This is a genomic window from Actinomyces sp. SKVG-SVH-4(1) (genome assembly GCF_048514265.1).
Taxonomy (GTDB): domain Bacteria; phylum Actinomycetota; class Actinomycetes; order Actinomycetales; family Actinomycetaceae; genus Actinomyces; species Actinomyces oris.
The window spans coordinates 1-56,465 of sequence record NZ_JBGEVE010000003.1; the positions used below are offsets into that span (position 1 = coordinate 1).

The 56,465-nt window shown below is 68.2% G+C and carries 50 protein-coding genes (1 of these 50 running past the window's edge); 27 read left to right on the top strand and 23 right to left on the bottom strand.

Going from position 1 to position 56,465, the window contains the following annotated elements:
* Window positions 1–58: 58 nt before the first annotated feature.
* The 3 genes from AB7V09_RS03370 to AB7V09_RS03380 all read right to left on the bottom strand — a co-directional run bounded on the left by AB7V09_RS03370 (window position 59) and on the right by AB7V09_RS03380 (window position 2,440).
* Window positions 59–277 (bottom strand): hypothetical protein, encoded by a 219-nt coding sequence (locus AB7V09_RS03370; protein WP_419142930.1) that lies wholly within the window; start codon window positions 275–277, stop codon window positions 59–61.
* A 448-nt stretch (window positions 278–725) separates the two neighbouring features.
* The gene (locus AB7V09_RS03375) at window positions 726–1,367 is read right to left on the bottom strand and encodes a hypothetical protein (protein WP_419142931.1); all 642 of its coding nucleotides are present in this window, start codon (window positions 1,365–1,367) and stop codon (window positions 726–728) included.
* A 263-nt stretch (window positions 1,368–1,630) separates the two neighbouring features.
* Complete coding sequence (locus tag AB7V09_RS03380; RefSeq protein ID WP_308680422.1) at window positions 1,631–2,440, bottom strand: exodeoxyribonuclease III; 810 nt, start codon at window positions 2,438–2,440, stop codon at window positions 1,631–1,633.
* A gap of 64 nt (window positions 2,441–2,504) precedes the next feature.
* Between AB7V09_RS03380 and AB7V09_RS03385 the strand changes: the two genes are divergently transcribed.
* The 9 genes from AB7V09_RS03385 (at window position 2,505) to AB7V09_RS03425 (ending at window position 11,131) form a co-directional block, all read left to right on the top strand.
* Window positions 2,505–3,278, top strand: coding sequence for an SDR family NAD(P)-dependent oxidoreductase (locus AB7V09_RS03385; RefSeq protein WP_419142932.1), 774 nt, complete (start codon window positions 2,505–2,507; stop codon window positions 3,276–3,278).
* Between the two features lie 230 nt (window positions 3,279–3,508).
* Window positions 3,509–4,006 (top strand): thiol peroxidase, encoded by a 498-nt coding sequence (gene tpx / locus AB7V09_RS03390; protein WP_075414056.1) that lies wholly within the window; start codon window positions 3,509–3,511, stop codon window positions 4,004–4,006.
* Window positions 4,007–4,128: 122 nt separating this feature from the next.
* Window positions 4,129–4,698 (top strand): orotate phosphoribosyltransferase, encoded by a 570-nt coding sequence (pyrE, locus tag AB7V09_RS03395; RefSeq protein ID WP_070510411.1) that lies wholly within the window; start codon window positions 4,129–4,131, stop codon window positions 4,696–4,698.
* A complete protein-coding gene (locus tag AB7V09_RS03400) occupies window positions 4,695–5,450 on the top strand; it encodes a TrmH family RNA methyltransferase (RefSeq protein WP_009406074.1) in 756 nt (251 codons plus the stop codon). The genes pyrE and AB7V09_RS03400 overlap by 4 nt, the downstream gene beginning before the upstream one ends.
* A 197-nt stretch (window positions 5,451–5,647) precedes the next feature.
* On the top strand, window positions 5,648–6,697 hold the full coding sequence (gene fbaA / locus AB7V09_RS03405) for a class II fructose-bisphosphate aldolase (protein ID WP_009747394.1): 1,050 nt from the start codon (window positions 5,648–5,650) through the stop codon (window positions 6,695–6,697).
* Window positions 6,698–7,097: 400 nt separating this feature from the next.
* The gene (locus tag AB7V09_RS03410) at window positions 7,098–8,441 is read left to right on the top strand and encodes an ABC transporter substrate-binding protein (protein ID WP_009405466.1); all 1,344 of its coding nucleotides are present in this window, start codon (window positions 7,098–7,100) and stop codon (window positions 8,439–8,441) included.
* Window positions 8,442–8,632: 191 nt separating this feature from the next.
* Entirely contained in the window at window positions 8,633–9,478 is an 846-nt protein-coding gene (locus AB7V09_RS03415) for a carbohydrate ABC transporter permease (RefSeq protein WP_009406368.1), read from the top strand.
* The gene (locus AB7V09_RS03420) at window positions 9,475–10,362 is read left to right on the top strand and encodes a carbohydrate ABC transporter permease (RefSeq protein WP_009406407.1); all 888 of its coding nucleotides are present in this window, start codon (window positions 9,475–9,477) and stop codon (window positions 10,360–10,362) included. The genes AB7V09_RS03415 and AB7V09_RS03420 overlap by 4 nt, the downstream gene beginning before the upstream one ends.
* A 112-nt stretch (window positions 10,363–10,474) precedes the next feature.
* Complete coding sequence (locus AB7V09_RS03425; RefSeq protein WP_009405679.1) at window positions 10,475–11,131, top strand: DUF624 domain-containing protein; 657 nt, start codon at window positions 10,475–10,477, stop codon at window positions 11,129–11,131.
* A 96-nt stretch (window positions 11,132–11,227) separates the two neighbouring features.
* Here AB7V09_RS03425 and AB7V09_RS03430 read toward each other — a convergent pair whose 3' ends face one another.
* A complete protein-coding gene (locus AB7V09_RS03430) occupies window positions 11,228–12,355 on the bottom strand; it encodes an LppM family (lipo)protein (protein WP_419142933.1) in 1,128 nt (375 codons plus the stop codon).
* A gap of 126 nt (window positions 12,356–12,481) precedes the next feature.
* Here AB7V09_RS03430 and AB7V09_RS03435 point away from each other — a divergent pair, with 126 nt between their 5' ends.
* On the top strand, window positions 12,482–13,768 hold the full coding sequence (locus AB7V09_RS03435) for an adenylosuccinate synthase (protein WP_075375638.1): 1,287 nt from the start codon (window positions 12,482–12,484) through the stop codon (window positions 13,766–13,768).
* 273 nt (window positions 13,769–14,041) lie between these two features.
* Here the strand turns inward: AB7V09_RS03435 and AB7V09_RS03440 are convergent, their stop codons facing one another.
* From AB7V09_RS03440 to AB7V09_RS03460, 5 genes are all read right to left on the bottom strand, one after another.
* Window positions 14,042–15,028: a hypothetical protein gene (locus AB7V09_RS03440; RefSeq protein ID WP_314920081.1), complete on the bottom strand. Its 987-nt coding sequence runs from the start codon at window positions 15,026–15,028 to the stop codon at window positions 14,042–14,044.
* 94 nt (window positions 15,029–15,122) lie between these two features.
* Window positions 15,123–15,875 carry an LppM family (lipo)protein gene (locus AB7V09_RS03445; protein ID WP_081385262.1) on the bottom strand — a complete coding sequence of 251 codons (753 nt, stop codon included), beginning with the start codon at window positions 15,873–15,875 and terminating at the stop codon, window positions 15,123–15,125.
* A 263-nt stretch (window positions 15,876–16,138) separates the two neighbouring features.
* Window positions 16,139–17,053 (bottom strand): LppM family (lipo)protein, encoded by a 915-nt coding sequence (locus AB7V09_RS03450; RefSeq protein WP_314920083.1) that lies wholly within the window; start codon window positions 17,051–17,053, stop codon window positions 16,139–16,141.
* Window positions 17,054–17,129: 76 nt separating this feature from the next.
* Window positions 17,130–18,173: an LppM family (lipo)protein gene (locus AB7V09_RS03455; protein WP_314158176.1), complete on the bottom strand. Its 1,044-nt coding sequence runs from the start codon at window positions 18,171–18,173 to the stop codon at window positions 17,130–17,132.
* 48 nt (window positions 18,174–18,221) lie between these two features.
* Window positions 18,222–19,073 carry an LppM family (lipo)protein gene (locus AB7V09_RS03460; protein ID WP_419142934.1) on the bottom strand — a complete coding sequence of 284 codons (852 nt, stop codon included), beginning with the start codon at window positions 19,071–19,073 and terminating at the stop codon, window positions 18,222–18,224.
* Window positions 19,074–19,316: 243 nt separating this feature from the next.
* On the opposite strand from AB7V09_RS03460, the gene AB7V09_RS03465 reads away from it, so the two are divergent.
* Together AB7V09_RS03465 and AB7V09_RS03470 are read left to right on the top strand one after the other, a co-directional pair.
* Window positions 19,317–21,164 carry a phosphoenolpyruvate carboxykinase (GTP) gene (locus AB7V09_RS03465; protein WP_009747636.1) on the top strand — a complete coding sequence of 616 codons (1,848 nt, stop codon included), beginning with the start codon at window positions 19,317–19,319 and terminating at the stop codon, window positions 21,162–21,164.
* A 483-nt stretch (window positions 21,165–21,647) separates the two neighbouring features.
* Window positions 21,648–22,772: a hypothetical protein gene (locus tag AB7V09_RS03470; RefSeq protein WP_419143056.1), complete on the top strand. Its 1,125-nt coding sequence runs from the start codon at window positions 21,648–21,650 to the stop codon at window positions 22,770–22,772.
* On the opposite strand, the gene AB7V09_RS03475 is transcribed toward AB7V09_RS03470, so the two are convergent.
* The 3 genes from AB7V09_RS03475 to AB7V09_RS03485 form a co-directional block, all read right to left on the bottom strand.
* Window positions 22,760–23,353: a hypothetical protein gene (locus AB7V09_RS03475; protein ID WP_419142935.1), complete on the bottom strand. Its 594-nt coding sequence runs from the start codon at window positions 23,351–23,353 to the stop codon at window positions 22,760–22,762. The two genes, AB7V09_RS03470 and AB7V09_RS03475, sit on opposite strands and share 13 nt — an antisense overlap.
* 81 nt (window positions 23,354–23,434) lie before the next feature.
* A complete protein-coding gene (locus tag AB7V09_RS03480; protein WP_419142936.1) occupies window positions 23,435–23,812 on the bottom strand; it encodes a type II toxin-antitoxin system VapC family toxin in 378 nt (125 codons plus the stop codon).
* On the bottom strand, window positions 23,809–24,006 hold the full coding sequence (locus tag AB7V09_RS03485; protein ID WP_003787711.1) for a type II toxin-antitoxin system VapB family antitoxin: 198 nt from the start codon (window positions 24,004–24,006) through the stop codon (window positions 23,809–23,811). Before AB7V09_RS03485 ends, AB7V09_RS03480 begins: the two co-directional genes overlap by 4 nt.
* A gap of 210 nt (window positions 24,007–24,216) precedes the next feature.
* On the opposite strand from AB7V09_RS03485, the gene AB7V09_RS03490 reads away from it, so the two are divergent.
* From AB7V09_RS03490 to AB7V09_RS03500, 3 genes are all read left to right on the top strand, one after another.
* Entirely contained in the window at window positions 24,217–25,044 is an 828-nt protein-coding gene (locus AB7V09_RS03490; protein WP_043537693.1) for a helix-turn-helix transcriptional regulator, read from the top strand.
* A gap of 138 nt (window positions 25,045–25,182) precedes the next feature.
* Window positions 25,183–25,965, top strand: a complete 783-nt coding sequence (locus AB7V09_RS03495) for a VOC family protein (RefSeq protein ID WP_009406281.1) — start codon at window positions 25,183–25,185, stop codon at window positions 25,963–25,965.
* A 597-nt stretch (window positions 25,966–26,562) separates the two neighbouring features.
* Window positions 26,563–27,774, top strand: coding sequence for a hypothetical protein (locus tag AB7V09_RS03500; protein WP_419142937.1), 1,212 nt, complete (start codon window positions 26,563–26,565; stop codon window positions 27,772–27,774).
* Window positions 27,775–27,913: 139 nt separating this feature from the next.
* Here the strand turns inward: AB7V09_RS03500 and AB7V09_RS03505 are convergent, their stop codons facing one another.
* Together AB7V09_RS03505 and AB7V09_RS03510 are read right to left on the bottom strand one after the other, a co-directional pair.
* Complete coding sequence (locus tag AB7V09_RS03505; protein ID WP_419142938.1) at window positions 27,914–30,226, bottom strand: hypothetical protein; 2,313 nt, start codon at window positions 30,224–30,226, stop codon at window positions 27,914–27,916.
* 94 nt (window positions 30,227–30,320) lie between these two features.
* Complete coding sequence (locus tag AB7V09_RS03510; RefSeq protein WP_419142939.1) at window positions 30,321–31,670, bottom strand: hypothetical protein; 1,350 nt, start codon at window positions 31,668–31,670, stop codon at window positions 30,321–30,323.
* A 211-nt stretch (window positions 31,671–31,881) separates the two neighbouring features.
* Between AB7V09_RS03510 and purD the strand changes: the two genes are divergently transcribed.
* The 6 genes from purD (at window position 31,882) to purQ (ending at window position 38,067) form a co-directional block, all read left to right on the top strand.
* Window positions 31,882–33,189: a phosphoribosylamine--glycine ligase gene (gene purD / locus AB7V09_RS03515; protein WP_419142940.1), complete on the top strand. Its 1,308-nt coding sequence runs from the start codon at window positions 31,882–31,884 to the stop codon at window positions 33,187–33,189.
* Window positions 33,190–33,620: 431 nt separating this feature from the next.
* Complete coding sequence (locus AB7V09_RS03520) at window positions 33,621–34,571, top strand: phosphoribosylaminoimidazolesuccinocarboxamide synthase (RefSeq protein ID WP_075413995.1); 951 nt, start codon at window positions 33,621–33,623, stop codon at window positions 34,569–34,571.
* On the top strand, window positions 34,568–35,257 hold the full coding sequence (locus AB7V09_RS03525) for a hypothetical protein (RefSeq protein ID WP_075413994.1): 690 nt from the start codon (window positions 34,568–34,570) through the stop codon (window positions 35,255–35,257). The genes AB7V09_RS03520 and AB7V09_RS03525 overlap by 4 nt, the downstream gene beginning before the upstream one ends.
* The gene (locus AB7V09_RS03530; RefSeq protein ID WP_075413993.1) at window positions 35,254–36,999 is read left to right on the top strand and encodes a hypothetical protein; all 1,746 of its coding nucleotides are present in this window, start codon (window positions 35,254–35,256) and stop codon (window positions 36,997–36,999) included. Before AB7V09_RS03525 ends, AB7V09_RS03530 begins: the two co-directional genes overlap by 4 nt.
* A gap of 87 nt (window positions 37,000–37,086) precedes the next feature.
* Window positions 37,087–37,341: a phosphoribosylformylglycinamidine synthase subunit PurS gene (gene purS / locus AB7V09_RS03535; protein ID WP_003787688.1), complete on the top strand. Its 255-nt coding sequence runs from the start codon at window positions 37,087–37,089 to the stop codon at window positions 37,339–37,341.
* A gap of 3 nt (window positions 37,342–37,344) precedes the next feature.
* A complete protein-coding gene (gene purQ / locus AB7V09_RS03540; RefSeq protein WP_010614350.1) occupies window positions 37,345–38,067 on the top strand; it encodes a phosphoribosylformylglycinamidine synthase subunit PurQ in 723 nt (240 codons plus the stop codon).
* Between the two features lie 576 nt (window positions 38,068–38,643).
* Here purQ and AB7V09_RS03545 read toward each other — a convergent pair.
* The 6 genes from AB7V09_RS03545 to AB7V09_RS03570 form a co-directional block, all read right to left on the bottom strand.
* Window positions 38,644–39,024: a nuclear transport factor 2 family protein gene (locus tag AB7V09_RS03545; RefSeq protein WP_075413992.1), complete on the bottom strand. Its 381-nt coding sequence runs from the start codon at window positions 39,022–39,024 to the stop codon at window positions 38,644–38,646.
* Window positions 39,025–39,032: 8 nt separating this feature from the next.
* Complete coding sequence (locus AB7V09_RS03550; RefSeq protein WP_075413991.1) at window positions 39,033–39,704, bottom strand: DUF2461 domain-containing protein; 672 nt, start codon at window positions 39,702–39,704, stop codon at window positions 39,033–39,035.
* Window positions 39,701–40,072 (bottom strand): TfoX/Sxy family protein, encoded by a 372-nt coding sequence (locus tag AB7V09_RS03555; protein WP_075413990.1) that lies wholly within the window; start codon window positions 40,070–40,072, stop codon window positions 39,701–39,703. Before AB7V09_RS03555 ends, AB7V09_RS03550 begins: the two co-directional genes overlap by 4 nt.
* Window positions 40,073–40,093: 21 nt before the next feature.
* Window positions 40,094–40,528 carry an SRPBCC family protein gene (locus tag AB7V09_RS03560; protein ID WP_075413989.1) on the bottom strand — a complete coding sequence of 145 codons (435 nt, stop codon included), beginning with the start codon at window positions 40,526–40,528 and terminating at the stop codon, window positions 40,094–40,096.
* On the bottom strand, window positions 40,521–40,856 hold the full coding sequence (locus tag AB7V09_RS03565; protein WP_075413988.1) for an ArsR/SmtB family transcription factor: 336 nt from the start codon (window positions 40,854–40,856) through the stop codon (window positions 40,521–40,523). The genes AB7V09_RS03560 and AB7V09_RS03565 overlap by 8 nt, the downstream gene beginning before the upstream one ends.
* 365 nt (window positions 40,857–41,221) lie before the next feature.
* A complete protein-coding gene (locus tag AB7V09_RS03570; protein WP_075413986.1) occupies window positions 41,222–42,634 on the bottom strand; it encodes a glycosyltransferase in 1,413 nt (470 codons plus the stop codon).
* Between the two features lie 227 nt (window positions 42,635–42,861).
* On the opposite strand from AB7V09_RS03570, the gene purL reads away from it, so the two are divergent.
* On the top strand, window positions 42,862–45,222 hold the full coding sequence (purL, locus tag AB7V09_RS03575; protein WP_419142941.1) for a phosphoribosylformylglycinamidine synthase subunit PurL: 2,361 nt from the start codon (window positions 42,862–42,864) through the stop codon (window positions 45,220–45,222).
* Between the two features lie 188 nt (window positions 45,223–45,410).
* Here purL and AB7V09_RS03580 read toward each other — a convergent pair whose 3' ends face one another.
* A complete protein-coding gene (locus tag AB7V09_RS03580; RefSeq protein WP_419142942.1) occupies window positions 45,411–45,887 on the bottom strand; it encodes a hypothetical protein in 477 nt (158 codons plus the stop codon).
* A gap of 55 nt (window positions 45,888–45,942) precedes the next feature.
* On the opposite strand from AB7V09_RS03580, the gene AB7V09_RS03585 reads away from it, so the two are divergent.
* The 3 genes from AB7V09_RS03585 (at window position 45,943) to AB7V09_RS03595 (ending at window position 51,880) form a co-directional block, all read left to right on the top strand.
* Window positions 45,943–46,335 (top strand): VOC family protein, encoded by a 393-nt coding sequence (locus tag AB7V09_RS03585; protein ID WP_419142943.1) that lies wholly within the window; start codon window positions 45,943–45,945, stop codon window positions 46,333–46,335.
* A gap of 632 nt (window positions 46,336–46,967) precedes the next feature.
* Window positions 46,968–50,945 (top strand): eIF2A-related protein, encoded by a 3,978-nt coding sequence (locus AB7V09_RS03590; RefSeq protein WP_419142944.1) that lies wholly within the window; start codon window positions 46,968–46,970, stop codon window positions 50,943–50,945.
* A gap of 197 nt (window positions 50,946–51,142) precedes the next feature.
* The gene (locus tag AB7V09_RS03595; RefSeq protein ID WP_003787666.1) at window positions 51,143–51,880 is read left to right on the top strand and encodes a CDP-alcohol phosphatidyltransferase family protein; all 738 of its coding nucleotides are present in this window, start codon (window positions 51,143–51,145) and stop codon (window positions 51,878–51,880) included.
* Window positions 51,881–51,886: 6 nt separating this feature from the next.
* Here AB7V09_RS03595 and AB7V09_RS03600 read toward each other — a convergent pair whose 3' ends face one another.
* Window positions 51,887–52,888 (bottom strand): hypothetical protein, encoded by a 1,002-nt coding sequence (locus AB7V09_RS03600; RefSeq protein WP_419142945.1) that lies wholly within the window; start codon window positions 52,886–52,888, stop codon window positions 51,887–51,889.
* Window positions 52,889–53,060: 172 nt separating this feature from the next.
* On the opposite strand from AB7V09_RS03600, the gene AB7V09_RS03605 reads away from it, so the two are divergent.
* Window positions 53,061–54,074: a TIGR01777 family oxidoreductase gene (locus tag AB7V09_RS03605; protein ID WP_419142946.1), complete on the top strand. Its 1,014-nt coding sequence runs from the start codon at window positions 53,061–53,063 to the stop codon at window positions 54,072–54,074.
* A 37-nt stretch (window positions 54,075–54,111) separates the two neighbouring features.
* Here the strand turns inward: AB7V09_RS03605 and AB7V09_RS03610 are convergent, their stop codons facing one another.
* Complete coding sequence (locus AB7V09_RS03610; protein WP_419142947.1) at window positions 54,112–54,945, bottom strand: class I SAM-dependent methyltransferase; 834 nt, start codon at window positions 54,943–54,945, stop codon at window positions 54,112–54,114.
* Between the two features lie 187 nt (window positions 54,946–55,132).
* On the opposite strand from AB7V09_RS03610, the gene gdhA reads away from it, so the two are divergent.
* Window positions 55,133–56,465, top strand: the 5' portion of a protein-coding gene (gene gdhA / locus AB7V09_RS03615; protein ID WP_009405620.1) for an NADP-specific glutamate dehydrogenase. The gene runs 5 nt beyond the window's last position; the window shows 1,333 of its 1,338 coding nt (coding positions 1–1,333); it begins with the start codon at window positions 55,133–55,135; its stop codon lies off the right edge, out of view.

Here is a 56,465-nt window from a genome sequence, read left to right on the forward strand (position 1 = left end):
GTCTGACCGACGCCGCCAACGACATCCTCACCGCCCTGAGCACCCCACCCCCGGCACACTAAGCGTCATGAGTCAGGTGCCCTTGGCGTGTGAAGCACCGGCGCAGCTCGCCGCCGTCCTTGTATCCGTTGTGGTCGTTGTCGGAGGCCCAGATGTCCTTGAGCGGAGCGTTCGGCATTCCCGACGGCCTCTCGACGACACACCGGTCCTCCGCGTTCTCAAGAGGCTTGACGTCGAGGCCTGAGGCGAGGAGGTCGACGCCAGGGGTGCCTCCCATGTAGAGGATGAGCGCACTTGCGTCGCAGGAAGAGCCGGCCGGTTTTGCCAACACCTCCCGCGAGTGCCGTGAGTCGCACGGTGTCGGTGTGTTGCCGTCGTAGCAGCCCGACGATGGTGAGTCTGCCTGTGAGGACTCCTCGTCGGCTGTAACGGAGTGAGTCTCTAGAGTGGGTGAGGGAGAGGGCGGCTCGGAGGGTGAGTGATGGAAGGACGTAGGTGAGGATTGCCCTCTGAGTTTGTCGATCAGAGCGTAGGTTTCATTGGTGGCTCCAGGAAGCGTTGCCACCAATGTCAGTGTCATGAGAACAAGACTCAGCACTGCCGTAATGGGCTGCCAGTGGTTGCGCAAAATTTCTAGCCAGCCGGTGGGCTGTCTCTTCTTTTGCTTACCGGTGGTGTTGGAGGGGCGTTGCTGGATGTACTTCACAATACGTCCGTATCCCTAGTTACTCGAGCCTCATATCGAACATGACGGCAGTGAGCGACTTGGAGCCGTTGTACTTGTGTCCTTCTCGATCTAACGGAATGAGGTCGATCTTGAGTGCGTTGGTGTTAGTGACGTCTATTTCGAAGGGCTTGATCTCATTGACGGGGATATCGATGAACTGGTCACTCTTTCCGTCCCGGTACACCTCGACTCTGAGGGTGAGGTCGGAGGATTCTGAGTTATTGTCCTGTCCGGCGTTGAAGGTGAGCTTGCGGAACCGGTTCTCCAGTCGGAGTTCAGCCTCGACGCCGTCACTGTCCCTTAAACGTGCGCCAATTCCCTTCTTCTTACTAATGGTGGCCACGTTGTAGAGATCTTCTTTCAGGGAGAGCGAGGGGTTGAACAAGTCGCCTCGAGTGAGGTCGCGTCCCTGGGTGTTGGTGAGGGTTCCGTCCTCGGCCGATGAGGTGGAGGGGGTGACGCCGTCGGCGCCGTGCGTGGGTGGCGTCGACGGATCGCTCGCTGTAGGAGTGGCCGTTGTGGAGGGGGAGCTGCTCGGTGTCGGTGTCTCCGTGGGGGATGGGGAGGAGGGGGGCCTCCGGGTTGTGGGGCTGTTGGCGGCTGTGTGCTGGGTTCGGAGGTGGCCTGCTTCCCCGAGCATGCCGCCAACGTCAGAGCGGTCAGGTAGGAGAGGGTGAGAGCTGTGCGCCGACTGACCGGCCTGATCGTATATTTCATACGGACATAATATGTCCGACATGTCGAGGTTCAGAGGGTAGTGAAGTTTAATTTCTACACAAATATTTATGGAATAATCTGGCTGGATTCCTGATTGTCTTTCGCCGGCTGGAGTCGCAGGTCTTCGGCGGTGCGTTGCCGGCCTCGTGCCCGCCTCCCGGCCGGAGCTCCGGCTGCGGCTCGGCCTCAGCTGACCTCGACGATGACGGGGACGTGGTCGGAGGCGCCCTTGCCCTTGCGCTCGTCGCGGTCGATGGCGGCGTCGGTGACGCGGCCCGCCAGGGCCGGCGAGGCGTAGACGAAGTCAATGCGCATGCCCTCGTTCCTCGGGAAGCGCAGCTTCTGGTAGTCCCAGTACGTGTAGTTGGTGACCCGCTCGCGCGTGACCTCACTCATGCCCACCTCGGCGAAGGCGGCGAAGGCCTCGCGCTCCGGCTCCGAGACGTGGGTGGCGCCCTCGAAGACGCTCATGTCCCACACGTCCTCGTCTCGGGGCGCCACGTTCCAGTCGCCCACCAGCGCCAGCGGCAGGTCGGGGTCGGCCTCGAGCCAGGCGGCGACGTCGTCGCGCAGCACCCGCAGCCAGTCGAGCTTGTACGTGTAGTGCGGGTGGGTGAGCTCGCGGCCATTGGGCACATACAGGCTCCACAGGCGCACCGGCGCCGCATCCGAGGCCGCACCCACCGTCGCCCCCAGCGCCCGGGCCTCCACGACCGGCTCAGCCTCGGGCTTGGCCGCCCAGGCGGGCTGGCCCGGGAAGGAGACGGCGACGTCGTCGAGGCCCACACGTGAGGCGATCGCCACCCCGTTCCACTGGTTGAGCCCGTGGATGGCCAGCTCGTAGCCGGCGGCCTCGAAGGGCTCGACCGGGAACTGGTCGGGGCGGCACTTGATCTCCTGCATCGCCAGGGCGTCGATGTCCTCACGCTCCAGGAAGGCCAGGACGCGGTCGACGCGGGTGCGGATGGAGTTGACGTTCCAGGTGGCCAGGCGCATGGCAGCAGAGTAGCCGGTGTCTGATTCCCATTGCGCACTCACCAATCGCTCGTAGTCTGCGGCCATGGGAACAGCACTTGTCACCGGGGCCACGAGCGGTCTCGGCCTGGAGATCGCCTGGCAGCTCGCCCAGGCCCGTCATGACCTCGTCCTCGTGGCGCGCACCCCGGAGCGGCTGCGGGTGGTGGCTGAGGAGATGCGCCAGTTCGCAGGCGTCCAGGTCGAGACCCTGCAGGCCGACCTGTCCAAGCGCAACGAGCTCGAGCGCGTCGCCGAGCGCCTGCGGGACAAGAGCAGGCCCGTCGGGCTCCTGGTCAACAACGCCGGCTTCGGACTGGGGCAGCGCTTCGTCGGGGGAGACCTGTCCCGCGAGGAGGACGCCCTCGACGTCATGGTCCGAGCGGTCATGGTGGCTTCCCACGCGGCGGCCGGCGCCATGGTGGAGCGCGGTCGCGGCGCCATTCTCAACGTCTCCTCCATGACCGCGCACACCGCCATGGGTACCTATGCGGCCCACAAGGCCTGGGTGCTGCGCTTCACCGAGGGGCTGGCCGCCGAGCTCGCCGGCACCGGGGTGAGCGCCACGGCGCTGTGCCCGGGGCTGGTGCACACCGGTTTCCACGCCGCGGCCGGTATCGACGAGACCCAGTGGAAGGAGCCGCTGTGGTTGGACGCCGAGCGAGTGGCCATCGACGCTCTGGCGGCGGTGCGGCGCGGCCAGGTCATCTGCACCCCGAGCCTGCGCTACCGCAGCGCCAACGCCGTGCTGCGGCTGGCGCCCCGCTGGTTCGTGCGCCGGGTGGTTGGGCCGGAACGCTCCGGTCAGGGGCGCGACTGAGGCCGGCGGGGCTCGCCGGCGGCCCGAAGTGTCACAGATGGCGACTATTCGGGGGCGATCACCATTGCTGCCGACCTTCCCAAGGCGCTGACCAGCGCAGACGCGGCGAGGTTGGCGGATATTGGCGGATACTGCCTCCTAAAAGTCGCCAATCGTGACAGAGTCGCGGAATCGCCCAGGGCTGAGCGCCCCCGCTGGCCAGGGGCGCCGTGACCTGCAACGATCGCACCATGGCTTCTATTACCTTCCATGGAGACCCCGTTAGCACCGTCGGCGAGCTGCCCGCTGTGGGCTCGGCCGCGCCCGCCTTCGACCTCGTGGGCGCCGACCTCGCCCCGGTCACCAGCCAGTCCCTGGCCGGCCGCCGCGTGGTCCTCAACATCTTCCCCTCGGTGGACACCGGGGTGTGCGCCGCCTCCGTGCGCCAGTTCAACAAGCTGGCCTCCGAGCTGGACAACACGACCGTGGTCTGCGTCTCCGCCGACCTGCCCTTCGCCGGAGCCCGCTTCTGCGGCGCCGAGGGCCTCACCAACGTGGTCACCGCCTCGACCTTCCGCTCCACCTTCGGCGCCGACTACGGCGTCACCCTGGCCGACGGCCCGCTGGCCGGCCTGCTGTCGCGCGCTGTCGTGGTCCTCGACGAGTCCGGCAAGGTTGTCTACACCGAGCAGGTCCCCGAGGTCGGCCAGGAGCCCGACTATGACGCCGCCGTGGCCGCCCTGTCCTGACTCCTCCTTCCGCTGAACCGTAGGAGCCCGCCCCGTCCGCACCGCGCGGGCGAGGGCGGGCTCCTGTCCGCAGTGGGTGTCTACCCGGCGCGCAGCCCCCGAGTCCCACTACCATCGGAGCCGTGAGCACCAACGACTCCCACATCACCCGCCTGGCCGAGCTCGTCAACGAGCTGTCCGTCGTCCGTGGCAAGGTCACCCTCGCCTCCGGCCTCGAGTCCGACTTCTACGTGGACATGCGCCGCGCCACCCTCCATCACGAGGCCGCCCCCCTCATCGGCCACGTCATGCTCGACATGCTCGAGGAGGCGGGCCTGGGCACCGACGAGATCGACGCCGTCGGCGGCCTGACCATGGGGGCCGACCCCGTGGCCGCCGCCATGCTGCACGCCGCGGCCTCGCGCGGCCTGGACCTGGACGCCTTCGTCGTGCGCAAGGCCGCCAAGGACCACGGCATGCGCCGGCGCATCGAGGGACCCGACGTCGCCGGGCGCCGCGTGGTCGTCCTGGAGGACACCTCCACCACCGGCGGCTCGCCCCTGGAGGCCGTCGAGGCCCTGCGCGAGGCGGGTGCCGACGTGCGGGCCGTGGCCGTCATCGTGGACCGGGCCACCGGCGCGCGCGAGCGCATCGAGGCCGCCGGCCTGCCCTACTACGCGGCGCTCGGTCTGGCCGACCTCGGCCTGGAGTGAGCAACCGACGACGCCAGCAGGCGGGCGGGGCGGAGCCGGCGGCTCCCGCCGACCTGCCTGAGGGGGAGCACCTGTCCGCGGCGCCCTCAGCAGATTCTGTGGCGGGTCCGGAGGCGGACCGGCCGGCCGACGTCCGCCAGGTCGGCGTCGGCCCCTGGCCTGGCGGCCCCGAGGCCTGGCCCACCGACCTCCGCTACGACCGCGAGCTGCTCGCCGACGGCGACAGGCGCAATGTCGTCGACCGCTACCGCTACTGGACCATCGCGGCCATCCGTGCCGACCTGGCCGCCCGTGCCCACCGGCTGCACATCGCCATCGAGAACGTCAGCCAGGACCTCAACATCGGCTCCATCGTGCGCAGTGCCAACGCCTTCAACGTGGCCGGCGTCCACATCATCGGCCGACGCCGCTGGAACAAGCGCGGCGCCATGGTCACCAATCGCTACCTGGACGTGCGCCACCACCCCGAGCCCGGCGAGCTGCTCGCCTGGGCGCGGGCCGAGGGCTATGAGGTCATCGGCATCGACAACGGCCCCGGGGCCCAGCCCCTGGAGGCCGCCGACCTGCCCGAGCGCTGCCTCATGGTCTTCGGCTCCGAGGGGGAGGGCATCAGCCCCGAGCTGAGCGCCGGCTGCTCCCGGCTGCTGCGCATCGGTCAGTACGGCTCCACCCGCTCCATCAACGTGGCGGCCGCCGCGGCCGTGGCCATGCACACCTGGATCCTCCAGCACGCGGGGCCGGCGCCCGACTGACCCGGGGCCGTCGCGGCCCGCTGGGACGGCCTGCCCCGTGGGAGGTGGGGCCAAACCGCCCCTGAACAGAGGTCATGCTGCCGGACTGCTGCCTGACCGGCGCCCGACCTGGGACCATGATCCGGTTCACGTGGCCTCGAATTCGTGGAACAATCGGCCCCGCACCACTGACTCATACAGACATCAGGAGGCACCCAGTGGCCATTGCAACCCCGGAGTCCTACGCCGACATGCTTGACCGCGCGAAGGCCGGCAAGTACGCCATCCCCGCGATCAACGTCACCTCGTCCCAGACTCTGTCCGCGGCCCTCAAGGGCTTCGCCGACGCCGAGTCCGACGGCATCGTCCAGATCTCCAACGGTGGTGCCGCCTACTGGTCCGGTTCCTCGCGCCTCGACCGCGTCAAGGGCTCGATCGCCTTCACCGCCTACGCCCGCGCCGTGGGTGACCTCTACCCCGTCACCATTGGTCTGCACACCGACCACTGCCCCAAGAAGCTCCTGGCCGACTGGATCCACCCGCTCCTGGAGATCGAGGCCGAGCAGGTCAAGAACGGTGAGCTGCCGATGTTCAACTCCCACATGTGGGACGGCTCTGCCGAGGCTCTCGACGACAACATCGAGATCGCCGTCGACATGCTCAAGCGCGCCAAGGCCGCCAACGTCGTCCTCGAGATCGAGATCGGTGCCGTGGGTGGCGAGGAAGACGGCATCAAGGGTGAGGAGAACGCCAACCTCTACACCACCGCCGACGACGCCTGGAAGGCCATCGAGGCCCTCGGCCTGGGTGAGAACGGCCGCTACATCACCGCTCTGACCTTCGGTAACGTGCACGGCTCCTACAAGCCCGGCCACGTCAAGCTCCGCCCGGAGATCCTCGGCGAGATCCAGGAGGACGTGGCCAAGCGCCTCGGTGACCGCCTGTCCTCCAAGGTCGGCGACAAGAGCTCGCCCTTCGACCTGGTCATGCACGGTGGCTCCGGCTCCACCGACGAGGAGATCGCCACCGCGGTGCGCAACGGCGTCATCAAGATGAACGTCGACACCGACACCCAGTACGCCTACACCCGCCCGGTCGCCGGCTGGATGTACACCAACTACGAGGGTGTCCTCAAGATCGACGGCGAGGTCGGCAACAAGAAGCAGTACGACCCGCGCGCCTGGGGCAAGGCCGCTGAGGAGGGCATGGCCGCCCGCGTCGTCGAGGCCTGCGAGCGTCTCGGCTCCGTCGGCTCCGCCCGCAAGTGAGTCCCCACCCCGCACAGGGGTGAACGGCGACTGATCGCTGTACGTGGCCCCGGCACCCCTGTGGTGCCGGGGCCACGTCCTGCTTGCGCAGGGGGTGGTGGGAAGGTTCTCGACGACGAACTGACCGATCGTTGCATAGTTGCAGAAGGTGTGGGTGAAGGAAGCGCCTATCGGAGTAAGGAGTGGAATCTTTGGCCTGCCAAGGAAAACAGGGTGTCGCACGAAAGATCCCAAACTGAGACCCAGGCCACTGATTGCAAACCTTGCAGCAATGCGGGCCGAAATGTGCCATGATAGGTCGTCGCCGTTGAACCGACGGCTCCGCCGCCGGCGACACGGCAGTCGCGCCTTGCGGACGCCTCTGTCCGCGCCTGTCCCATGCGTCCAAAGGAGGACCCCAATGCGACTCATCTCCCGCCGCTCCATGCTCGGTGGAACCGCTGCGATCGCTGTCGCCGCGACCCTGGCGGCCTGCTCGAAGGGCTCGTCCGGATCCGATGGCGCCGGTGGCGTCTACTTCCTCAACTTCAAGCCCGAGGCGGAGCAGGGGTTCAAGGAGGTCGCGGCCGCCTACACCAAGAAGACCGGTGTGAACGTCAAGGTCGTCACCGCTGCTTCCGGCACCTACGAGCAGACCCTCAAGACGGAGATCGCGAAGTCCAACCCGCCCACGCTGTTCAACCTCAACGGCCCCGTGGGATACGGCAACTGGAAGGACTACGCCTCCGACCTGTCCGACGCCGAGTTCACCAAGCAGCTGACCGATGAGTCCCTGGCCCTCAAGGGCGACGAAGGCAAGGTCGTGGGTGTGCCGCTGGCCATCGAGGGCTACGGCATCGTCTACAACGCCGCCATCCTCAAGAAGTACTTCGCCATGGAGGGTGCCAAGGCCACTGCCGTCGATCAGATCAAGGGCTTCGACAAGCTCAAGGAGGTCGTCGAGGACATGCAGGCCAAGAAGGCCGAGCTCGGTATCGAAGGCGTCTTCGCGGCCACCTCCTTCGCCCCCGGAGAGGACTGGCGCTGGCAGACCCACCTGGCCAACTACCCGGTCTACTACGAGTACCGCGACGCCAAGGTCGACAACCTCGACGAGATCAAGCTGACCTACTCGGAGAACTACAAGCAGATCTTCGACCTCTACCTCAAGAACTCCACGGTGCCGGCCGAGCAGACCGGGGCCAAGAGCGTCAAGGACTCCATGTCGGAGTTCGCCGTCGGTAAGGCCGCCATGGTCCAGAACGGAAACTGGGCATGGTCGCAGGTCGAGAGCGAGTCGGGCAACGTCGTCAAGAAGGAGGACATCCACTTCCTGCCGATCTACATCGGCGTCTCCGGCGAGGACAAGTCCAACATCGCCGTCGGCACCGAGAACTACCTGACGGTCAACTCCGAGGCCGCCGAGGGCGACCAGAAGGCTACCAAGGACTTCCTCACCTGGCTGTTCACCGACGCCGAGGGCTCCAAGATGGCCGCCGAGAAGCTCAGCATCATCGCGCCCTACAAGGCATACGCCGAGCTGGCCCCCTCCGACCCGCTGGGCAAGGAGGTCTCCGAGGCCATCAACAACAAGGACCTCACGCCCGTCAAGTGGGTCTTCCCGACCTTCCCGAGCCAGGACTTCAAGAACCAGCTCGGCCAGCACCTGGCTCAGTACGCCACCGGCAAGGAGGACTGGGCGAAGGTCAAGGACTTCTTCGTCTCCGACTGGGCGACGGAGAAGAAGGAGGCCAAGGAGGGCTGACGCCGTCGAGTCGCGTCAGCCGGTCCAGGCCCGCCTGAGCCTGTCGACGACGGCATGACGACGACTCATCTCCCCAACCCCTCTCCTGTCGGGGCGGCACGCCCGAGCAGCTCGTTTTGCGCGATGCCGCCCCGGTGGGAACCCTCCGGTACCCGCGGCCCGGCGGGTGCCGGTCTCACCTCGAGGTAGTTATGACCAAGGCACTGAAAAAGTTCTTCCCAGTTTTTGCAGGGCCGACCCTGTTGGCCTTCATGATCGCGTTCATCGTCCCCTTCTTCATGGGGCTCTATCTCTCCTTCACCAAGTTCAGCACCCTCACCAACGTTCGGTTCGTGGGCACTGACAACTACGTCAGGGCGTTCAGTGAGAGGAGCCACTTCCTTCCCGCGCTGGGGTTCACTGCGCTCGTGTCGATCATCTCGATCATCACGGTGAACCTGGGTGCCTTCGCCCTGGCATACATCCTGACCCGCAAGCTGCGCGGTACCAACTTCTTCCGCGCGGTCTTCTTCATGCCCAACCTCATCGGCGGCATCGTCCTGGGCTTCACCTGGCAGGTGATGCTCAATGCGATTCTCCAGCGCTGGGGTCAGACGATCGTCAATGACTGGCGACTGGGACTGGCTGGCCTGGTCATGCTCGTCAACTGGCAGCTCATGGGCTACATGATGGTCATCTACATCGCCGGCCTTCAGAACGTGCCGCCCGAGCTCATCGAGGCCTCGCAGATCGACGGCGCCAGCAAGTGGCAGACGCTGCGCAACGTGACGCTGCCGATGATCATGCCCTCGATCACCATCTGTCTGTTCCTCACTCTGGCCAACACCTTCAAGATGTACGACCAGAACCTCGCCCTGACCAACGGTAATCCTGCCAAGCAGACCGAAATGGCGGCTCTCAACATCGTCAACACGATGTACGTGAAGAATCATCAGGAGGGTGTGGCCCAGGCCGAGGCCGTCATTTTCTTCCTCATTGTTGCCGCCATCGCGCTCATCCAGCTGCGCGCCACTCGTTCCAAGGAGGTCGACGCATGAGCGCTGCCGTCCAGACAAAGACATCTGAAGCTGCTCTCGAGAAGGCTGCTCGGCGCAGTACCGGCCAGAACGTCCTGTTCGGTCTGCTGATCGTCCTCGTCCTCGTGTGGGTGATCCCCCTCGTCTTTGTTCTTGTCAACTCTTTCAAGGGGAACATCTTCATCTCCAACGAGCCCTTTAGCCTGCCGACGTCGAAGAGTTCGGTCGGCCTGGGCAACTACGCCACCGGCCTGGCCCTGTCGGGCTTCGCCAGCGCCATGGGCTGGTCGCTGTTCATCACCGTGGGTTCTGTCGTCGTCATCGTGTTCCTCACGGCGATGACCGCCTACTACATCACCCGCATCAAGACGTGGTGGACCGCCATGATCTACTACGCCTTCGCCTTCTCCATGATCGCTCCCTTCCAGATGGTCATGTTCCCCACCGTCAAGGTGGCCGACATGCTCGGCCTGGCCACTCCCTGGGGCATGATCGTCCTCTACCTCGGTTTCGGTGGGGGGCTGTCGGTGTTCCTGTTCGCCGGCTTCATCAAGTCGATCCCCCTGGAGATCGAGGAGGCCGCCTACATGGACGGCTGCTCGCCGCTGCAGACCTACTTCAAGGTGGTCATGCCGCTGCTCAAGCCGACGGCGGTCACGGTGGCGATCCTCAACGCCATGTGGGTGTGGAACGACTTCCTCCTGCCCAACCTCGTCATCGGCCAGGACGAGCGCTACAAGACGATTCCGATCGTCATCCAGGCCCTGACGGGATCCAACGGAAACAAGGACCTCGGTGCCCAGATGGCCATGCTCGTCTTCGCCATCGTCCCGATCGTCGCCTTCTACCTCTTCGGCCAGAAGCACATCATCGAGGGTGTGGCCGCAGGAGCGGTCAAGGGCTGATACCCCCTCACGAGTCCTGATACGGGCGGTTCTCAAGGCCCCACTGCCGGCCTTGAGAACCGCCCGTATCATGTCCACCTGTTACTGCTCGAGTCCCCACGAAGGAGCCCCTGTGGCGCTGTTCCCCGGCCCTGACAGCCCGGCCTACCGGGCCTGGTCCGCAGCGGCGGATGTCGTCATCCTCAACGTCCTCACCCTGGCGGGCTGCCTGCCGGTGGTGACGGCGGGCGCCTCCCTGACGGCCTGCGCCCGGGTGGCCGGTGAGATGGTGGCCGACGACGATCCGGCGGTCATGAGCACCTGGTGGCGCTCCTTCCGTCTCAACCTGCGCCAGTCCCTGGCCTGGTGGCTGCCAGTACTCGTCCTGGTGGCCCTGAGTACCTGGGAGTACTTGCTCCTGTCCGACTCCTCCCTGGGGGAGCACAACGGCGGAGTGAGCGGTTCACTGTCCGGGCTGGTGCTGGCCGGGGAAGTGCTCCTGGCCGCGATCCTCGTCTGGCTGCTGCCGCTGGCCGCCTTCTTCGACGCCCCGGTCCACCGCCACCTGTCCAATGCGCTTCGTCTCGCGGTGGGGCGTCTTGGAGTCACCGTGCTCGCTCTGGTGATCGTGGCGGCGCCTGCGATCGTCTTCTGGGGGCTGGCGGCCTCGCGGGCCGCGGTCACCTGGTTCATGGTTCTTCTCGGGCCGGCTTTCCAGACCTACCTCATCGCTCTTCTGCAGCGCTCCACCATGGTGGCGCTCCGCGGTGCTTCGACGTCGGAGCCCTGAAGGGTGCGAACACGTTGTCGGTGAGTGCAACGTCCCCACTGTGCGTCATGGCCCCGGAATCGACTGATTCCGGGGCCACGCGCCTTGAGGAGCTCGTTAGTACCACGCGCCGGGCTGGTTGTTGAACGGCTGCTGGTAGGGCTGGGCCTGCTGGTAGGGCTGGGTGGCGGGTTCCCCGTAGCCCGGCTGGTAGGGCTGCTGAACCGGCTGGTAGGGCTGCGGTGCCGGCTGACCCTGCTGGTAGGGCTGAGCAGCGGGGTCGGTGTAACCGGGCTGGTAGGGCTGCGGCGTCGGCTGTCCCTGCTGGTAGGGCTGAGCAGCGGGGTCGGTGTAACCGGGCTGGTAGGGCTGCGGCGTCGGCTGTCCCTGCTGATAGGGCTGCGCGGCTGGGTCGGTGTAGCCCGGCTGGTAGGGCTGCTGAACCGGTTGACCCGGCTGACCGAAGAGTGCTTGGTTGGGGTCGTAGCCCTGTGCAGGAGCCGCGTAAGGATTGAACTGGGGCTGGTTCTTCTTCCGCTGGTTCATGACGACCGCAGCCGCGACGCCGCTCACGATGGCCACCGCGATCACGCCGACAACCACCCACACCCAGACCGGAGTGGAGCCGCTGTCCTCCTCCTCTTCCGTGGAGGCCTGCTTGCTGCTGGCCGCTGCCTTCTTGGGGGCCTTGTCCTTCCCCTTGACCTTGTGCGAATCCAGGTTGTCGAAGGTGACCTTGTTGCCCTCGACCTTGCCCCCGTCGGCCTCTGTGACCTTACCGGGGAAAGTAACGCTCTGGGAGTACTTCACCCCATCGGACGGGGGTGAGCTGGATGTATCAGACGAGCCTCCGGTCGTGACGATGTACTCGTCGCCCTTGTGCTTGATCTGGCCATCGCTGTTATCGATGCTGTCGTTGCCCTCGATGGTGCAGGTCCGGGTGTCCCCGTTCTCCTTGAACGTGGCTTTCGCATTGCCGCCGTTGAATAAGTTTCCCTTGCAGTCACTCTCAGTCAGAGCGCCCAAACCGGTGTGGTCGGTCATGACTGCCTTCAACGTGTAGGTGTCATCCTCGTCGAGGACGATGTCAATGGTGGCTTCGAACAGGAGTGACGAGTCTGGGGCTGTTGGGAGACCATGCGCAGGCGCACCGGCCAAGGTCAAGGCGGCGGATACGGTCAGAACGAAGAGGCTCGCCAGCACGGAGCGCGGCGCGGAGATAGGGCGGGCGAAGACATGAGGCATGTCCACACCGTATCGCCTCCTGTATCTGTTGGTGGGGGACACCGGTGGGGATCTCTCCACCCGGCTCCGGTAGGCTAGAGGACGGTGTGTCCACCGGCACGCCGTCACTGAAGTCAGGGAGCAGCCATGCCAGCCGTTGTCGTCGTCGGGACCCAGTGGGGAGACGAGGGAAAGGGCAAGGCGACTGACCAGCTCGGTCAGGACGTCGACTACGTCGTGAAGTTCAACGGCGGCAACAACGCCGGACACACCGTCGTCATCGACGGCGAGAAGTTCGCCTTCCACCTCCTGCCGGCCGGTGTGCTCACTCCCGGGGTCACCCCCATCATCGGTAACGGCGTCGTCGTCGACCTGGAGGTCCTCTTCAACGAGATCGCTGAGATCACCTCCCGTGGCAAGGACGCCTCCAGCCTCCTCATCAGCGCCAACGCCCACATCATCCCCTCCTACAACCGGGTTCTGGACCGCACCACCGAGCGTTTCCTGGGCGCGCGTCAGCTGGGCACCACCGGCCGTGGGATCGGACCAACGTATGCGGACAAGATGAACCGCGTGGGCATCCGCGTCCAGGACCTCTTCGACGAGTCGATCCTGCGTCAGAAGGTGCACTCCGCCCTGGACCAGAAGAACAGCCTCTTCCTCAAGGTCTTCAACCGGGCCGCCATCGATGCCGACGCCGTTGCCGACGAGCTGCTGTCCTACGCGGATCGGGTCCGGCCCATGGTCGTCGACTGCTCCCTGGTGCTCAACCACGCCCTCGATCAGGGCAAGACCGTCCTGTTCGAGGCCGGCCAGGCCACGATGCTCGACATCGACCACGGCACCTACCCCTTCGTCACCTCCTCCAACCCCACTGCCGGCGGCGCCTGCACGGGTACCGGTGTGGGACCCACCCGGATCGACTCGGTCGTCGGTGTCGTCAAGGCCTACACGACCCGCGTGGGGGAGGGGCCCTTCCCCACTGAGCTGCTTGACGACATGGGGGAGCGTCTTCGCACCGAGGGCGGTGAGTACGGGGTCACCACCGGCAGGCCGCGGCGCTGCGGCTGGCACGACGCCGTCGTCACCCGCTACGCGGCACGCGTCAACGGGCTGACCGACCTGGTGATGACCAAGCTCGACGTCCTCACCGGGCACGAGACCATCCCCGTGTGCGTCGCCTACGACATCGACGGCACCGTCACCCAGGAGATGCCGCTGACCCAGTCCGGCTTCCACCACGCCGTCCCCGTCTACGAGGAGCTGCCCGGCTGGAGCGAGGACATCAGCGAGGTCCGCAACTTCGCCGACCTGCCTCAGGCGGCCCAGGACTACGTGCTGCGCATTGAGGAGCTGGCCCGCTGCCGTATCTCCGCCATCGGTGTCGGGCCGGGTCGCGAGGCCACGATCTCTCGTCACTCGCTCATCGGGTGACGTGAGGGCGCGGCGTCAGCGATAGCGGCTGCTCGACGGCGCCGCGCTCAGGAAGCGGAATAGAGAGCTTCCGGGAGCGTGCCCACCGTGGGCCGGCCGTGGTGCTGCCCGCATGATGACCATTGTGATGCGTGCTGGGGCAGCCCAGGAGCGATGTCCCTTTCCAGGTCCGATCGATCGTTCTCCGATGTCTTCGTCGTGGCCTGCGTCGATCCGGACCTGCTGTCAGGGAGTCATCATGCGAGCGGATTGACGCCCACCCGAGTTTGAGCCTCAGTAGCCTCCGTAGCCGTTGTGGTTCGGTGGAAAGTGCGGAGCGGGGGCCGGTCCCTGAGACTGCGGCAGCTGATACTGCTGAGGGGCAGGTGAGTAGCCTGGTTGGGCGGGAGGTGGGCCTGCCTGTGCTTGAGAGGGGAAGGCGGCCGGATGGGAGGCGGGCATAAGAGTGCTTGCCTGAAGCGACTGCTGCCCCAGCGCATCCAGGTACTTCTTCTCCCGGTTCTTCTTGAGCGTGTTGCTGACGATAGCGACAACTCCTCCGACCACAGCAATCACGATGAGTGTGACGACGATAGCTCCCTTTCCGCCCGATGACTGCGACGAGGACGTAGAACCGGGGGTGGCCGTTGAACTGGATGAGGGTGCGGAGCTGGATGCGGGCGTCGAACTGGGCGAGGGTGTCGAACTGGGCTGAGACGCCGCCTGGGCGGTGTCCTTGCCGCGGGCCTTCTGATTGTAGAAGCTGCTGAAGGAGACCTTGTTCTGTTGATCTCCCTCGACCTTGCCCCCTCCGGATTCCGTCACCTCACCGGGGAAGACGACTGTGAGGGAGAATGTGTCGGCGCTGCCGTCCTTGGGTGCGGAGTCATCATGGGTGTCGACGACGTACTCGTCTCCGTCATGAGTCACGTAGTTGTTCCTGGATACGGGGGTGGTGTACGTGGCCTTGCAGGTCGGAGTCCCGTTGTCGTTGGTGAACGTAATGTCGGGTGGGGTGGCGGCCTGTGAGAACGTCTCTTGGACGCAGTCCTCCTTCAGGCTCTTTTCTCTGGAAGCCGGTGACGTGATCGTGATGGTGGTCGTCAGCTCTTCATCGGACTTGATGGCAAGCTCGAAGTTGATTTTCTCCTGGCGCGTGAGCTGTGCAGGTAGCGCGGCGCTGGTGGGGCTTGCCGCCACCGCCAGGAAGAGCGAGGCGGCCAGACAGAGCATCCCGACGAGACTCGTCGCAGGGTTGTGTCTCAGGGCGAGATAACGCATGTACAGCCTTCGAATGGTGCGGGTCGGGTTGACTGCATGGCGGTGCGGAGGGCGTCGCCACTCGGTGCGACGAGCTCCGCACCGCCGTCGGAGCTCAGCCCCAGCTGGAGGGCGGAGGTGCTGACGGGTAGCCGGGGGGAGGCGGTACGGCCCCCGGAGGCATCGTGCCGTCCGGTCCGGGCTGGTTGTCACCTTGGGCGACGAAGCCGGAGGGGGACGGAGGCATGGCGCCGGGAGCCTGCATCTGGCCAGGAGTTTGCATCTGGCCAGGAGCGTAGGGCTGCTGCTGCGGTGCGTATCCCGGGGCGCTGACCGCGTAGGCCTGCTGCTGCGCCGTCTTCTTGTGCTTGAGGAACCAGAAGAGGCCGCCGCCGATCGCTCCGACCACCACAACCCCCACGATCACCCATACCCAGGGGAAGGCGGGAGTGTCCTTGCCGCTGACGCGGTACCTTCCCGGCTCGGTGAAGGTCACCGTGTTCCCGCTGACCTTGCCGCCGTCGGCATCCGTGACCTGGCCCGGGAACGTGACGGAGAGCGTGTACTCACTGTCGAGTCCGGAAGACGAGGAGGGAAGGTTGCCCTTCTTGGTGTCGAGGACGTACTCGTCGTCCTTGTGCTCGATGAAGCCATCGACCTCGGAGATGTCGATCGACTTGCCTGAGAGTGTGCAGGTGGGGAAGCCGTCGCGCTCGGAGTAGGAGGCCTTCAGGTCTTTGAACGGCCCTCCGCCGTCAGAAGAGTTGCAGCCGTCCTTCAAGTTCCGCCTGGCGGACGAGGACTTACTCTTGACTTGCCCGACGACGGTCATGTTGTAGGTGTCATCCTGGTTGATGACGATCCGCACGGAAATCGAGGGGTCGGAATCGTCACTCGCGGCGGAGGTGACCGCGTAACTTGGAGGGATCAGGAGTGTCAGAGACAAGAGAAACGCCAGAAAGACGGGCGTTCTCAAGGAGCGGTGTTTGGGGACGGTCACGGCCATAGTTCTCACCCTAGTTGGTCGGTGTTGATGGGATCTCCGCATGGGGAGTGATGGCGCGGAGAAAGATGTTGTGGCCCCGGGATCGTCAGATCTGAGGGCCACAACAACGGGAGGGGTCAATGGGGTCAGTAGGAGCCTTGTCCAGGAGCGCCGTAGCCGGTCTGCTGGCCGGGCTGGGCCTGGGGGGCGCCGTAGCCGGTCTGCTGGCCGGGTTGGGCCTGGGGGGCGCCGTAGCCCGCCTGCTGGTCGGGAGCGCCATAGCCGGGCTGGGCCTGGGGAGCGCCGTAGCCCGCCTGCTGGCCGGGCTGAGCCGGGAAGGCCTGGTTCGGGTCATAGCCCTGGACGGGCGTTCCGTAAGGAGCCTGGGGCTTGTTCTTCTTGCTGCGGATGACGAGGAAGGCGGCCAGTCCGCCGATCAGTGCCAGGGCACCGACTCCGACGATGATCCAGACCCACATGGGGATGGAGCCGTCTCCGCCCTTCACGGTGTGGGACTTGATGTCGGTAAAGGTGACCTTGTTGCCATCGACCTTGCCGCCGTCGGCCTCTGTGACCTTTCCTGGGAAGGTGATGGACTGGGTGACGTCGAGCTGGTCCATGTCACCGATTGCCTCGTCGGTGCCGATCTTGACGACGTACTCGCTGCCCTGATGCTTAATTGTGCCGTCGCTGTCCTTGATGGAAGCGGAGCCTTCAATCGTGCAGATAGTCGAGTCGCCATCCTCCTTGAACGTGGCCTTGGCGTTCTTGGAGTTCTTGCCGAACTGCGTCTGCGAGAAATCGTCGACTTTACAGTTGTCTTCGCTGAAGATGCCGAAACCGCTGTTGTCGGTCATCACCGCTTTCACGGAGTAGGTGTCGTCGGACTTGATGACGATGTCTGAGGTGATCTTCAGACCGGGGTTTGAGGAGTCGTCGTCCATGGGGGCGGCGTGTCCCGGGGTGCCGAGCAGCGCGAGGGGTGCGGACAGAGCGAGCACCGCAAGAGCCGTCAAGACGGACAGGGGCCTAGGGATGCGATGGGCGATGGCAGGTGTCATGCCCACACAGTAGCGGGTCAGATGCCAGGTTGTAACCGGATCGTCATGGGTATCGTTCCCCGCTCCGGGCAGACCGTCACTGGGGCTGCTGAGACGGGGGCTGGAAGTCGGTGTGACCGTGCCCCTCCTGGTAGGGCATCTGCGTGTATCCCGGTCCGGGCGACTGGGGTCCCCACTGCTGGGCGCCATAGGTGCTGAAGACGCCGGCGCCTCCAGGGGACTGAGGTGGAGGGAGAACGCTGGTGTCCTGGCCCGAGTCGACGTAGGGGGCGTAGCCGTCGCGAAGGTTGGTGACGGGATAGGGGTGGGTCGATCCCGGCATCGGCGGCAGGGGGCTAGGGGGAGACTGGTACGGGCCGCCGGTATAGACCTCCGGAGGCATGGTGCTGGTCGCCTCGGCCCCCTGAAAGGCTTGACCATAGACCTGGCCGTAGGGCGGTGCTGGAGCCAGCTGATTGGCCCGACGAGTCTTGAGGAGATACACCACGACGCCGACAACGATGAGGAGGACGACGGCGACGGCCGTCGCGATCATCCACCACTGCAGATGGAACGTGCCGTCCCCGCCCTCGGCGTGGAGAGCCTCAGAGCTCTCCATCACGTTGTCCCAGGTGACCTTGTTGTCGTCATTCCTCCCGTTGGACTTCGTCACCTCTTCGGGAAAGGTCACGGATACTGAGATCTTCATTCCTCCCGAGGTGCCCGGGGAGGTGGGCAGGGAGTCGTCCTTGCCGAGCTTGCTCAGTGCCTCGGGGGACAGGTCGAAGACGTACTTCCCGCCCTGGTGCTTGATCGTCCAGATGTCGGTCTGCAGGTTCTTGAGGGGAACCGACTTGGCTGTGACCTGGCACGCCGGCTGGCCGTTGTGGGACGTGAAGGTGTAGTTCGCCTTGACTCCCTTGGGCAGGGGGGTGGACTTCTCGAGCTTCGCCTGGGTGCAGCTCTCCCTGCTGATGAGCGACAGCCCCGACGAGTCCCACATGACGTAGGACAGGTCGGCGGTCTCGTTGTCATGGATGACGAAGTCGTAGTGAGCCCCGCATCCGGCCAGCAGCAGTGCGAGGCCCGTCAGTACCGCCACGGCCACTCGTCGCCTGACAGTGCGGGAGTCATGATTCATGTGTCGAGTCTAAATCGGTGCTGTGACAACGTGGAATAGTCGGAGTGCTCAGTGTCGCCCCGGCGCCGCCTTGCGGGGTGCGCGTCCGCTGCTGCGCCGTCGTAGGACGGCCACTGTCAGGACGCCGCCGAGCAGGGCCAGCCCCGCGGTCAGCCAGATGCGGGAACGAGTCCACCATGACACCCCCCGCGAGTCCTGGGCGTAGCCCGAGGCGCTCACGCCCTTGGCCACCGTGTCCGGGTCGTCCCAGGTGACCGTGGTGCCCGAGACCTTCCCCCCGCCGGACTGCGTCACCGCGCCGGGAAAGGTGACGGAGACCTTGGTGTCGACCAGGCCCTTGAAGGACGTGCTGCTCGGCTGGGCTCCGCCTGGGCCACCCGAGTCGCCCGACGGCGCGGCGGGGGCCTGAGATGCGCTGCCCTGCGCACCTGCGGCCCCGTTGGCGTCCTGGGAGGGGTCGGAGGGGAAGGGCTGGATCGTCACCTTGTAGACCTCGCCGTCGCGCACGACGATCGTGTTCGGCTCGGCCTGTGAGGCCTGGGGGACCTTGACCCCGCTGATGCTGACCTGGCAGCCGATTCCGTCGTCGCCGGTGATCGGGGTGGCCTTGACCGTGGTGCCCTCGGGCACGCCCAGGGCGGTGGGGTCGGAGTAGGTCGAGCAGTCGGGGGCCTTTCCCTTCGGGAAGACGGTGCCGCTGGTATCGCGCATCTCCAGGGCGACGTCGTAGCTGCCCTGAGAGCGGATGGTCATGTCCATGTGGGCGGTGCAGGCCGACAGCGCCAGGCAGGCGGTGGTCGCCGCGACGGCCGGTCGAAGCGCCCGGAGCGCCGGCGGGCGGGACAGGGGACGCGAGACGGGGCTCGTGGGACTGGACGCGGAGGACGGCGCGACGGACATGCGGGCACGCTACACGCTCGCACTGGACCTTCACTGAGGGCGGAACGACGCCGTTTCAAAGGCGGCAAAAGCCGCCATCCTCCCGAATGTGGCCGATCACATGCCGGTCCGGCCGGGCAGAGAGGCCCAGTTGGGACCTTCGGCGATGTGACCTGGGGCGCCAGGTGGGGGAGGATTGCTCTCGACCGAGCGAGTCGGCAACGGCGCGCTCACCGGATCAACATACCCAAGGAAGGGACTCGCATGACTGTGTCTGAGAAGGACGTCCGCGCTGCCGCGCCGGCTAACGCCCCTGAGGATGTCATCGAATTCGTCACACGCATCGCCGAGCTGGCCAAGCCCGAGAACGTCTACTTCGCGGACGGTTCACAGGAGGAGTGGGACCGCCTCACCACCGAGATGGTGGAGTCCGGCGTGTTCACGCGCCTCAACCCCGACAAGCGCCCCAACTCCTTCCTCGCGCGCTCCCTGCCCAGCGACGTCGCCCGTGTGGAGTCCAGAACCTTCATTTGCTCCGAGAAGGAGGAGGACGCCGGCCCGACCAACAACTGGTACGACCCGGCCGAGATGAAGAAGATCCTCCACGAGAAGTTCGACGGCGCCATGCGCGGCCGGACCCTCTACGTGATCCCCTTCTCCATGGGTCCCCTGGGCGGCCCCATCTCCCAGCTCGGCATCGAGCTGACCGACTCCCCCTACGTGGTGGTCAACATGCGGATCATGACCCGCATGGGTGCGGCCGCCATGGACCTCATCGCTGAGGGCCGCCCCTGGGTCCCGGCCGTCCACTCCGTCGGCGCCCCGCTGGCCGAGCACGAGAAGGACACCACCTGGCCCTGCAACGACGAGAAGTACATCACCCACTTCCCGGAGACCAACGAGATCTGGTCCTTCGGCTCCGGCTACGGCGGCAACGCCCTGCTGGGCAAGAAGTGCTACGCACTGCGCATCGCATCGACCATGGCCCGCCGCGACGGCTGGATGGCCGAGCACATGCTCATCCTGCGTCTGACCGACGAGAAGAGCGGCAAGCAGTACCACGTCACCGCCGCCTTCCCGAGCGCCTGCGGCAAGACCAACCTCGCCATGCTCCAGCCCACCATCCCGGGCTACAAGGTCGAGACCGTCGGTGACGACATCGCCTGGATGCGCCCCGGCCCCGACGGCCGCCTGCGCGCCATCAACCCCGAGGCCGGCTTCTTCGGTGTCGCCCCCGGCACCTCTTACGACACCAACCCCATGGCCATGGACACCATGAAGGCCAACACCATCTTCACCAACGTCGCCCTGACCGACGACGGTGACGTGTGGTGGGAGGGCATCGACGCCCCGATGCCGGAGCACCTCATCGACTGGCAGGGCAACGACTTCACCCCGGCCGACGCCGCCGAGGGCAAGAAGGCCGCTCACCCCAACAGCCGCTTCACCACCCCGGCCTCGCAGTGCCCGATCATCTGCCCCGACTGGGAGGCCCCCGAGGGCGTGGCCATCGACGCCATCCTCTTCGGCGGTCGCCGCGCCACCAACGTGCCGCTGGTCGCCGAGCAGTACGAGAACGCCCACGGCGTGTTCATCGGCTCCGCCGTGGCCTCTGAGGTCACCGCCGCCGCCCTGGACGCCAAGGTCGGCTCCCTGCGCCACGACCCCATGGCCATGCTGCCCTTCTGCGGCTACCACATGGCCGACTACTGGTCCCACTGGCTGGAGATGCAGGAGAAGCTGGGCGACAAGTTCCCCAAGGTCTACCAGGTCAACTGGTTCCGCAAGGACGAGAACGGCAAGTTCATCTGGCCCGGCTACGGCGACAACTCCCGCGTGCTCGACTGGATCGTGCGCCGTGCCTCCGGTGAGGTTGAGGCCGTCGACGGCGTCACCGGCCGCTACCCCAAGTTCGAGGACTTCAACCTCGAGGGCCTCGACCTGGGCGAGGAGGAGTGGGCCAAGATGTACGACATCGACCCCGAGGCCTGGGCCGCCGAGATGGACGACACCGAGGAGTACTACAAGCAGTTCGGTGACAAGCTGCCTGAGGCCATCAAGGAGCAGCTCGCCAAGTTCCGTGCGCGCATCGATGAGGCCAAGAAGGCCTGATCTCAGCTGAGGTCCTTCCCTGAGGAGGACTGAGACGGGGGCTCCGACCGGTTCGCCGGTCGGAGCCCCCGCTCGTTGTCGCTGTTGCGGACCCCATTGCCGGCTCGGAGGCTGCTGCGTGCCGTGTCGGTGTCGAGGACGCACCCTCAGGCTCGAGAGCTGAGCGCCGGGCACAGGCCTCGAACCGTGTGGCGCGTCCACGTGGGACGACGTCGTAGACGGGATGGTGAACGGTGCCCATCGGAGAACGCGAATCGGCGCCGCGGCCGCTACTACAGTGACGAAGGGCCGATGGTGGGCGCGTGGATTGCTCTCCCATCGTGCCGGCGATCTGCAGCGGCGTGGAAGGTGCGGAGCATGAAATGGCAGGACAACGACCTCGGTGGCGGTCGGGGGGACCTGTTCGACGAGACGCTCGGGACGTCGATGCGGTGGTGGGCCACGGAGACGTCTGATGGGCGCCTGCTCCTACGGCGCTCAGTGATGATCCGCTGCTGTGCGCTGCTGGCGCTCGCGGTGGGGGTGCCCGGCGTGGTCTACAACGCGCTGCTGCTGATGAGCCCCTACATCACCGAGTATGAAGCCAATGACGCCATGATCTGGGCGATCATGTTCGGCATTCCGGTGGTCTGGGCGATCAATACCCTGCGGCGTCGGACGGTGCTGAGCCGGGACGGCATCGCCATGCGCCGCCTGCTGTTCACCGAGCGGCGCCCCTGGGAGTCGGTGGGCTCGAGGTTCACGCTGTCGACGCTCAACCTGACTGACGGGCCGTCGTCGTACGGCGGATTCATTGAGCGGACTCGGATCGCCATCGAGAACGGCGACGGCGATGATGCCATTCGGCTTCCCGGATGCGTCATCGGGATGACATGGGGGAGCTCTGAGAACCGCGCCGCTGTGGCTGTGGGGGACTTGCAGTACTACATCTACGCGCGGGGATGGGGTGTCTCGGAGGAGGCCGCTGTCAGCGAGGACCCTCATCTTGTGGCGGCCCGGGGCCGGCACGGGGCGGAGAAGATGCTGCAGCGCAGTCGTCTGGTGTTCTGCACCCCGCTCTGGCGCAGAGTCAAGGAGCACCTGTGCAACGGCGGGCTTTTCCTCATCGGCATGGGGGTGCTGTTCCTGGTGATCGGTGGTCAGCAGCTGTTCTTCGAGACGAAGCCGCTCAGCGGTTCGGATATCGCTTTCGCGGTGTTCTGTCTTCTGCTCGGACCGGTGACCATGGCGTATCCGCTCTACAAGATCTACGAGTGCTTCCAGCGGGTCGTCGTGGACGAGCAGGGGATTCGCGTAGGAAGACGCTCGTGCGTCTGGCCGGAGTCCCGCTCCGGATTGTTCGTTGCGGGGGACCGGATCTTCGTCGTCTATGGCAACGGGAAGCACCTGGCCCTGGATGGCGCCGGTGTCACGTGGGGGAGCTTTCAGCGCAGGCAGGAACAGCTGGTCGCCAGGTGTGAGGCGATCTGGCTCTGGGGGGTCGCCCATGGCGCGACCCGGGAGACCGGCCGTTATGTCCCCCTTGGGAATGCCGGCATGCAGGAGGAGCGCGAGACCCTCGAACGCGGGATCGGTTTAGCGGTTCCTCACCGGGGTCAGCCTGCCTGATTCTGGGTGGCCAGGGCCCGGTGGCGCCAGATCAGCAGGATGGTGGCAAGGATCCAGCAGATCGCCCCTGCGGCCAGGCCGGCGACGAGGGGCACCGCGAACTTGCTGAACGTGATGGTGGGGCCCACGAGGATCGCGTCAGTGCCATCCAGACCCTCACATGAGACCCGGTAGCCTCCCGACTTGTCGGCTTTGAACGTGAGAACCGAACTGAACTCGCCGTCGTTGTTGGAGATGTTCATCCCGCCGTTGGGGGAGGTGCGGACCTCCTTGCCGTCAGGGTCCACAACGGTGCAGTTGTTGGCGGTGGCGGTTCTCGATACGTACAGAGCGCGTTCGTCATTGTTGCTCAGGCTGACCTGCTGACCGTTGGTGACGACGTCACCACTGGTGGCGATGCTGGCGACGGTGATGACCGACCCGATGCCCCAGATGGCCAGTCCCATCAATGGGCCGATGACGAACAGGATGATCGCCACGACCAGCTTTCCGACGTGGTTCCGGCGGGGGCGCTGGTGCCCGTAGGGAGGCACGGCCTGATACGAGGGCTGGTACGGGGGCTGATTCTGGGGAGCTGACATCGGTCCGTTTTCTGAGCGTACTTCGACTGCCGTTGTAGCGTAGCAAGCCAGGTATTCGGTGATCCGGCCCGTTTCAGGTCCTCAGCAGGCGGTTCTTTCGGTGAAGGAGACTCCGCGCTCTTCGGCAGCGCGGAGCAATCGCTTGTCGCGCGTCCACAGGCGGGCGCCGGGGACCAGCATGACGGAGCCGAGCAGGTGTGCATCGACTGGGCTGAGTCCCCGGCCCCACAGTGCATGAGCTGCGACCAGAGTCAGTAGCTCGTCATGTAAGAGGACTGGGAACTGGCGGAGGTGCGCTAAGTGCTTGAGGACGTCATCTCTGGACCTGAGTGATCCCATCGCCAGCTCCTCCGCCACGAGTGGATGGGCTCCAATCTCGTCCTCGTGCAGCAGGCTGACGAGTACTGGGTCCGAGTGGTGGAAGTGATCGATCCATACCGAGGTGTCGACAAGGATCACTGGCTGGCGCTCCGACGTCGTGGAGCGGCGCTCGCCGTCCGATCAGAGCCGCCGAGGGCTGCAAGGCGACGCGCGCTCTCCACTCTGACCAGGGTCTCCAGGCCGGCCCGCAGCAGCTCGGTGCGCTCAGTGATGCCTGTGAGCTCCTGAGCGTTGGCAATGAGGTCGTCACTGAGTGTCACGGTGGTTCGCACGATACCTCCTACACCAGAATCATCACCAGATGATGCAGATTCTAGTGCATCTGCCATGTGATGACCAGTGATCGGTCATGAGCTGACCGATCTCGCTCGACGGAGCGGGCAGCCACTTCGGGCCGGCGACGATGCCGGACAGTGGGTTGGAGATGAATAGGAAGAGATGGGCCCTCGTTCTGGAGGTCACCGCTGTGTAACGTGCTGTTCATGTGCCAGCACCCACCTGACGGGCTCATGTCGCCAGGATCGGCCTGCTCGGTTCCGGCCGTCGACGACGTACAGACGGGTCCACCTCTTGACGCGCCCGCCGCTGACCTGGCGTTAAGTGCCACCCGGTACCTGCGCACCCGTTTCCGTGAACGTGTCACCGTCGGGGACCTCTCCGAGCACCTCGCCTACAGTCCCTCCCATCTCACCCGGGTCTTCACGTCCGTCGTCGGCACCTCGCCCATGGACTACCTGGCTGCTTGGAGACTGCAGGAGGCCAAGCACCTCCTCATCACCCACCGACTGGGCGTGGTCGAGACCTGCCACGAAGTCGGCTACAGCTCAGTGGGTACCTTCAGCCGCCGTTTCCTGCGCGACGTCGGAACCCCACCCGGTTCTCTGCGTCGCATCGCCGACCGGGTCGCCGAGCGCACCCAACCGGCCGTGAGCCTCCTGGTCCCGTCGGCTGGAAGAATCCGCATCCGCCTTGATGTCCCCGAGGAGAAGCGTCGCGCGCTCGGGCCGGCCCCCTATCAGTGGGTCGGCACCTTTCCCCGTCCCGTCCCCAGCGGGCTGCCGACCAGCGGCACACTGCGCCGACACATCGACGAGGTGGAGCTGCCCATAGTCCCGGGCTCTCCCTGGATTCTTGCCACCATCTTTCCCGACGGCGCCGACGTCCACGAACAGCTGGCCCCCACAAGCCCCCTCGTTGCGCGGCTGCATGTTCCAGTGGAGCCCGTCCCCGGCCCCATCACCCTGCCGGTGCGCGCCGCTCTCCCATGGGACCCGGCGGTCCTCGTGGCGCTGGCGGCGATGGTGGTCTGACGGTCGTCTGAGATGGCCTGAAAAGGGCGTCGCTCAAGAGAGCAGGATCGGAGTCGTCCGCTGTGTGCCGGTCGGTCTACCGTCATGGAACGTCAAGATGTCCCCCGACATGCAGCTGGATACGCAAAGGAGCCACCGATGACCGACGCCACCGCCAATGCCCTGCCTACCGAGCGCCTTGCCGGCTTTCCCTGCTGGATCGAGCTGTACACCCCGGACATCGATGCCTCGGCCGCGTTCTACCGGGACCTTCTCGGCTGGGAGATCACCCGCGCCGAACCGGGCGAGCCGCTGACCACCGAGGTGCATCACGGAGGCCGGCTCATTGGCTCCTTCGAGCCTGCTGACGCGGCGCCCGGGGACCCTGGCTGGAGGGTGAGCTTCCTGGTCGACGACGTCCGCACCGCAGCCGCAGGCGCTGAGATGAGCGGCGGGAGCGTCGTTGTGGAGCCCACTGGCGTCACGGAGACCATGGCCTACGCCCTCGCCGCAGACCTCGACGGCAACGTCGTCGGACTCCTGCAGGACGAGGACTGCGAGGGGCCCTACCCCTACCAGGCCGGGATGCCGGTGTGGTTCGACGTCCTGGCCAGTGACCTGGAGCCGGCCGAGCGCTTCTACCGGGAGGTCGCCGGGTGGCCCACCCGCCGGCTGACGATCGCCGACCAGGAACAGGACTTCTACACAAGCGTCGTCGGGGGCAGATCTGTGTGCGGCGTTGGTCGGGCCGGCTACTTCGGGCGAGAGGAAATCCCTTCGCACTGGCGCATCTACTTCGGGGTTGAGGACGCCGACGCCGCCGCCCAGCGCGTGTGCGAGCTGAGAGGAACTGTCATCGTCGAGCCCTTCGACTTCACGTTCGGGCGCATGGTGGAGGTGGCGGACCCGCACGGTGCGCGCTTCCTGCTCACCACCTTCTGATCCTCGCTGTGTTGTCACGTGACTTGTATAAGTTTCAAATGTCATGACATCTCAAGAATTCGGTGGGGTGAGGGTGGGTGCGAGGGACGTTACTCTCCCTGCCGGTGGGACTGGTTCGGTCGCTCGTAGCCGTTCTGATGGCGTCTAGTGCGTACTACCCGAGGGGGGCACTAGCTGGGTGGGGTTCGGGTGTGCTCCACGAGGTGAGGGTGCCCATGCAGCACGCACATCCTTTGGCCAGTGCGTCCCCACCCTTGTGGAGTAGGCGTCCCAGGAGGATAGACGCGCCCGAGCAGGCATTGACCAGGACCATCGGGGAGCCAACGCAGGAGGTGGATGGGGTCAGTGATGTCCGAGTCTGCCGCAGAGATCCAGGACTCGATCATGCGGGGGAGAATCGCTCGGTGAGTCCATCTCGCTCGGCTGACACTTCTAGTCAGACTAGCGAAATCTACGTATGTAACGTGTATCATAATTCGATGCGCCAGTTAGTGGACTCTTCATTTAGAAGAAAATCACTTCGGCACTGTCAGGCAGCCTGTGTGATACTTGAGGGTGTTTCTTGACTCTCGGTGTGGTACCTGCAAAAATACTTCCATGAAGTATTGGCTGAATGGCGACTCTAAAAACAGTAGACTCCCTGGTGTTGGTGCGTGGGTGTTGAGTGCTGTTCTTCCTGTGTTCCTTGCGGCGGCTATAGCGATGGTGCTGATGCCTATGGGCGACTCTTGGAGTCGTTTACTCTCCCTCGCTAAGCAAGTTTCAGGATCTGGGTCTGCGTTGCTCTCTACGCTGTTTAGTGCTCAACTCGGAGTGTCGGCATTGGTTGTCGCTATAACGCAGTTTCAGCCTGGACGTTGGCGTGCGACCCCACAGAAATTGGGTAAGCGATGGTTGGGTGAAATGAGGCGCGTGTCATCCCTGGAGAGTCGTTATTTTGCGACCTCGTTCGGTCTAATCGGTATCTCAAGTATTATCGTCCTTGGGGTTGCTGTTTGCGTCCTCCATAATGTAAGCGCTGGTGGCGTGTTGCTTCTGGTGGTCGCATGGGGTGTTCATGCTGTGTCGTCTGCGGTTTTAAACATGGTGCCTGCGACGGGGGTTGCTGTGGTTGATGACTACTGGAGGTCGCTTGCTCGATTGTTTTATATTGCTGAAAATTGGCCAGTAGGTCTGAAAAAAGCCAAGGAGGAGGTTAAGGGTGGAAAACTCTCTTTGGTGTCCAAGGTGACGCGATGGAGAGTTGTTGTCGCACTACTTTCTTTGGCTTTAGTTTTAATGGTTTCGGCTTTTATGGAGAAATACTTTTCTGGTGCTCACTTGGGGTTGCGTCGACAGTTTGTTGCAGGTTGTTTGGTGGTGCTTGCAATGCTGTTGTCAATCGGGGCTGGGTACTGGCATTGGAGGGGCGGGGGTATTCCTGCCAGTCTGTTCCGTTTGTCGTTCCCTCTTGTGCTTATGCAAGGGTTCTTGATGGAAGTCGCGGCCATTGTGGCTGCAACAAATTCTTCTTTCGTGAGAAATCTAGGCTTTGCTTGTGCTGTAATGGCGACCATCTTCTTGGCTGTTCTGCTCTCAGTGGTTGCGTTGGGCACTCATTCTTTATGGGGTAGATTTGCCTGCCTTGAATCCATTCTGGGGTCGATCTGGGTTTATGACTTAAAGTTTCAGTGTCGAGCTGGGGGTAATTGTTCTGGCGATGAGCGGGAAGTGATAGAGCGATACTTTGTTAAACTGGCAAAGGAAAAAAATAAAGGCATCGCTAAGACCGTTAAAAAATCGGTCCTGTTGCCCTTTGTTTCCAAGTGATGGCGTGGTGAGCAAGAGGAAGATGCTGAGTCGGGCGGGGCCCCTGGTGGTCCCGCCCGAATGCGTCCGGAGAGCGAGGGCGCTGGAGATGCTGTGAAAGAGCAGAAGGAAGCACCCTCATGGCCGGACACGGCCCACGTTACTCCGCCTGCCGGCCCGCTTCGCCCCCATCCACGTCGGAGTGCCTCTCCACCGCGGCCTCCGCGGGGCCCAGCAGCGCCAGGATCCGCTCGGTCTGCCACGGCAGGATTCCGCCCTCACCAAAGACCACCTGGGCCTCATCAGGGTCCTCGACGACGTCGTCGGCCAGGAGCCCCAGCAGGTGCGCCAGCGGCATGCGCCGCCCCTCCAGCAGGTCGAGCAGGTGCGCCAGGACCCGGTTGCTGCTGCGATCCAGGTTCGCCACCTGGTGCTCGCCCACCCCCACGGGCAGGTCCCACCAGATGAGGCGGCGCTCAGCGAGGTCGATGACGAAGGGCGTCGCGTTGAACGTGGGAGAGACCAGGTCGAGGCGCTGCATGGCGGTGGAGGCCTCGAAGACCTCGCCGCTCTGCGGGTCCGCGCCGCGGGCCATCGCCCCCGCCCAGCACTCGGGCACCTCGCTGAGCCGGTGGTGGGAGAAGGAGTGGACCGTCATGACGACGTAGCGCCACCCCTGCCGCAGCGCCTCAGCCAGGGTGACGTCGATGAACTCGGCCGCCCCGTCGGGCGCCGAGGTGAGGTCCCCGGAGTGCACGGCCGCCGTCGAGCGCAGGTTGTAGTAGGCGATCTGCTCGGTGCGCGTGAAGTCCTCCGAGACGAAGAAGGCCGACAGGTCCAGGTCCACCCGGGTATCCCTGTCCTCGGCTGCAGCAGGTCCGGCAGGCCCTGAGGCCTCGGGAGGGGTCTCGGGCAGGTCGCGCCAGTGCAAGAAGAAGCGGATCGTCTCGCCCTCGGGCAGGGGCAGACGGGTGCCGCGCCCGGCCGTGCGCATGCCCGGTGAGGCCGAGCGCAGTCCCACCGGAGTCGTGTAGCCCTCGTACATCCCCTGGTCGACGGCGATCCGCCCCAGGCGCTTCCGCTGCCGTAGGGCTTCCTCGACGGCGCGAACCACCGCCACGTCGGCCGGGCCTGGTCGGCGGGTGGAGGGGATGAGCGTCGTCTTGGTGCCCGTGGCCGCCTTGATGGCAACCACCCGCCACGGCAGGGCGTCCGGCCCGGGGGAGGCGAAGTACTCCCACAGGCGCACCAGAACCGGCAGGGCGACCTCGGGTGCGACCCGGGCGAACTCGGCGACCACGCGCTCGCGGGCGGCCTCATCGGCGCACAGTCGCAGCAGATGGTTGAGACGGCGAGCGAAGACCCCGGGGCGGGCGGACAACAGGCTAAGAGCGCCATCGACGTCGCGGCGCGCCAGGGCCTCCTCCAAGCGTGAGGTGAAACCCGCTTCGGCGTCCCCGGAGGCGACCTGGTGCAGCAGCTTGGTGGCGCGCGGGAAGCGACGCGCGTAGTCGCCGGGGCGCAGGTGGCGGGCCAGCCGCTTCCACCGCTCGCAGCGCCGAGCCATCTCCTCGGCCGAGTCCCGGCTGTCCTGGGCCTGCCCGACGGCGTCGAGCAGACCCAGCAACCGGCGCCGCTGCGCACGGGAGAAGGAGGGGAACCGGCACGGTTCGGCCAGGGAGACGTCGCCGCCCGCCAGGGCGACCGCCAGGCGCAGCACATCGGTGACGGTGCGGTAGGAGGCGGAGAAGTCCAGGTCGGGGAAGGTGACGGTGAGGACGGCGAGGTTCTCCTTGACCGCCACGTGCGGCGCCGCCTCGGGGCCGAAGTCGCGCAGGGCCGTCAGGTCTGCGCGGTCCTGGGCGCTGAAGGGGGTCGCCTGGGCGATGAGGTCGGCCACGATCCGCTCCAGGTCCTGCGCCGTGGCCAGGCCCAGCTCGGTCAGGGCGCCGTCGTCTCCCGGCAGGGGCTCGCGGGGGCTGGGCCGGTAGTCCGGCAGGACCCGGACCCCGACGACGTCGCCCAGGTAGTGCAGGGCGGCGTTGACCAGCAGCGTGGCCTCGGAGGCGGTGCGGACCTGGATGGGGAAGTCTGGGTAGAAGGGCCGGTACTCGGCGGCCGGGGAGCCGGAGGTGAGGCGGGCGGCGGCATTGACCAGCGCCCAGGCCTGCTCGGGGTGGGCGAGGGCCTTCCGGGCCGGGTCGGAGAGCCGGTAGCCCAGGGCGCGCAGCGTGGTCAGGGCCGTCTCGATGCCCGGATCGGCGCTGGACGGTGGCGCGGGCACCTCACCCTGCGGCGAGGCGGAGCACGACGTCGCCGGCCCGCCAGAGGCGGGCGGGACATAGACGGCCCCGAGCCGGCGGATCGTCACCGCGTTGAGCTCCACAGTGGCCTCAGCGCCAGGGGCAGGATCGGCCGCTGTTCCGTCTGCTGTACTGAGCGGCTTCCTCGCAGGGGACTGATCGACTTCCACCCGAGCCTCCTGATGCCTTGCTGCCCGAAGCCTCCACGCCCCGGATCCGGCTTGAGCCTAGCGGAGGCGGGGGAGCCGGAGGCGGCTGGCTGCCTCAGAAACGTCCGTAGGAGTTCTCCAGGAGCGTCTTCAGGGAGTCGATCTCCACCTCCACCGAGCTGAAGCCGCCCGACACCATGATGCCCTGGTCCCCGACCTGGAACAGACGCATGAAGAACCCGTCATTCGTGGCGCGCAACCCGTAGGGGAAGCCGTAACGCTGCTCCAGTGCCTGGGTGATCCGCCAGGCGTAGTCGGCGACGTGGCGCCGGTCGAAGCACAGCCGCTCCTCCGTTTCCCGTTCGGATTGAGTGACCACCTCGATGCACCAGGTGCCGGAGAACCGCGACCGCTCCGCGACCCAGCCGTCTCCGCGCAGGATGGGCTCGTCCCACCGGATATCGGGGCGTCCGCCGACTCCCCTGAGCACGCTCTCGACGGCTGCTCCACTGAGGACCTGCTCGACGACGGAGAGGACCCGGGGGATGGACAGTCCGATCCGCATCGGGATGACCTGCCAGTCCACCGGAGGCCGGTCGGGACCGGTGGGAGCGGGGGTGGAGGCGGCCAACCTACGAAGCTCGTCCATCGTCATTGCGGGCCCGGGCGAGTCCGTTCCCCGGTCCTCCAGAAGGAACTCGATAGCGTCCTTATCGATCTCATTCTCGTCCCCGCTGGGGCTGGCGGCGAAGACGCCGTAGTCGCCGAAGCCCTCGGAGCCGGCGAAGCGAATGTCGATGAGAGGGCGCCCTCCGGCCAGGCCGGCGACGACGTCGCGAATATTGATCTGGCCCCCCTCGCTCCTGAGGAGGTCGCGCGGGATGAGGACCTGGTCCCCGGTGGTCTCGGCGGTGACCATGAGGCCGTCGACCGTGCCGGTGAAGGAGACCAGCCCCAGCCCGGAGGCGCCCATGTCCCAGCGAAGAGTGAAGGGACGGCGCCACTGCGGAGGCATGAGGGCCATGTCGTTGGGCAGGCCACCGAGGGTCTTCGCCGTGGTCTCCTCGAACAGCTCCCAGTTGACGATGTAGGCCTCGCCGGGCCCCCACCAGTCGGTCACCTCGTCGCCCAGGTCCACCCTCCACAGGTAGGGGTACAGGTCGGCGTCGCCGTACTTGTAGATCAGGCGCTCCTGGGTGTCGATGGGGAACCCGCGGTTGTAGGAGTCCACGGTCACGGAGTACTCCTCGCCCCACGGGCGATAGCCCGGCTCGATCTCAATGACTCGTTCCCCGAGCTGCCAGCGGAAGAAGACATTGGGACCGTACATGGACAAGGAGCCCTCACCCAGGAACTCCGCCGCCTCGAGCAGGAACCGGTGGACGTCCGCCTCGGTCAGGGTGGTGCCCATGAGCGCGGCCACGCGGTTGAACATCTCCACCTCGGGGTTCACGTCGTTGTTCACCAGGTTCTCCGTCCGCCTCGCCTCCAGTCGTCGTCCCCCAGAGTAATTCGCCGTTGTGCGGATTTTGCTTACTCGGCCTGCTCACCGGGGGCGGACGCCCGGGGCCGGTGAACCGAGGCTCTCCCGGTACGCAGGGGCGTGTGCCCGTCCCGGGGCGCGCGGGGCCCGCGATTCCGGGCCTCATGCGGCCTCCATCATCTAGGCTGTCGCCGTGAAGATCCTGCTCCTCGGCTCCGGCGCGCGCGAGCACGCCCTGGCCCGCGCCCTCGCCCGTGATCCGCAGACCTCCGAGCTCATCGTCGCCCCCGGAAACCCCGGCACCGCGGCCATCGCCACGAACCTCAACATCGACCCCAGCGTCCCCGAGGAGGTCGTGGCCCTGGCCACGCAGATGAAGGCGGATCTCGTCGTCGTCGGCCCCGAGGCGCCCCTGGTCGCCGGTGTCGCCGACGCCGTGCGCGACGCCGGGATCCCCTGCTTCGGCCCCGGTGCCGAGGCCGCCCGCCTGGAGGGCTCGAAGGCCTTCGCCAAGGAGATCATGACCGCCGCGGGCGTCCCCACCGCTGAGGCCGCCGTGTGCACCACCGAGGCCGAGCTGTGCGCCGCCCTGGACCGCTTCGGGGCCCCCTACGTCGTCAAGGAGGACGGCCTGGCCGCCGGCAAGGGTGTCGTCGTCACCGACGAGCGTCCCGTCGCCCTGGCCCACGGCCACGCCTGCCTGACTCGCGGCAGCGGTCGCGTCGTCGTCGAGGACTACCTCGACGGCCCCGAGGCCTCCGTGTTCTGCGTGTGCGACGGCGCCACCGTCCGCCCCCTGGCCCCCGCCCAGGACTTCAAGCGCCTCCTCAACGACGACGCCGGCCCCAACACCGGCGGCATGGGCGCCTACTCGCCCCTGTCCTGGGCTCCGGCGGACCTCACCGAGCAGGTGGTGCGCGAGGTCGCCCAGCCCGTCGTCGACGAGATGGCCCGCCGCGGCACCAGCTTCATCGGCCTGCTCTACTGCGGCCTGGCCCTGACCAGCCGTGGTCTGCGCGTGGTCGAGTTCAACGTGCGCTTCGGCGACCCTGAGACCCAGGCCGTCCTGGCCCGCCTGACCTCCTCCCTGCCCGAGCTGCTCCACGCCGCCGCCACCGGTTGCCTCGCCGAGGCCCCCGAGCCCACCTGGTCCGAGCAGAGTGCCGTCGACGTCGTCATCGCCGCCCCCGGCTACCCCGGAACCGTCACCACCGGCGGCACCATCACCGGGATCGAGGCCGCCGAGGAGCTCGACGACGTCCACGTGCTGCACGCCGGCACCGGCACCACCGAGCGCGGGGAGCTGGTCGCCGTCGGTGGGCGGGTCCTGTCCGTCGTCGCCCTGGGAGCGACCCTCGAGGCGGCGCGGGAACGCGCCTACGAGGCCGTCGAGCGCATCAACCTTGAGGGCGCCCAGTACCGCACCGATATCGCCCAGGCGGCCAGTGAAGGCAGCGTCAGCAGTGTCGGCAGCGCTGCCAGTGCCGACGGGGCCGAGTAGAGCTCCTCGCCGTTGCGAACATGGCGCGCGGCTCGCCCTGCGCTGAACCGAGGAGGACCGCGCCGTCAGCCCCGGCCGCGGGAGGCGGTGCGTGTGACGCACGCACTTCTTCCGAGACCAAACGCACACTGCGCCGCTGTTTCCTGAGGGAGGCCCGTGCCCCCTCGCCGGATGGGGAGGGTGGGTTCCGGCGCCGGTGTTGGCCCACGTCAGCCCCTTGTCCGGCCGGCCGCAACGGGTGGGAGGTGAGAGCCGTTCCCATCCCGTCGGTGGGATTTACTCCGGTCGCTCCCCGACTCCCGTCGACGACCCGACCCGGATGAATGCGTGCAATGGCGCGGCATTTGGGTGATCCTCCAAGGGTGAACCCTGCGGGCGCCGCTGCGGCCCGGGACCGGACACGGGGTGCCCGCCGATGGCAGGATGGGGGCATGACTCAGTCCGCGAGTTCCGCCTCAGTCGGTCCCAGTGCTTCAGCAGCCGGCTCCCTGCCTCCCGCCGTCCCCGGGTGGGAGCACCGCTCCAGCGGCAAGGTCCGGGACGTCTACGCTCCCACCTCCGACGGCCCGTGGGGTGGACAGGATGTGCTCCTCGTGGTCGCCTCGGACCGCATCAGCGCCTACGACCACATCCTGGCGACCCCGATCCCGGACAAGGGCAAGGTCCTCACCGCCCTGAGCGCCTGGTGGTTCGAGCAGCTCGCCGACGTCGTCCCGAACCACCTCGTCTCCCTCGAGGTTCCCGCCCAGGTCGCCGGACGCGCCATGATCTGTCGGCGACTGGAGATGTACCCGGTGGAGTGCGTGGCCCGCGGCTACCTCACCGGCTCCGGCCTGGTCGAGTACCGGCAGGGCCGCTCCGTGTGCGGCGTCGCCCTGTCCGAGGGCCTGACCGAGGCCTCCCGCCTGCCCGAGCCGATCTTCACCCCCGCCGCCAAGGCCGAACTCGGGGAGCACGACGAGAACGTCACCTTCGAGCGCGTCGTCCAGATGGTGGGGGACAGCGCCGCCACCGCCCTGCGCGAGACCACTCTGGCCCTCTACTCCCGGGCCGCCGAGATCGCCCGGGACCGCGGCATCATCCTGGCCGACACCAAGTTCGAGCTCGGCACCGACGCCGACGGCGACCTGGTTCTGGGCGACGAGGTCCTCACCCCCGACTCCTCCCGCTTCTGGCCCGCCGACGCCTGGGAGCCCGGCCGGGTCACCCCCTCCTTCGACAAGCAGTACGTGCGCGACTGGCTCACCTCCCCGGCCTCCGGCTGGGACCGGGACGGCGACCAGGAGCCTCCGGCCCTGCCCGACGACGTCGTCGAACGGACCCGCACCCGCTACCTCGAGGCCTACGAGCGGCTGACCGGCCACCCCCTGGAGCTGTCATGACCACGACCTCATCCACCTCGGACCTCCCCGATACCGGGAGCGCCACCCGCGCCTTCAAACCGGGGCCGGGCTTCTACGTCCTGGTCTGCCTCATCGTCCTGACGATCGTGCTGGCGCTGTCGGCCGCCATCACCTCCGCCCTCGGGGCCACCGAGACCTCCCGCGTCCTGGGTGGTATCGCCCTGGTCCTCGTGGGGCTGGGCATGCTCGCCTCCTTGAGGCTCTCCGCCCGCTCCCTGGTGGTCAATGCCCCCCGCCTGCGTCTGGAACGCAACCGGGTCCGCGCGGCCCGGGCCCGGCAGGGCGGCGAGTCCTCCAACAAGGGAGGCAGTGCCAAGGGCGCCCGCGGCAAGGGTGCCAAGGGCTCCCAGTCCTCCCAGCGGGGCTCGGGAACCGACGGTGCAACCCTGCCCGGCACCGATCTGGCAACGCTCACCGTGCCGGGAACCAAAGTGCTCGTGCCTGAGTCCACCGGCCGGCGTGAGCTGACCACCCTCGACGTGGTCTCCGGCCCCGTCACCACCGCACTGGCCGCGACGTCGCTCGGGCGCGCGGCCGACGAGCGCCTGGCCGGGACCTCCACCGGCGAGACCCTCATCCGTGTCGGCCAGCTCCTGCTCGGCGCCACCGGCTTCGTGCTTGTGGCCCTGGGGCTCGCCTCCATCCTGGGACAGGTGATCTCATGACCCCCCGCGACCGACGTCCCGACAACGAGCAGGGGCCCGTCAACTGGGGCATCATGCCCAAGCGGACCCCACGACCGAAGAGCGCCTCCGCCCGGCCCGGCGGCAACGGGCTGCTGGAGGTCGTCCGCTCCGGCAACAACCCGGCCCCCACCGGCTCGTCCGCCTCGGCCTCTTCGTCCGCCTCGGGCGTCTCCGCGGCCTCCGCCGCCGGCTCGGCCGACGGTTCCGCCGGTGCCCATGATGCGGGCGGCGCGGCAGTCATGACGGAGGAGGACCTGCGCTCAGCCGCGGCCCAGGCCATCGCCTCAGGAACCGCTGACGCCGTCGACGCCGCCATCGCCATCGACCTGGCCGATGTGCCCGACGAGCCCGCCGGCTGGGCCGGCTCTGCCCTGTCCGCCGGCTCGCCCGCCACCCCGACCACCCCGCACGTCGTCGGCGGGCCCTCCAACACCCCCGGGGACCATGGCGAGACCGCCCCGACGGCCGCCCCGGACCCGCTCCTTGCCCGCGCCGGCAGTGCCGCCAGCGCCCCCGGCTCCCCGGCCCCCCAGCAGCGGACTGCGGCCGGCGCCGAGAGCCGCTCACCGCGACCCGTCGTGCGACCCACCGCCGTCGACGGGCCCGGCGGCGCGCCCCAGACGGGAGGCACCACCACCCGCGTCTTCACCATCTCCCAGGGCAAGCCCGAGGCCGTGCCCAGCGGTGCGTCCACGGCATCCGCTGCATCCGCGGCCTCTGTGGCGGCTGCGCCGTCGGCGACCGCGGCGCCGGCCGCACCGGCACCTGCACCCGCGGCACCGGCAGCCTCGGCCCCCAGTGCCTCAGCAGCCCCCTCCGCCCGCGGCCGCGGCTACCAGACGCGCCCCAGTGTCGCCACCACGGCCACTACCGCCCCCGCCGCGCCCGCGAGCCCGGCGGCCCAGCCCGAGGCCGAGGAGGACGCCGGCATCCTGGCCGAGTCCAGCGCCTGGGAGGCGGCCACCAACGCCCTGGACACCGACGAGATCAAAGCCCAGGGAGGCACTGACTGGGGGGTGGGGCGCGGCCCCGCCAAGGGACGCGGACCCCGCCGCTCCTCCTCGGGCACCGACTGGGGCGTGGGGCGCGGAAGCGCCAAGAGCGCCGCTGCCCGAACCCGCTCCCCATGGCCGGCGGCCGTGCGCCGCCAGCGCCTGGCCGGCGTGGCCTTCGCCCTGCTCGGCCTGGTCCTGGCCACCGCCTCGGCCATGAACCTGGCCCGCAACGCCGAGGCCGGTCACCCGTGGATCCCGCCGTGGCTCGTCGCGGTCCTCGGCGGTGCCGGGCTGGTGGCCGCTGCCGGGTACCTCGCCTGGGCCGGAGGCACCCCCGTACGCCGTGAGGCCGAGCGTTGGAAGCCCGGTGTGCTCGACGCCGCCGCCGGCCTGACCACCGGGTCGGTCAAGGTCCACGACCCCGCCCGGCTGGTGGCCCGAGCTCGCGGACCGCTCCTTCCGGGCACCTCCGAGCGCGGCGACGAGACGTCCCCCACCGTGGACTCCGGCCCTACGCCGGTCATGGGCACCTCCACCGTCGACCAGTCCCTCCACGCCCCCGCCGGTGTCGCCGGCGCCGTGGGCGGGTTCATGCTCGCCAGCGCCGTGGTCTGCGCCGTCGTCGCCCTCATCCTGGGCTCCGCCTGGCTCATCGCCACGGCCGCCCTCACCCTGGGTGGAGTCGTGGCGATTCGGCTGGCAGGCGAGTGGCTCGGCCAGGTCTGAGCCACGTCGAGACGGCAGGCAGTGTCCCGGGCTGCATACGGGTAGTCTTGGGCTGCGCACTCATCCCGCCTGATCCGAGGAGCACCCATGGGACGCATCGTCGTCGAGGTCATGCCCAAGCCCGAGATTCTTGACCCCCAGGGCAAGGCTGTCGTCGGAAGCCTTCCCCGCCTCGGCTTCGAGCAGTTCACCGGGGTGCGGCAGGGCCGTCGCTTCGAGCTGACCGTGGACGGCCCCGTCACCGAGGAGCACCTGGCCGCCGCCCGCGAGGCCGCCGACACCCTCCTGTCCAACCCGATCATCGAGGACGTCGTCTCCGTCGCCGCCGACGAGGAGGCCTGAGCCGTGAGTGAGTCGCTCAGCAGCTCCCCCGCCGCCCGTATCGGCGTCATCACCTTCCCCGGGACGCTCGACGACGTCGACGCCGCCCGCGCCGTGCGCCTGGCCGGGGCCGAGCCGGTGAGCCTGTGGCACAAGGACGCCGACCTGCGCGGGGTCGACGCCGTCGTCGTGCCCGGTGGTTTCTCCTACGGCGACTACCTGCGCTGCGGCGCCATCGCCCGCTTCGCCCCCGTCATGGAGGAGGTCGTGGCCGCCGCCGAGCGCGGCATGCCGGTCCTCGGCATCTGCAACGGCTTCCAGATCCTCGCCGAGGCCCACCTCCTGCCCGGCGCCCTCCTGCGCAACGCGAACCAGCGCTTCATCTGCGTCGAGCAGCGCCTGCGCGTGGAGAACACCCAGACCGCCTGGACCAACCGGTACGCGGAGGGGGAAGAGATCGTCGTTCCCATGAAGAACGGCGAGGGCAACTTCATCGCCTCCCCCGAGGAGCTCGACCGCCTCGAGGGGGAGGGCCTCGTCGTCTTCCGCTACGTGGGCAACCCCAACGGCTCGGCCCGCGACATCGCCGGTGTGCGCAACGAGCGCGGCAACGTCGTCGGACTCATGCCCCACCCTGAGCACGCCGTGGAGCCCGGTTTCGGTCCCGGCTCGCAGGCCGGCCCGCGCACCGGGACCGACGGTCTGGGAGTCTTCCGCTCCGCCATCGACTCGCTGCTGGCCGTCTGACGACCCCGTATCCGGCACCCACTCCTGACAGCTGTCAGGGGTGGGTGCTGAGTCATTCCCCGTCACGTTATCCACAGATCCGCTTCGAGCCTGTGCAGAACTGTGGAGAGAATCGGGCGGACCTTCGCTCGGTGGACCTGGTCGTGACCGTGCTCAAGTTGCATGGAGATGAGGAATGTGCTGCGGCTGCTTCCGGGGGCTCCGCCTCGGGATGATCGAGAGGGCGAGTGCGACTGATTGGATGATTGTCCCGGATTTTCAGCCAAAACTCGGTGTCCAGGGATGTCGTGTCAAGGTGTGTGGCGGCCTGCGTGGGGCGCTGCCGCAGGGGGCGCTCGCCCGGGGTGGGTGGTGCTGAGCGGGTGTTGTGCACAGGTGGAATGGCGACATCCCACAAACCCCCACAGCCATGCACAAGCCTGTGGACACGACCTGTGGATAACTCCGCCACGACGTGATGAAGTCCCCTGGGCCGGCTTGCCGACGCGCGGCTGTCGGCGGCTCCGAGGAGCAGGCGCGTGCGGCAAGCGTGAGTCCCGCTCGCTGAGTGCGAATCGCCTGCTGTGTATGAGACGTTTACTGGGACTCGGTGGGTGGGGCGTAAGACAGTCGATCGAAAACGACATGGCTCTCCTTGATCAACCCTGACTCAACGAGAAAGCACTCTCCAACTGGGGCGGAGCGGGTTGAGGGGGTGTGGGGGAAGTAGTAGAGCACAGCAGTGCTGTCGTCACCGAAGGCGGCGCGCGGCGTGCACCCTTCCATGACCTCCATGAACCCGCCGAGGTACGCCCGGTACTCCTCCTTGCCGTTGATCTCTTTTCCCGGCGCGTGCACGACGACGTCGTCGGTCATGAAGCTCATCGCCTTGTCGAGGTCGCCGCTGGTCCATGCCTCGTGATAGGCGGTGGCGACACGTAAGGCATGGTCGGACGTGGTCGTGCTGTCAGTGCTCATGTTGCTCCTCAATGAAGTGGTTCATGGTGTCGCTGTGTGACGTGCTCGTCGAGCCATGCCCTGAGAGGCTCGACAGCGGCCCAGGTGTCTCGAATCCTCTCGTGCACCTGGGGAGTGTGCATCCAAGCGTCGGTGGGCCAGTCCTGAACGACTGCGGCCCCTTTCCATCTGAGGAAATTGATACGGGGGTGGTCGGTCGACCAGCCTCGCGGTGCGTTTTTCAATGGCTGGTCGGCGCCGGGTGAGACGGGCAGCCCCTGTGCGGCGAGCTCTTGGGTGAGCTCCTCGAAGCGGATTCCGCTGATGTCGGCATCGATGGCGCCCCTGAAGCGGCGAAGTTGGTCGGCGGTCATCCGCATGGCTCCGTAGCCGGTGGTGATACCGGTGGTCGACACACTGAGGTAGTAGCCGATTCCGCCGGTGGCCTGAGGGGTGCTGGTAGCGCCTGTCCAGAGCTTGTAAGGGGCCTTGTCGCGGGCGAAACGCAGGTCACGGTTGGGGCGGAACATGCGCAAAGGACCGAACTCTGCGGAGAGCTCGTCAACCAATGCACTCATAGGGGCTTTCACGTCCCGCTGCCAACGTTGCTTGTTGGTGTCCCAGAAGTCCTTCGAGTTGTCCTGCGCCAGGTCGGCGAAGAACTCGAAAAGGGCTGTCGGTAGCCCTTGGAAGGTGCTCATGATTCGTCGCTTCCCGATTGCCCGCCAGTGACGGCAAGGTTGTGGTGCATCGCGGCGTCAACCCAGAAGGTGAGGCGGTCGTCGTCGGCGATGGCCTCGGGTGCGACGGTGATCCATCCGGCTCCCATCTCTCGCCCGGCGCCCATGTGGGCCTGCTCGGCGCCCGGCTCGCCCAGGAGCGTCTCGTGGCGGTCCGCGGCGACGCGCACCAGGAGGTCCCCGGTCTTCCCGGCGCTGACGATCATCTTGTCGTTGACCATGATCGCGCGGCCTCCGAACATGGGGACCTCGCGCACATCCGGTTTGTCATCGACCAGCGCGCGGACGCGCTGAACGAGGTGGTGTTGCTTGGGTGTCATGGCTGCCATCGCTTCGTCTCCTGTTGGCGGTCAGTTGGTCAAGGGCTGCCAGTTGTCCGGGCCGGCGTCTCCGCCCGCACCGGCAACCTTGAGGCGGGGCATGAAGTGGGCCCAGCCGTGCGCGTGCCCGCGGACCTCGGACTCCGGCAGGTCGAGGTGGCGCAGGTCCACACGCGTGCCACCAGTGATCGGAGTCAGGAGGAACTCGACCCTAGATGTGCCGGCGGGCAGCTCGTCGCTGCCGGCGAACCCCCACGAGACCACCACGCGCTGGAAGGGCTCGACCACGAGGTACTCACCCCGCACGGGGTAGCCGGCGATGTCGACCGCGAATCGGCCGCCCGGCGTCGGATCGAGATCGGCGTACTGCCCCATCCACGCCGTCATGCCCTCATTCGTGGTGAGGTACTCGAACACCGCCTGCGGGGGCGCCTCGATCTCGATGAAGTCCCGGAACTCAGCCATGCTGCTTTTCCTCTCGCTGCTCGACGGCGGACTTGAGGGCCGCTAGCCTCTCTGGCCAGAAGTCGTCGAGGTAGGAGCGCACCGCCGCGAGCCCGTCCGTGTTGAGTGCGTACAGGCGGCGCGTGTGATCGGTGGTGACGGTCGCCAGCCCCGCCTTCTGAAGAGTCCGGAGGTGATGCGAGGCGGTCTGCTGCGACAGTCCGACCGCTTGTGCCACAGCGCCGACGGGCTGCGGCCCTGAGCGGATGACGCGCAGGATCGCCCGACGGTTCCCGTCGGCCAGCGCCCGCAGCGTCATATCGACGTCGATCGCCTCTGTTGCTCCCACGCGCTCCTCCTCAGTTGACGTCCCCACACTAACACAAATGAATGTTTGTACTCATGGGTGCTTGTATGTTGGAGGTGGCGTCGAAGCATGACCTTCGGGCTCTGTGCGGGAGCTGGAAGGGTTCAGGCAGGGGAAGTCGCTGCCAGTGCCGGGGTGAGGGCGTCTGACTTCCGCGCCTGTGTCCCGGGAGCCGACCAGACCGGCGGCCGGGTGTCCACAGCGCTGACATGAGCGAGATCGCCGTCGAAGTGACCAGTGGAGATCGTTGAAATTCTGCGGTTGTTTCGCGGCGTGTGGCATCTGTGCGGAGTTAATGTCAGCGCCATGGACACTGACACCCCCGCCGGGCCTCTTTCGTCGGCTCGTCAGCCCACCAGGTCGGCCACGATCTGCAGGAGGTCCTGCAGGTGCCGGTTGGACAGGAACTCCCGGCGCACGGACTCGTGGGCGGCCAGCCCCATCTCCTGGGCCCGCTCGGGGAAGAGCAGCAGGTCGCGCACGGCTTCCGCCCAGGCGAGGCCGTCGGCCGGGTCTACCAGGACGCCGTCGACGCCGTCGTCGATCTGGTCGCGGATGCCGCCCACCGCGGAGGCGACCACCGGGGCCTTCTTCCACATCGCCTCGGCCACGGTCAGTCCGAAGGCCTCGATGAGGGAGCGCTGGGTGACGACCGAGCTGACTCGCTGGACGGCGTTGACGACGGTGGCGTTGACCTCCCGGTCCTCCATGCTCACTGCGGCCACGTGGATCCGCGAGGCGACCGATTCCGGCAGCACCGAGCAGCGCTCCACGATCTGGGCGAGGGTGGCCTGCGACTCGGAACCGTCCGGGGTCGGGCCGACCAGCAGCAGGTGGGCGTCCTCGGGCAGCACGGCGATGTTCTCGGCGAAGGCCTCCACCAGCTCCAGGCCGCCCTTGAGGCGGTCCCAGCGGTTGACCTGGGTGACGACCCGGGTGCCCAGGGGCACCGGGCCGCCGGCCAGGACCGGGTCGTCGGCCAGGCCGCGGAAGGCGTCGGCGCGCCCGTCGTGACGCATGAAGGGCACCGCCTCGAAGGGCGGCTCGCCGGCGAAGATCCCGGACAGGCGCGCCACCGACCAGGCCTCGTCCAGGTCCAGGACCCGGTTCTTGGGGGAGTCGGCGTCGATGGAGGGAGCCAGGACCGCGCAGCGCTCGGCCTCGATGTAGGGCGGGCGGTACTCGGGGCGGGAGACGATGACGAGGTCCACGTCCTCCAGGTAGCGGTCCAGGAAGGCCCAGGCGTAGTCGGCCGCCTCGCCCGCGCCCTCGGCCCCGGCGTGGCAGCGCCAGATGACCGTTGCGCCCGCCGCCTTGAGGGCCTTGGCCAGGCCCGCCGTGGGTGGGTCGTGAAGGATGACGACGTCGTCGGGGCGGACCTCCTCGACGATGTTCTCCGCGTTGGAGGCCAGGACGTGCTCGTAGATGTCGCGCTGCTTGTCCCCGAGCTTGCCGCCGTCGCCGTGGTCCCCGTGGATGCCGGCGTGCAGGCGGGCCGCGATCCGGGTGAACTCCTCGGGGGCATCCAGGGTCAGCCAGCGCACGTTGAGGCCGGCGCCCAGGGAGTAGCCCACGAGGGGGGCGACCGTCTCCGCAGGCCCCGAGCCGGCGGCTGCCGACGGCGTGACCGTCCACACGGTGCGCCCCTCCAGCAGGGCCTCGGCCCCGGTCAGGCTGGTGTGCAGTCGTTTGATGGCCACCTCGTCCAGGTGGCTCTCCAAGTGCGACAGGGGCAGCGGGGCGACGTCGATGTCTCTCATGCCATGATCTTCCCCCGAATTCTTGTGAGGCGCAGCACTTTGGGCTTGGGCGTGGCGTCTTGTTGCTGTTTCGGCATTCTTCTGGCTGGATTCCGCAGAGCGCCGATCGGGCTCGCGTGGAGTGCTCGGGGTGTGCGGGGCTCGGTCCCGCGCGGGTGGTGGTGTGAGGTTCCGCGGGCGTGGGTAGGCTTGGCCCGGCCGCACTCCCCCGTCAACCAGGAGCCCCCATGGCGTCCGAGCCCATGATCCCCGCCGCCCACCCCGACACCGTCGCCGACGCCGCCGCGACGCCCGACAGGGAGATGCCCTGGAAGGAGCTGGGCCTCAAGGCCGACGAGTACGAGTCCATCCGCGAGCTGCTGGGGCGCCGCCCCACCAACGCCGAGCTGGCCATGTACTCGGTCATGTGGTCCGAGCACTGCTCCTACAAGTCCTCCAAGATTCACCTGCGCCAGTTCGGCGCCAAGACCACCCCCGAGATGCGCGAGCACCTCCTGGTCGGGATGGGGGAGAACGCCGGCGTCGTCGATATCGGTGACGGCTGGGCCGTGACCTACAAGGTCGAGTCCCACAACCACCCCAGCTATGTCGAGCCCTACCAGGGGGCCGCCACCGGCGTGGGCGGCATCGTGCGCGACATCATCTCCATGGGCGCGCGGCCCGTGGCCGTCATGGACCAGCTGCGCTTCGGCGCCGTCGACCACCCCGACACCGCGCGCGTCGTCCACGGCGTCGTGGCCGGCGTGGGCACCTACGGCAACTCCCTGGGCCTGCCCAACATCGGCGGCGAGACCGAGTTCGACTCCTCCTACCAGGAGAACCCACTGGTCAACGCCTTGTGCGTGGGCGTGCTGCGCCACGAGGACATCCACCTGGCCAACGCCACCGGCGCCGGCAACAAGGTGGTGCTCTTCGGGGCCCGCACCGGCGGGGACGGCATCGGCGGGGCCTCCATCCTGGCCTCGGAGTCCTTCGAGGACGGCATGCCCGCCAAGCGCCCCAGCGTCCAGGTGGGCGACCCCTTCATGGAGAAGGTCCTCATCGAGTGCTGCCTGGACCTGTTCGGCGCCGGGCTCGTGCTCGGCATCCAGGACCTGGGCGCCGCCGGCATCTCCTGCGCCACCTCCGAGCTGGCCTCCAACGGCGACGGCGGCATGCACGTCGACCTGGAGAAGGTGCTCCTGCGCGACCCCACCCTGACCGCCGGGGAGATCCTCATGAGCGAGTCCCAGGAGCGCATGATGGCCGTCGTCGCGCCCGACAAGCTCGAGGAGTTCATGGCCGTCATCGACAAGTGGGACGTCGAGGCCGCCGTCATCGGGGAGGTCAACGGCTCGGGCCGGCTGACCATCGACCACTTCGGGGAGCGGATCGTCGACGTCGACCCGCGCACCGTGGCCCACGAGGGTCCCACCTACGAGCGCCCCTACGCCCGCCCCGCCTGGCAGGACGCGCTCAACGCCGACACCACCGAGCGCCTGGCCCGCCCCGAGTCCACCACCGAGCTGGCCGAGCAGGTGCGCGCCGTCGTCACCAGCCCCAACCAGGCCTCCACCGCCTGGGTGACCGACCAGTACGACCGCTTCGTGCGTGGCGACACCGCCCTGTGCCAGCCCGACGACGCCGGCGTCATCCGCGTCGATGAGGCCACCGGCCGCGGCGTGGCCATCTCCACCGACGCCAACGGCCGCTTCACCAAGCTCGACCCCGCCACCGGTGCCTCCCAGGCCCTGGCCGAGTCCTACCGCAACGTGTGCACCGTGGGCGCCCGGCCCCTGGCCGTCACCGACTGCCTCAACTTCGGCTCGCCGGAGGACCCCGACGCCATGTGGCAGCTCGTCGAGGCCATCACCGGCCTGGCCGACGCCTGCGCCGTCATGGGCGTGCCGGTCACTGGCGGCAACGTCTCCCTCTACAACTCCCACGGCAAGGTCAAGGGGCAGATCGACTCCTCGATCAACCCCACGCCCGTCGTCGGCGTCCTGGGCGTCATGGACGACGTGCGCCGAGCCAACCCCTCGGGCTGGCACGAGGAGGGCCTGGCCATCATGGCTCTGGGCACCACCGCCGACGAGCTCGACGGCTCGGCCTGGTCCCGTGTGGTCTACGACCACCTCGGTGGGCTGCCCCCGCGCGTCGACCTCGACGCGGAGATGGCGCTCGGGCGGGTGCTGCTGGCCCTGAGCGAGGCGGAGGGCCCCGGCGGCGAGCCGCTGGTGCGCGCCGCCCACGACTGCTCGACCGGCGGCCTCATCCAGACCCTCGTGGACTCCTGCCTGCGCTGCGGCGTCGGAGCCAGCGTGGACCTGACCGCCATCCAGGAGGAGGGCGTGGATGACTTCACCGCCCTGTTCTCCGAGTCCGGGGCCCGCGCGATCGTCGCCGTACGCGAGGAGCTCGTGCCCGCCGTCACCGCGGCCGCCGAGGCCGAGGACGTCGCCGTGGCGCGCCTGGGGACCACTGGCGGTGACCTGCTCGTCGTGGCCGGCAGTGACCTGCTCTCCGACGGCGGCGCCGGGCGCCCCCTCGTCCTGGACCTGGCCGAGCTCGGGGCCGACGTCGAGGGTGTCCTGCCGGCGCTGTTCTGAGTCGCACTCGCCGACGGGGACATTTCTCTACGGCCGGGGACGTTCCCGTGCGGCCGGGGACGTTCGACGCCGTCGGGGACCGGAATCCTGTCCCCGAACGCGCAGGATGGCCCCGCCTGGGGTCACACGCACCCGGCCGTGTGGAATGTCCCCGTCGGTCCGCCCTGCTGCGCCGGCGACGCGCCTCCTTACTGCGCCACCTCAGGTGTTGACGCGTGACGGTGGAGTGTCGCTGCGGAAACAAGCAGCACCACGGCCGGCAGGACGTTCACGAGGTAGATCCAGGCGCTCGGGCTGGACGCCTCTGCCGTGACGAGGCAACCGATGGTCAGTGAGACGGACAGGGAGATGCCGGCCAGTGCCACGCTGAGGACTGCCCCGCCCATCTTGTTGTCAGCCGCGACGACATAGAACGCGGTGATGAAGCCGATGACGGCCAGAATCAGGATGACGCCGTTCATCGTCCGCACGAGACTCACGAGATTGAGGCCAACATCGGGTGACGAGCTGTCCGTGAAACTCGGCGGCACGAGCGTGGAGGCGTCGAGGACGTGGTTGGACACGATGACGCTCACCACCTGGGCGCCCCAAGCGATGATGGTGATGATGGACTCGATGTCGGCTGATCGTGTGGGGCGTGGGAAGGGGGCTGCGGAAGATGTCATGGCTGGAGCCTGTCAATGCGCCCGCCGTGTATCAACCAGTGGGTAGCCTGGAGGCATGATCGATCATGCCTCTGTGAGTGTCAGTGATCCGGCGGCCTCGAAGGCCTTCTACGAGGCGGCCCTCGCGCCGCTGGGCTACCGCGTCGTCATGGAGTTCGGGCCCGTCACCGGACTGGCCGGGCCGACGCCCGGCGCGGAGGAGGACGCCCCGGTCCACGCGGACCTGTGGCTGGCCCCGGCGGAGAATCCGACGCCCTGCCATATCGCGCTGGCGGCGTCGTCGACGGCGCAGGTGGACGCCTTCCATGAGGCGGCCCTCGCGGCGGGAGGCACCGACAACGGAGGTCCCGGCGAGCGCCCGCACTACCACCCCGGCTACTACGGGGCCTTCGTCCTCGACCCCGACGGCAACAACCTCGAGGCCGTCTTCCACGGCGCCGGCGACTGAGCGTCGCCTGCCTGCCCCACCTCTGCTGCGTGAGCCCGCCGTCGGGGACATTTCTGTACGGCCGGGGACGTTCGACGCCGTCGGGGACGGGAATCCTGTCCCCGGACGCGCAGGATGCCCCCGCCCGGAGTGACGTGCACCCGGCCGCGTGGAATGTCCTCGTCAGTGTCGGTGGCAGGCCCGGAGATGGTGGAGAGGGGCGACGGTCTGAGAGATGTGGCGGAGGGGAGGCGGCTGTTCGCCAGGGAGATGACAGGGCTCGGCGGAGAGGTGGAGAGGGCCTGGAGGCCTGGGCACGGTGGGCAGATGATGACGCTGCGGTGAGGCGGCGGTGTTGGGCTCGCGCGGCGCCTGAATTGACATCGAGGTCGCCCCGGCGACAATTCCCGCCAATTCCCCGGGAGTCTCAGGAAGATATCGAAGCGGCGGGCGAGTCGGTCGAGGCAGGTAGTGCAACGCCCTCCCGCACCTGCCCGAACGGGGCGCGGTGGTGCGGAAGGCGGCCTCTCAGCGTGTCGCGCACTCGGCGTGGCGCCCTCTCAGCCCCGGATTTGCCAGATATCACTCAGGTAACTGCTCGCAATCGGCTCAAGATGCCGCAGATACCTCGCAGAGATCTCTAGACTTCAACCATGACTGTGCCTTCAGAGACCTCGACGACGATCGACCCTCGTGAGGTGTCACTGTATGCCGGCCACTTCGACGCGCTGTGGGGTGTGGCCTGGAGCCCGGACGGCACGCGGCTCCTGTCCGGATCGCACGACGGCACGGCCCGCGTCTGGGACGCGAACCGCGGCACCGAGTTGTTCGCGCTGGCCGGCCCCAGCCTGTCCATCAGCGCGGTGGCCTGGAGCCCCGATGGCACGCGGCTCCTCACTGCGGCGGAGGACCACAGCGTGCGTGTCTGGGACGCGACCACCGGCGCCGACCTGCTGACCCTGGGAGTCGGCGGCTCCGGCGTGGGCGGGGCGGTGGCCTGGAGCCCCGACTCCACCCGCATCCTCACCAGCTTCGACGACGCCTCGGCCCGCATCTGGGACGCCGCCAGCGGTCAGGTGGTACGCACCCTGTCGGGGCACACGGAGCACCTCACCGCGGTGTCGTGGAGCCCGGACGGGACCCGCGTGGCCACCGCCTCCGACGACGGCACCGCCCGCGTCTGGGACGTCACCACCGGTACCGAGCTGCTGCGCGTGGGCCCCATGGCCTTCGTGGGGCGCGGCGCCACCATGGGCCCCGACGGCAGGCCGACCCACGTCGGCCCGATCGAGCCGATGACCGGCCTGTCATGGAGCCCGGACTCGCGTCGCATCATCACCGCCTTCGACTCGGCCGAGCCCCGGGTCTGGGACGCCGCCACCGGCGAGGAGGTCCTCAGCCTCCACGGCCGCGAGCGCCACTGGGTCAGCGTCGTCTCCTGGAGCCCCGACGGCAGCCGCATCATCACCGACGACATCTCCGGCACCACCGCCCACATCTGGGACGCCGCCACCGGCGAGGAGCTGCTCAGCCTGCGCGGCCACCACCAGTGGGCCTGTGCCCTGGCCTGGAGCCCGGACTCGAGCCGCGTGGCCACCGGCTCGCACGATGACACCGTGCGCGTCTGGGACGCCGCCACCGGCCAGACCCAGCTCGTCCTGGGGGCCGGTAACTCCGTGGAGACCGTCTCCTGGAGCCCCGACGGCACCAGGCTCAGCATCGGCGCCAAGATCGGTGGCAACCGCGTCTGGGACGCCACCACCGGTCAGCCGCGCCTCACCGTCGACAACGGTGCCCGGGAGCTGAGCGAGGTCGTCTGGAGCCCGGACGGCACCCGCCTGGCCACCTCCTCCTACCTCTCGCCCCGCGTCCTCATCCTGGATGCCTCCACCGGCGACGTCGTCCAGGCCCTGACCGCCGGGGAGGACGACGTCAACGACATCGCCTGGAGCCCGGACAGCGAGCGCATCCTCACCGGACTGGGGGACGACCGCGCCGCGATCTGGGACGCCGCCCGCGGTGAGCGCCTCCTGACCCTCGAGGGCCACAGCGACATGATTACCTCGGTCGCCTGGAGCCCCAACGGCCAGCGCGCCCTGACCGGCTCCCAGGACGGGACGGCCCGCATCTGGGACGCCGCCACCGGCGAGGTCATCCACACCTACACCGGCAACTGGGTGCGCGACGTCGTGTGGACTCAAGGGGGCCCGCGTGTCGTCACCGGCAGCGCCGACGGCGCCGCCCACGTCTGGGACGTCATCACCTCCGGCGAGCTCGTGACGCTGCGCGACGCCGCCGCCATGGTCCGCTCCTACGCCTGGAGCCCCGACGGCACCAAGGTGCTGGCCGGCTTCGACGACGGCGTCGTGCGCGTGTGGGACGAGGTCTCCGGCAAGGTCGTCCTGTCCCTGGCCGGCCACCGTTTCGGCGTCACCGACGCGCAGTGGAGCCCCGACGGCACCAGGATTCTCACCGGCTCCGAGGACGGCACCGTGCGCCTGTGGGACGCCACCACCGGCGAGATGACCGGGCTGTTCCTGTGCTTCCTGCCCGACGGCGGGGTCGCCATCCTCGACGCTCCCTCCCTGAGTCTGCGCTCGGGCCCCGGGGAGGTTTGGGACTACCTCGGCCGCCCCGAGATCCTTGCCGGCCAGCTCACCCGCGTGGGCGTGGAGCGGCGCCAGTTCCTCAACCACGACCCGCTGCCCGAGGCCGTCGCGGAGCCGTCCCCGGCCGAGGCCGCTGACGAGGACCCGACGGCGCCCGAGCCGGTTGAGGAGCCCCAGGTTCCCGAGGAGTCTCCGGCTCCCGAGAACACCGAGCCCTCCGAGGCGCCGGAGGTCGACCCGCTCGCCGAGCCCGCCGTTGCCCCCTCCGTCTTCGCCGCACCCGCGCAGCAGGAGACCGAGCCGGCCCCGGCCCAGTCCGGTGCCGACGTCGAGCAGCCCGTCGCTTCCCAGTCCCCTGAGAACACTCCCGCCCAGGCCCCGGAGCCGTCGGCCCCTGCCGGCGAGCCCCTCATCGAGGAGGCTCCCGCCCAGGCGCAGGACCCGCAGGTCGAGGAGTCCGGCTCCACCGAGGCCGAGGACTCCGAGATCCCCGCACCGGCCCCCGCCCCCGAGGTGGTGGATCCGGCCGCAGCTCACCAGGCCCGGCACGCGGCTGAGACCGCTCACACGCCGGCCGAGGCCGCTGAGACCCCTGAGGCCCCCGATGCCCTCGGGCAGCCGGTCGCGCCGGCCGAGACCGAACCGGTCGCCGCGCCGACGGGGGAGACCCTTCTTGTCCAGCCCTTCCCCGTGGACCAGGGCCTCGTGGACGGTGAGGTGAGCGCCCCGGCCGTGACGCCGCCCGCGATGGTTGAGATGCCGCAGAGCCTGACCGCTCCCGAGGAGGAGGAGCAGCCCGTGCTGAGCACCTCCGAGGCCAGCCAGGAGGTCGACGCTGAGGCCGGTGCCGACGCGCTTGCCGTCCCGGCTCCCGTCACGGAGCCCGCCGACAACGCGCGCCGGGCCCGGCATGCCGCCGCCACGGCTCAGACCCCGGCCGATGCTGCCCCGGAGCACGTCGTCGAGGACGGCGCCGAAGCGGCCGTGCCTGCCGAGCCTGAGCTGGCTCTGCCGACCGAGGTGGCCCAGTCCTCCGGCACGGCCGAGTCCGCCTATGAGCCGGTGGCGATCCCCGCCGTCGAGCATGCCGGTGGTGAGCCTGTAGCCGCGCCCACCGGTGAGACTGTCGCCCCCGACCAGCTCGAGTTCTCCCTGACTCCGGCCGACGCCGCCGGCCACGAGAGCGATGAGGTCACCCTCGACCTCTCCGAGGAGGCCGGTGGGCCGGCGCCGAAGCAGGCCCCCGAGGTCGTTGCCCCAGTCGAGGCGACGGTGCCGCCCATCGCGGACACCGCTGAGACGGCGCGCGCCGGCGGGCCGATGGACGTCACCGACGTCGCCGAGGCTACCGATGTGGCCGACGCGGCGGCCCCCGAGGTGCCGGTGCCCTCCGGCGCTGAGGCCACCTCCGCGCCGACCGCCTCAACGCCTGAGGGCGAGCCCGAGGACCACGCGGTGCCAGAGGCCCAGGCTGAGCAGGCCCCCGCCGAGTATCCGCAGGGCCAGGAGAACTCGGACAGGCCGCTCGAGCCCGCGGAGACTGAGGTCGCCCAGACCGCGCAGGCCGAGGCTGCCGCCGAGGACCGGCCGAGCGCCGAGGAGGAACCAGTCGAGCCCACTGAGGCGGCCGAGCCGACTGAGCCGACCCCGGCGCCCTGGGGGAGCGCGGACCTGCGCCAGCGGATCTACACCGAGGTCCAGGAGTTCGTCGCCGCCATCGCGCGCCGTGACGTCAACGAGCTGGCGAGTCGCTACGGCATGGCCGGCAACGACCTGGCCGGCCTCGATGAGCAGCTGGCGGGCCTGTCGAGCCCCGCGTCGGACCTGACCCTCTACCCCCTTGAGCAGGCCGACGACTACGTGGACGGCCACCACCGCCTCGATCTCAGCGAGCTGGAGGGCGGCGGCGTCGTCATCAGCAGCGAGCTGTGGGCCCACGATCGGCCCTGCGGTGCGCGCCTCATCGCCCACTGGAACCCCATGGGGATCTACCCCTTCGACTTCCGCAACGTGAGCATGTGAGTCATCTCCCGCGCGCCTCCCCGGCGCCCGGCAGTTTCGAGTGCGCCCCCGACCGGCAGGTACGGGGGCGCACTCGCTTCTCGAGCGGTCCGAGGGAGACGGGGATCGCTCGGGAGCTCCCGCCGGGGGATAGGTGCTGGGGCTGTGAACCGCATAGACTTCCGGCCGTCAGTGTTATCCACCGAGAGGGGACGTCTGTGTCGACGGCGCAGTACCCGGCACGGGCCCGTGTCGCCGCCTGGGCAGTGCACATCTTGACCATGTCCGGACTGGTGTGGGCCAGCCTGGCCATGCTCGCCACCATCCACCCCCGCCGGGAGTTCACGTGGATGTGGGTCTGGCTGCTCGTCGCCCTCGTCGTCGACGGCGTTGACGGCACCCTGGCCCGGCGCGCCCGGGTCTCCGAGATCATCCCCTGGTTCGATGGCGGCATCGTTGACATCGTCGTCGACTACCTCACCTGGACCTTCATCCCGGCGGTCTTCATGTACGTGGCCCTGCCAATGGGCCCCAGGCCGCTGGCGGGCCTGCTCATGGCCCTCGTCCTGAGCTCGTCGATGTTCTGCTACGCCAACAAGCAGTGGAAGTCCACCGACTACTACTTCGTGGGCTTCCCGGCAGCCTGGAACATCGTGGCCCTCATGTTCTACGTGCTCCAGACCCCGGCGGTCTTCAACATCATCGTCACCCTCATCTTCGTGGTGCTGACCCTGGTGCCCACGCACTACGCGCACCCGGCCCGCGTCAAGCGCTTCCGCGCCCTCAACATCGGTGCGGTGGCCGTATGGTTCCTGGCCACCTGCTGGCTGGTGGCGATCTACCCCCACCGGCCGCTCAGCGCGGTCGCCGTCCTCATCGTCTCGGGCGGGTGGTTCCTGCTCGCCGGGGTGCTGCGCTCGATCCGCGGGGAGGAATCGACTGCGGCAGCGGCGTAGGCCGGACTAACCGTCCCCGGGGGCGCGCAGCCCCCGGGCGACCGCCACGTCACGCAGCCAGCGGCCGCCCTCCAGCAGGAAGGTGGCCAGCACCAGGCCGATGACCACCATGATGACCCAGCCGGGGTACTGGTTGCCGTGTCCGTCGTCGCCCGCCAGGAAGAAGTACACGTAGGGCGCCACGAAGGTGATGAGGGTGACGAGGAAGCCGGCGAAGCGGATGCGGCGCCGCTTGCCCGCCACCATGGCGATGATCCCCCAGGTGTAGGGCACTGCGGTGATGATGTCGATGGCCCACAGCACCCAGGGGTTGCCGCGGAAGCCGGGGGCGTAGACGGCCGGGAGCGCCCGCAGCGAGGAGTAGATGAACACCGTCGCGTAGGCCAGGAAGCGGGGGTTGTGCAGCAGACGGACGATGCCGGCGCGCGGCACCAGGTCCACCTTCGCCTCCTGCAGGGCGGCCAGGGTGTGCCGGGAGACGCGCAGCGGGTCCGTCCCCTCCAGCACAGTGCGCAGGTAGCGGATCTGCTCAGGCGTCCCGGTGGCCCACTCGTCCAGGAGACGGCGCGGGCTCACGGCGACGACGACGCTGCCCTCGCCCTGACCGGCACCGTCGGTCCGCGGTGTCTCGGCGCCGTCGGGTGTTTCTAGGGAGGCGATGTGGACGAGGTGCTCACCCAGGACGCTCCGCAGCAGCCCCAGCCGCTGCGTGGGAACCTCGCTCAGCCACAGGCGCTGCCCGTGCTCCACGGCCAGGGACAGGGCGTGCCCCAGGGCCCAGCCGCGCTCGTCGGGCGCCAGCAGCTCCTCGGGGGCGGATAGCTGGGCCAGTTCGGGCACCTCAGCGACGTTGAAGCGCGTCAGGTCGCCGACCCTGTCGACGGCCGCCACCGTCCGCAGGACCTCGGGGTCCAGGACATGGCGCCGGGTGACGGGAAGCTCCGTGACGGAGCGCAGAGCCATCAGGTCCATCACGGAGGAGCGGGAAGCGGGGGTGTGTTCGGGCATTGGGAAGAGCCTAAAGGAGTGGGTGCCCGTTGTGTGCATCCTGTGCATCCTGTGGACCGATACGGCTCACTCCTGGCCGGAAGAGAGCGGAGACCTGCCTCCCCTCGCCTCGTCGGTAGGGGCGCGGCCGGGACCGGGGCCCGTGGGGCAGCCGAGCGCCTAGGGTGAGTTCATGAGTACTCACGCCACCCCCTCAGAGCGGTCCAGCCGGCGCGGCGACCCGGGGTTGCTCGTCGTGGCCGGAGCGGGCCTCATCGGATCCCGCCTGGCGGACCTGGCCCGGGACAGCGGCTGGAGGATCCGGATCCTCCACCGCAGCGCAGCGGGTGGGGAACTGCGGGAGGGCATCGAGGTCGATGACTCCGGCAGGGAGCACGCCTGGTGGGCACCCGCCGAGCGCCTCCTGCCGCCCAGCGCCCTGGAGGGCGCCAGGGCCGTGGTCTGCCTGTCGGGCGCCCCGATTGCGCCGCGCCCCTGGACGCCGGCGCGCCGTCGCGAGCTGGCGGCCTCGCGCCTGTCCACCACCGCCCTCATCGCCCGTGTCGCCGCGGGCCTGCCCCCGGCCGGGCGACCCGAGGTCCTGCTGAGCGGATCGGCCTCCGGCTTCTACGGGGATCGGGGCGAGGAGATCCTCACCGAGGCCAGCGGCCCGGGTGAGGGATTCCTGTCCGAGCTGTGCCGGCGTTGGGAGTCCGTTGCGGGCCCGGCGGCGCAGGCCGGGCTGCGCACGGTCCAGTCCCGCACGGGCCTGGTGGTCAGCTCCTCGGGCGGGCTGGGCAGGATCCTCGGCGCCGCCTACCGGGTCGGGGCGGGGGCCCGGCTGGGCCGCGGTGACCAGTGGCAGCCGTGGATCGCCCTGGAGGATGCCGCGGCCGGGCTCCTGTGGGCCATCGAGCACGACGACGTCCACGGGCCGGTCAACCTGACCGCGCCCGAGCCGCTGCGCAATCGCGACCTCCACCGGCTGCTGTCGCGGGCCGGCGGCCCGCCCTCGGTGGCGGTGGTGCCCCAGTTCCTGCTGGACCGGGCGGGCAGGGCCGGGGCGGGTGGCAGTACCGGAAGCATCGGCGGGATGCTCGCCGAGCTGCTCGGTGCCTCCCAGCGAGCGGTCCCCCGGGCGCTGCTCGCCTCCGGCTTCCGCTTCACCGCGCCGGACGCGGCCTCGATCTGGGCACTGGGCACCTGAGGCCTGACCGGTGCCGGTCGATCCCGTGCACCCGCCCTCAGACGCGGGCCAGGACCTCACCGTGCACGACGACGAACCAGGCGTCCTCGCTGTCTCCCCACTGCCGCCACGCCTGGGCCATCGCCTCCAGGTCGGCCCCGTCCGCCAGTCCCAGCTCGACGGCCCGCGGACCGAAGGAGGTCAGGCACCGCTGCGCCCAGGTCTGCGACTGCCAGGCCCGATCGGCAGGCGTGGCGTAGCACCAGGTGGAGGCCGAGGCCGTCACGTCGGTGAAGCCCGCCGCCCGGGCCCAGGACAGTAGCCGGCTCCCGGCGTCGGGCTCGCCGCCGTTGGCCCGGGCGGTGGCCATGTAGACCGAGCGCCACTGCTCCATGCCCGCGGGCTCGGGGAACCAGGTCATGGCGGAGTAGACGGCGTCGCGCACGGCCACGATCCCGCCGGGGCGGGTGACGCGGCGCATCTCGGCCAGGGCGCCCACCGGGTCCGCGAGGTGCTGAAGAACCTGGTGGGCGTGGACGACGTCGAAGGAGGCGTCCTCGAAGGGCAGGGCCATGACGTCCCCGCTGGTCACCTCCACCTGCTCGGACAGCCCCCGGTCGCGAAGCGTCGCCCGAGCCGCCTCCAGGGCGCCGGCCGCGGCATCGAGGGCCACGACCCGCCCCGGGGCGACGCGCTCAGCGAGATCCGCGGTGATGGACGCCGGCCCGCAGCCGACGTCGAGCAGGTCCATTCCCGTACGCAGGTGGGCAAGCAGGTAGGCGGCCGAGTCCGCCGCGCCGCGCCGCGAGTGCGCGTTGAGCACCGCCGCACTGTGACCGTGGGTGTAGCGGGCCGTCTCGACGGAACCGTCTGAAAGCTGTTCACTACTCATGTCTCCAGATCCTCCAGGAATGTGATCTGTGTTGCGCAAACGTCCGGAATGCGGCCTTTGCGACGGCTATGTTTCCTCCGGATCGCGAGATGTTTCGTCTCAGTGAACGTCTCGGTGGAAGTCTTCTCGCGGCGCCGCGGCGACCAGCCAGGTGCTGAGCTTATTCCGCTAGGCGAAGGAGTCCCCCATGCAGGACGTTGTCGAAAAGGTCTATGAGCAGGTTGTGGCTCGCAACCGTGGAGAGGTCGAGTTCCATCAGGCCGTCCACGAGGTGCTCGAGTCCCTCGATCCCGTCATCGCCAAGCACCCCCACTACGCCGAGGGCGCCCTCCTGGAGCGCATCGTCGAGCCCGAGCGCCAGATCATGTTCCGGGTTCCCTGGGTCGACGACGCCGGCCAGGTCCACGTCAACCGCGGCTTCCGCATCGAGTTCAACTCCGCGCTGGGCCCCTACAAGGGCGGCCTGCGCTTCCACCCCTCGGTCAACGCCGGCATCATCAAGTTCCTCGGCTTCGAGCAGATCTTCAAGAACGCCCTGACCGCCCAGGGCATCGGCGGCGGCAAGGGCGGCTCCGACTTCGACCCGCACGGCCGCTCCGACGCCGAGGTCATGCGCTTCTGCCAGTCCTTCATGACCGAGCTGGCCCGCCACATCGGCCCCTCCACCGACGTGCCCGCCGGCGACATCGGCGTGGGCGGCCGCGAGATCGGCTACATGTTCGGCCAGTACAAGCGCCTGCGGAACTCCTACGACGCCGGCGTTCTCACCGGTAAGGGCCTGGCCTGGGGCGGCTCCCTCGTGCGCACCGAGGCCACCGGCTACGGCACCGTGCTCTTCGCCCAGTCCATGCTCGCCACCAAGGGTGAGTCCCTCGAGGGCAAGAAGGTCCTCGTCTCCGGTGCCGGGAACGTGGCGATCTACGCCATCGAGAAGGCCCAGCAGCTCGGTGCCACCCCCATCACCTTCTCCGACTCCTCCGGCTACGTCGTCGACGAGGCCGGGGTGGACCTCGAGCTGCTCAAGCAGGTCAAGGAGGTCGAGCGCGGCCGCGTGGCCGACTACGTCGAGCGTCGCCCCGGTGCCCGCCTCGTGACCGGCGGCTCCGTGTGGGACGTCCCCGGCGACGTCGCCCTGCCCTGCGCCACCCAGAACGAGCTCGACGGCGACGCCGCGAACACCCTGCTGCGGGGCGGCTGCGGCGTGGTCTCCGAGGGCGCCAACATGCCCTCCACCCCGGAGGCCGTCGAGGCCTTCCAGAAGGCCGGCATCCTCTTCGGCCCCGGTAAGGCCGCCAACGCCGGTGGCGTGGCGACCTCCGCCCTCGAGATGGAGCAGAACGCCGGCCGCACCCGCTGGGACTTCGCCACCGCCGAGGCCAAGCTGACCGGCATCATGGCCGACATTCACGACTCCTGCGTCGCCGCGGCCGAGGAGTACGGCCGCCCCGGCGACTACGTGCTCGGCGCCAACGCGGCCGGTTTCACCCGCGTTGCCGACGTCATGATCGCCCACGGCATCG

What these genes read in the sequence shown, in the direction of transcription:
- AB7V09_RS03370 (WP_419142930.1), bottom strand. Translation starts at nt 277, where the DNA reads ATGGGAGGCACCCCTGGCGTCGACCTCCTCGCCTCAGGCCTCGACGTC.
- AB7V09_RS03375 (WP_419142931.1), bottom strand. Translation starts at nt 1,367, where the DNA reads ATGCTCGGGGAAGCAGGCCACCTCCGAACCCAGCACACAGCCGCCAAC.
- AB7V09_RS03380 (WP_308680422.1), bottom strand. Translation starts at nt 2,440, where the DNA reads ATGCGCCTGGCCACCTGGAACGTCAACTCCATCCGCACCCGCGTCGAC.
- AB7V09_RS03385 (WP_419142932.1), top strand. Translation starts at nt 2,505, where the DNA reads ATGGGAACAGCACTTGTCACCGGGGCCACGAGCGGTCTCGGCCTGGAG.
- tpx (WP_075414056.1), top strand. Translation starts at nt 3,509, where the DNA reads ATGGCTTCTATTACCTTCCATGGAGACCCCGTTAGCACCGTCGGCGAG.
- AB7V09_RS03410 (WP_009405466.1), top strand. Translation starts at nt 7,098, where the DNA reads ATGCGACTCATCTCCCGCCGCTCCATGCTCGGTGGAACCGCTGCGATC.
- AB7V09_RS03415 (WP_009406368.1), top strand. Translation starts at nt 8,633, where the DNA reads ATGACCAAGGCACTGAAAAAGTTCTTCCCAGTTTTTGCAGGGCCGACC.
- AB7V09_RS03420 (WP_009406407.1), top strand. Translation starts at nt 9,475, where the DNA reads ATGAGCGCTGCCGTCCAGACAAAGACATCTGAAGCTGCTCTCGAGAAG.
- AB7V09_RS03430 (WP_419142933.1), bottom strand. Translation starts at nt 12,355, where the DNA reads ATGCCTCATGTCTTCGCCCGCCCTATCTCCGCGCCGCGCTCCGTGCTG.
- AB7V09_RS03435 (WP_075375638.1), top strand. Translation starts at nt 12,482, where the DNA reads ATGCCAGCCGTTGTCGTCGTCGGGACCCAGTGGGGAGACGAGGGAAAG.
- AB7V09_RS03440 (WP_314920081.1), bottom strand. Translation starts at nt 15,028, where the DNA reads ATGCGTTATCTCGCCCTGAGACACAACCCTGCGACGAGTCTCGTCGGG.
- AB7V09_RS03450 (WP_314920083.1), bottom strand. Translation starts at nt 17,053, where the DNA reads ATGACACCTGCCATCGCCCATCGCATCCCTAGGCCCCTGTCCGTCTTG.
- AB7V09_RS03455 (WP_314158176.1), bottom strand. Translation starts at nt 18,173, where the DNA reads ATGAATCATGACTCCCGCACTGTCAGGCGACGAGTGGCCGTGGCGGTA.
- AB7V09_RS03460 (WP_419142934.1), bottom strand. Translation starts at nt 19,073, where the DNA reads ATGTCCGTCGCGCCGTCCTCCGCGTCCAGTCCCACGAGCCCCGTCTCG.
- AB7V09_RS03465 (WP_009747636.1), top strand. Translation starts at nt 19,317, where the DNA reads ATGACTGTGTCTGAGAAGGACGTCCGCGCTGCCGCGCCGGCTAACGCC.
- AB7V09_RS03470 (WP_419143056.1), top strand. Translation starts at nt 21,648, where the DNA reads ATGATCCGCTGCTGTGCGCTGCTGGCGCTCGCGGTGGGGGTGCCCGGC.
- AB7V09_RS03475 (WP_419142935.1), bottom strand. Translation starts at nt 23,353, where the DNA reads ATGTCAGCTCCCCAGAATCAGCCCCCGTACCAGCCCTCGTATCAGGCC.
- AB7V09_RS03490 (WP_043537693.1), top strand. Translation starts at nt 24,217, where the DNA reads ATGTGCCAGCACCCACCTGACGGGCTCATGTCGCCAGGATCGGCCTGC.
- AB7V09_RS03495 (WP_009406281.1), top strand. Translation starts at nt 25,183, where the DNA reads ATGACCGACGCCACCGCCAATGCCCTGCCTACCGAGCGCCTTGCCGGC.
- AB7V09_RS03500 (WP_419142937.1), top strand. Translation starts at nt 26,563, where the DNA reads ATGAAGTATTGGCTGAATGGCGACTCTAAAAACAGTAGACTCCCTGGT.
- AB7V09_RS03520 (WP_075413995.1), top strand. Translation starts at nt 33,621, where the DNA reads ATGACTCAGTCCGCGAGTTCCGCCTCAGTCGGTCCCAGTGCTTCAGCA.
- AB7V09_RS03525 (WP_075413994.1), top strand. Translation starts at nt 34,568, where the DNA reads ATGACCACGACCTCATCCACCTCGGACCTCCCCGATACCGGGAGCGCC.
- AB7V09_RS03530 (WP_075413993.1), top strand. Translation starts at nt 35,254, where the DNA reads ATGACCCCCCGCGACCGACGTCCCGACAACGAGCAGGGGCCCGTCAAC.
- purS (WP_003787688.1), top strand. Translation starts at nt 37,087, where the DNA reads ATGGGACGCATCGTCGTCGAGGTCATGCCCAAGCCCGAGATTCTTGAC.
- AB7V09_RS03545 (WP_075413992.1), bottom strand. Translation starts at nt 39,024, where the DNA reads ATGAGCACTGACAGCACGACCACGTCCGACCATGCCTTACGTGTCGCC.
- AB7V09_RS03550 (WP_075413991.1), bottom strand. Translation starts at nt 39,704, where the DNA reads ATGAGCACCTTCCAAGGGCTACCGACAGCCCTTTTCGAGTTCTTCGCC.
- AB7V09_RS03555 (WP_075413990.1), bottom strand. Translation starts at nt 40,072, where the DNA reads ATGGCAGCCATGACACCCAAGCAACACCACCTCGTTCAGCGCGTCCGC.
- AB7V09_RS03560 (WP_075413989.1), bottom strand. Translation starts at nt 40,528, where the DNA reads ATGGCTGAGTTCCGGGACTTCATCGAGATCGAGGCGCCCCCGCAGGCG.
- AB7V09_RS03570 (WP_075413986.1), bottom strand. Translation starts at nt 42,634, where the DNA reads ATGAGAGACATCGACGTCGCCCCGCTGCCCCTGTCGCACTTGGAGAGC.
- purL (WP_419142941.1), top strand. Translation starts at nt 42,862, where the DNA reads ATGGCGTCCGAGCCCATGATCCCCGCCGCCCACCCCGACACCGTCGCC.
- AB7V09_RS03580 (WP_419142942.1), bottom strand. Translation starts at nt 45,887, where the DNA reads ATGACATCTTCCGCAGCCCCCTTCCCACGCCCCACACGATCAGCCGAC.
- AB7V09_RS03585 (WP_419142943.1), top strand. Translation starts at nt 45,943, where the DNA reads ATGATCGATCATGCCTCTGTGAGTGTCAGTGATCCGGCGGCCTCGAAG.
- AB7V09_RS03590 (WP_419142944.1), top strand. Translation starts at nt 46,968, where the DNA reads ATGACTGTGCCTTCAGAGACCTCGACGACGATCGACCCTCGTGAGGTG.
- AB7V09_RS03600 (WP_419142945.1), bottom strand. Translation starts at nt 52,888, where the DNA reads ATGCCCGAACACACCCCCGCTTCCCGCTCCTCCGTGATGGACCTGATG.
- AB7V09_RS03605 (WP_419142946.1), top strand. Translation starts at nt 53,061, where the DNA reads ATGAGTACTCACGCCACCCCCTCAGAGCGGTCCAGCCGGCGCGGCGAC.
- AB7V09_RS03610 (WP_419142947.1), bottom strand. Translation starts at nt 54,945, where the DNA reads ATGAGTAGTGAACAGCTTTCAGACGGTTCCGTCGAGACGGCCCGCTAC.